The sequence below is a fragment of the Micromonospora lacuserhaii genome (assembly GCF_036902735.1).
Classification (GTDB): domain Bacteria; phylum Actinomycetota; class Actinomycetes; order Mycobacteriales; family Micromonosporaceae; genus Micromonospora.
On sequence record NZ_JBAKHO010000003.1, the window covers coordinates 1 to 56,889 of the forward strand.

Below are 56,889 nucleotides of genomic sequence, written 5' to 3' on the forward strand. Positions count from 1 at the left end.
TCGCGGCCGGCACGTTCTGGTGGGCCACCCGCACCCCCGCCGGTCCGGCCACCCTGGCGCTGCCCACCGTCCGCCAGCGGGTGCCCGGCGCCAGCCTGCCGCCGGCCGGTCCGCCGACTGGCCCGGTGGACGCCAGCACGGCCGACCCGGAGGCCGCACGGGCCCTGGTCGAGCAGTTCCAGTCCGGCGTACGCCGGGCCGAGCAGAGCCGGCCCGATGGCCGGGCGGTCGAGCTGGACGTCACCCCGGACCGCCCGCGGCTGAGCCGACGGGTGCCCGGGGCGAACCTGATCGCCACCCCGCAGCGCGCGGCCATCCCCAGCCAGCACCCGGGCGACCCGGCCGAGGTCCGCGACCTCATCACCGAGTTCGAGGCGGGCGTGGCCCGTGCCCTGCGCGACGTCCGTACCGACCACCGCCACGACGAAGAGGGATCATCACGGTGACCAGCCCGTTCCTGCACGACAACGTCGACCACCAGTCGCACGCCGGCCCGGAGCTCAGCCCGGAGGCGCGCACCTTCAACTGGCTGCTGGACTCGTTCACCTCCAGTACCGCCGGCGTGTTGGAGGCGATCGCCGTCTCGTCGGACGGGCTGCTGATGGCCATGTCGGCGATCAAGGACCGGTCCAACGCGGAACGCCTCGCCGCCGTCGTCTCCGGCATGACCAGCCTGGCCGGCGGCGCGGCGAGCTGGTACGCCCTCGGCGGGCTGAACCGGGTCATCGTCGACATGGCCGACGGGTACCTGCTGATCAGCGCGATCAGCAGCGGCTCGGTGCTCGGTGTGGTCGCCGACCGGTCGGCCAACCTCGGCACCGTGGCGTACGAGATGACTCTCTTCGCGGGCCGCGCCGGTGGCGCGCTGAGTCCGCGACTGATCGCCGAGCTGAAGAACGCCGTTCAGCAATGACCCCGGAGGTCGCCGGTGGGGATCCGGATCCGCCGATCTGGATCCGCCCCTACCTGCGTACGCCCTCACCGTCCGGTGACGGCCCGCCGGCGACCACCCCGGCGCCGGCAGTCGAGCCCGAGCCGGAGGTCGGCCGCCCCACCGGCCCGCGCCCGTTCGTGCTGACCGCCGGGCGGGTCGCGGGCGCGGACCCGGCGATCGGGTTGGAGACCCAGGTGACCGCCCGGCCCGGCGCGGGCCTGCGGCCGGGCGGGCAGCCGTCCCGGCTGTCCCCGGAGTTGCAGGCGATCGTCGCGCTCTGCGGCGAACCGATCTCGGTCGCGGAGATCTCCGCCCGGATGCAGATGCACTTCGGCGTGACCCGCGTCCTGGTGGGCGACCTCCGGGCCGCCGGCCACCTCGACGTGCACGTCGGCACCTTCACCGACGCCCATGACCCCGACATCATCCTGCGACTGATTGATGGACTCCGTGCGATCTCCTGAATGGCCGGTCGCCCCGCTCGGGGGGCTCGCCGCGAACAGCGCCTCCGCCCGTTACGGCCAGCCGGTGGGCGGGACCCCCACACCGGCATCGGTGCCGCCGACCCACGCGCCGGCGCCCCCGCCGTACCGGCCGCCGGTGGGGCAGCCCGCGCCGGTCCCGCAGACCCGGCCCGCGCCGCCGATCCCGGTGAAGATCCTCGTCGCGGGCGGGTTCGGCGTCGGCAAGACCACCACGGTCGGGGCGATCTCCGAGATCGCGCCGCTGACCACCGAGGCCGAGATGACCAGCGCGGCCCTCGGCGTGGACGACCCGGGCGTACGGAGCTCGAAGACCACCACCACGGTGGCGATGGACTTCGGCTGCGTCACGATCGACCGCAGCCTGAAGCTCTACCTGTTCGGCACGCCCGGCCAGTCACGGTTCGGCTTCATGTGGGACGACCTGGCCCGGGGCGCGCTCGGCGCGCTGGTGGTGGTGGACAGCGCCCGGTTGGACGACTGCTACCCGGCGATCGACTTCTTCGAGCGGGCCGGCCTGCCGTTCGTGGTCGGGGTGAACGCCTTCGACGGTCGGGTGGCGCACGACCTCGGCGCGATCCGTTGGGCGCTGGCGATCGGCGACCACGTGCCGCTGGTGCAGTTCGACGCCCGGGACCGGCTCTCGGTGCGGGACGCCCTGCTGGTCGTCCTGGACCGGGCGCTGGACCGGGCCACCCGCGAACGGGGGGTGTGAACCGTTCGCCGGCACGGCCCGTTTTCATCATCAGACAAGGGGGACGTGATGAGAGGTGGTCTGGACGAGACACTGGCCCGGATGGCCCGCCGCGAGGAGGCACTGCGCCGCCGCGCCACGGACCCGGGCGAAGAGGCCGGCGCGGACGTACCCGTCGGCGATCCACCGCGGGGTGTGGAGCCGGACGGGTGGGGGCGGTCCGGGGCCGGCCGGCCGGCGGCCGGTGACCGGGACCCGGTGGCGGAGGTCGCCGAGGCGGTCCGCCGGGTGGTGGCGGACCACCCCGGCCTCGCCGTCGTGGTCCGGGTGGAACACGAGGGGCGGACGTACCCACTGCGGGTGGACTGGGCCGACACGGACGTGACGGTCGGCCCGGACAACCCGAGCACGCCGCCGCCGGCCTGGCCGCTCTCGGACCGGACGGTGCCCGCCTGGTCCCCCGGTCAGGAGGGGCCGACCGGGGACCCCGCAGCCCGGCTGGCGGAGATGATCCGGCGCGATCCCTCGCTGCTCGACGACGACCGGTGACGCCGGTCGGGACGGCTCGGCGGGCGGTGCCGGCGGCGGCTACTGTCGGGCGATGGCCGAACCGGACCTGACCCTCACCGCGAGCCTGCGGCCGGCCGCGCTGGACGCCCGCCGGGGCATCGTACGGCTGCACCCGGAGGTGCTCACCGCCCTCGCGCTGCGCCCGGGCGACCCGGTCCGGTTGACCGGTCGACGGGTGACCGCCGGGATCGTCGCCACCGCCGAACCGGGCGCCAGCCCCGCTCTGCTCTACGCCGACGACCTGATCCTGGGCAACCTCGGCCTGCGCGACGGTGGCCAGGTGACGGTCAGCCCGACGCCGGTGACCGCGGCCCGCCGGGTGACGCTGCGCGGGCCGGCGCCGGTCGTCGCCGCCGTCTCGCCGGAGATGCTCCGGCTCGCCCTGCTCGGCAAGGTCGTCACCACCGGCGACGATGTCTCCCTGCTGCCCCAGGACGTGCTGCCGGACGCCTCGGTACGCGGCCTGGTCGAGGCGGCCCGCCGCCGGCTCGCCGACACCGTCGGGTACGCCTGGACGAGCACCCTGCTCACCGTCGTCGACGCCGAGCCGGACGCCGGCGTGCTGGTCACCATGGACACCGTGGTCGGCTGGGAGCACGGCGCCGCCACCCACGGCTCCCCCGGCCCAGTCCGGGGCCGGTTGAACGGGTCCGGCGGCCCGGCGGCCGACCGCGCCACCGACCCGCTCGGCGACGTGCCCGACGACCCGCCGCACGTGGACGAGCTGCCCGGGCTGCGGGCGCAGGCCGAGGAGCTGACCGAGCTGCTCGACCTCGGCTTCCACCACCGGGAGGTGCTCGGCCGGCTGGGCACCACCGTCTCGCTCGGCGTACTGCTCGGCGGGCCGGCCGGCTCCGGCAAGTCGGCACTGGTCCGGGCGGTCGCTGCCGCGGTCCGGGTCCCGGTCCGCCCGCTCTGGGCGCCGGAGCTGGCCGCGCTCACCAACGACGCGGCGGCCCGCCGGCTGCGCGCGGCCGCCGCCGAGGTGGCCTCGACCGGGCCGGCGGTGCTGCTGGTCACCGACGTGGAGGCGCTGGCACCGGCCGAGGGGCCCGGTCCGCTGGCCACCGTCTTCCGCCAGGTGGTCGCGGAGACCGTTCGGTCCGGGGCGGCGGTGGTCTGCACCACCTCCCGGCCGGAGGCGGTCGACCCGGCGCTGCGCGCGCCCGACCTGCTCTCCGTACGGATCACCGTGCCGCTGCCCGACCCTACGCTGCGCCGGGAGCAGCTGACCGTACTCACCCGGCAGGTGCCGCTCGCCGAGGACGTCCGGCTGGACGAGGTGGCCGGGCGTACCCCCGGGTTCGTCGCGGCGGATTTGGCCGCGCTGGTGCGGGAGGCCGGGGTGCGCGCGGCGCTGCGGCAGAAGACGGCGGAGCGGCCCACGGTCGCGATGGCTGACTTCGCCGCGGCCCTCGAGGTGGTCCGGCCGACGACGATGGCCGCGTCCACGCTGGAGCTGGCCTCGGTCACCCTGGACGATGTCGGCGGCCTGGTCGAGGTGAAGCAGACCCTCACCGAGTCGGTGCTCTGGCCGCTGACCTACCCGGACACCTTCGCCCGGCTCGGCGTGCAGCCGCCCCGGGGCGTGCTGCTCTACGGCCCGCCGGGCTGCGGCAAGACCTACCTGGTGACCGCGCTGGCCGGGTCGGGAAAGGCGAACGTGCTCTCGGTGAAGGGCGCGGAGCTGCTCTCCAAGTGGGTCGGGGAGAGCGAACGCGCGGTGCGGGAGCTGTTCCGCCGGGCCCGGGAGGCCGCGCCCACGCTGATCTTCCTCGACGAGGTGGACGCGCTCGCCCCGGTCCGGGGTCAGGCCACCGACGGGGGTACGACCGACCGGGTGGTCGCGGCGCTGCTCACCGAGCTGGACGGGGTGGAGGCGCTGCGCAACGTGGTGGTGGTCGGGGCGACGAACCGGCCGGACCTGGTCGACCCGGCGCTGCTGCGACCGGGCCGGCTGGAACGGCTGGTCTACGTGCCACCGCCGGACGGGCCGGCCCGGTCGGAGATCCTGCGCGCCGCGTCCCGGACCGTGCCGCTGGCCGAGGACGTGGAACTCGCCGCGCTCGGCGAGGAGCTGACCGGTTTCTCGGCGGCGGACTGCGCCGCGCTGGTCCGGGAGTCGGCGCTGGCCGCGATGCGGGAGTCGCTGACCGCCTCCACGGTCACCGCCGCTCATGTGGCCACCGCCCGCCGCCGGGTCCGCCCGTCCCTGGATCCGGCGCAGGTCGCCTGGCTGGCCGCGTACGCGGAGAAGCAGTCCGGCTGACCGGGCCGTGCCGGGAGCCGGCGTGCCCGGCGGCCCGGGCGTGCCTGGCGTGTCGGGGCCGTGGAAGGCAGCTTCCTGGCGAGCGATATGACGGAGAGTCATGAATATGCCTCTGCGTCATATCGCTCGAGGCGACATCCGTTCCCCTGGGGTCAGTCGGTGGGGAGGAGGGGGCCGAGCGGACCCAGATCGAGGTTGAGGTCCTCGGGGGCGAGGCCGAAGTACTCGCGGAGCTGGGTCATCTGCTCCTCCAGCGCCATCAGCGTCGCGCCGACCCGTTCGATCTGGTCCTCGGTGAGGTCGCCGAGGTCGACCCGGCGCAGTGCCTGGCGTTCCATCAGCTGCCGCAGCAGCTCGATCACGGTGAGCACGAGGCTGGCCAACCCCCGCTCGACGGAGTCCCGGTCGACGGCGAGGCGCCGGTCCAGCGGCGTCACCCGGGGGGCCTGCCAGGTGGTGTCACCCAGCGCGGCGGCCAGCTCGGCCGCCTCGTCCCGCCGGGGCCGGTCCGGGACGGTCATCCCGGCTCCCCGCGCAGCTCGGGCGGGACCAGGCCCGGCTCCCCGCGCAGCTCGGGCGGGACCAGGGCGCCGACCGAGGCGACCAGCGCGCGCAGTGAGATCCGGACCAGGTCGATCTCGGCGATGGCCAGGGTGATGTCACCGCTGATCACCACGCCGGTGGCGAGCACCCGGTCGAGCAGGTCGACCAGGGCGACCGGCCGGTAGGCCAGCGGGTCGTCGGCGCTGTTCGGGGCGAGCGAGGTGGTCACCACGCCGGCTCCTCCGGGCCGTCCGAGACGAAGGAGTACGGCGGCCACGGGCCGGTCAGCTCCAGCCGGATCTCCGGGTGCCGGTCGGCCAGCTCCCGGATCAGCGCGCCGAAGCCGTCCACGGCGGGCGTGTCCACCAGGTACGCGCCGTTGAGCACCATCGCGGTCGGCGCGCCGGAGAGCCGACGGTCCTGCGGACTGTGCCGGCGGGCGGCGGCGGCGTGTCCGGCGAGGGCGTCGTGCACGGTGGCGGCCGCCTCGGCGGCGATCCGCTGCCCCTCGTCCCGGGCGGTGAGCTGGGCCCGGCGCCGCCGCAGGTACGCCGCCCCCGCCCCACCCCCGTCGGCGGGCGCCTCGGCGCGGGGCAGCACGCCCGGCACCACGTACCCCTTGACGCCCCACTCGGCCCGGCCGGTGAGCCGGTCCAGCGCGCCGGCCAGCTCGGCCCGCCGCTCGGCGAGCATGGCGGCGACCCGGGTGTCGTCGTGGTGCACCGTGGCGAGCCGGGCCGGGATCACGGCACCGGCCCGGCTCAACGCGTCCACCACCGCGTGGTGCGCTCGGGCGGCCCGCTCCAGCCAGGCCAGGTCCTCCAGGTTGCGGCGCAGCGCCTCCTCGCCGTACTCGGTCAGCGGGGCGGCGCTGACCACGGCGGCCAGGCCGGCGGACCGGACGACCCGGACCGGCCCGCCGTCCATGCCGGACACCCCGGCCAGCGCGGCCGGGTCCGCGTCGCGGACCACGCCGTGCAGCCAGGCGCCGACCGCGACCGTCGGGTCAGCCGTCGTACTCATTCCCACACCTCCCGTGCGGCCGCCCGGCGGGCCACCCGGGGACGGCGCTCCGCCTCGACCTCCTCCGGGTCGCGCGGGCCCGGCTCGATCGGCGGGCGGGCCGTCGAGCTGAGCCACGGGTCGTGCTCCCACCAATCGATGCCGATCTGCCGGGCGGTGTCCACCGAGGCGATGACCAGCCGCAGCTTCAGGGTGAGCAGCTCGATGTCGAGCAGGCTGACCCGGATGTCACCGGCGATCACGATGCCCCGGTCGAGAACCCGTTCGAGGATGTCGCCGAGGTTCGCCGGCTCGTTGCCGGCCGGCAGCACCTGACCCGAGTTCTGCACCACCGTCGGTTGCCGCGGACTGGTCATCTCAACCCCCGTCGCCCTTGCCCCGCTGGTAGCGGCGGGTCCGCCGGTAGCCGAGCAGCCCGCCCGCCATGTCGAGTTCGACCTCGTACAGGCCGAGCAGGTCGGTGGAGGCCGGGATCCGGTGGTCCTCCACCACCTCCACCCCGACCAGCCAGCCGTCGTCGGTCGGCTGGATCGACGTGATGCCGAGCGGGTCCTTGCCGGTCAGGCCGACGATCTGGCGCAGGCCTTCCCGGGCCGCCTCGGCGGCCGACACCGGCTCGTAGTCCTCGTCGTCGTACCGGTCGTCCGGCTCCCGCCGGCGCTCGCGGTCGCCGTCGCCCCGAATCCGTTCTGTCGCCATCCCGCTCACCTCCCTCACCGTCGTTCGGAGTCACCCCGCCGGTCCACCCGCCGTGGTCGGGCGGCCGTGCGCCGCCCGGCGGCCGGGCGGGCCCGGGCGGTGCCGGAGCTGGCGCCACCCGCGCCGCCCGCCCCGGTCAGCCGGTTCAGAACCTGCTGCTGCCCCCGGTCCCGCTCCTGCGGAGTGATGTCGCCGGCCTCCGCCGCCAGGTCCAGCTCCTCCAGCTCGCGCCGGATGTTGGCCGGGTTGTACTGCCGCGCCTCCGCCTCCCGGGCGATCACCTTGACCACCGCGGTCAGTCCCCGCACCGGGGCGTACGGCAGGGTCAGCAGCGTCCAGAGGATGTCCACCGGTCACTCCACCAACTGGTGCGCGCTGACGAAGTCGTACGGCGCGAGCGGACCGAGCAGCCGTATCCGGATCAGGTCGCGGCGCTGCTCGGCGAACTCCTCCAGCACCCGGATGAACTCCTCCTCGTCGTCGGCGTCGACCAGGAAGGCGACGTTCATCGCGTCCAGCTCGCTGCTCGGCGGACGCGGCGTGTGCGCCACCGCGTGCGGGGTGACCAGGTCGATCAGCGCCCTGTTCTCCGCCTCGCGGCGCAGCTCCACCCCTTGGGCGATCATCTCGCCGAGCCGGATCCGCTGTTCCCGGCTCTCCGCCTCCGGCCGGCCGCGCACCTGGTCGGCGAGCGCGGCGGCGGAGTTGTTCTCGGCGAGAAAGTCGCTGATCATTTCCGCCTCGTCGAAGCGGCCGTGCACGGTGTACTGCACCCGGTCCTCGAACTCGTCGAGGGCGGCGGCGAACTGCTCGTGGTGGGCCTTCAGCAGGTCCTCGACCGCGTCCGGCCCGGTCACCACCGTGCCGAACCGGACCGGCAGTACCGGCGCGACGGCCGCCGTCCCGTCCAGCAGCGTCTGGTACGCGGTCAGGTCGGCGGGGCGGCCCATCGGCTGTTCCAGTTCCACCTCGCTGACCAGCACGGCCAGGTCGCCGTGCACGATCACGGTCACCTCGCCCGGCGGGTCGCCGACCCCGGCGGCGTCCGGGGTCGGCTCCACGTCGGACGGCACGATGCCGTAGATGAACAGTCCTCGCTCGTCGGCCATCTCAACGCTCCTCGTCGCGGCGGCGGCGCGGCCGGTCCCGCTCTCGGTCGGACCCGCGGTCGCCCAGGGAATCCACTACCGCGCCACTGATCTCCTTGGCGGCCTTGCCGAGGCCGGAGATGGCCTTGCCCTTGGCGGCACCGCCCGCGACATCCCCGACCAGGTCGGGCAGCCCCTTCTGGTCCTTGGGCACGATGCTCATCCGGTCGACCGCCTCGGCGAACCGCAGGTACGTCTCGACACTCGCGATCACGATCCGGGCGTTGATCTCCAACAGTTGGATGCCGACCACCGCCACCGTGACCTGGGCGTCGATGACGACGCCCTTGTCGAGCACCGTCTCGACGACGTCGGCGAGGGTACCGCCGGCACCGCCACCACCGCCGCGCTCAAGCGCGCCACCGGGCGGTCCGTTGGTCGTCGCGATGCTCACTCCTCACGCTCCTCACGCCGACGCCGGACCACCGGCCGACGGGGTGCCTCGGGGGCGGCACGACGGGCGGCCGGGCGCGCGCGCTGCGGCTCCTCCCGAGACTCCCGCTCCGGGCGGGGCTCCCGCTCGGCACGGGGCTCCCGCTCCGCGCGGGGCTGTGGACGGCGGGCGCGTTCCGGCTGGGGGCGGCGACGCGGCGGAGGCTGCTCCTCCTCGGGCTCCTCCTCCTCTTCGTACCCCTCGTCGTAGTCCTCGCCCTCCTCGTAGGCCTCGTACTCCTCTTCCTCCGGGGGACGACGGCGCTCGGGCGGGCGACGGCGGCCGCGCTCGGCGGGCCGGCGCTCCTCCTCCGGCTGCTCCTCCGCCTCCTCCTGCGGCTCCGCGCCCTGCTCCTGCTGCTCGCGGGCCTCCTGCTCCTCGCGCAGGGCGGTCTCGTGGTCCTTGACCACCTGGGAGTCCTCGATCTCGCCGCGCCAGCCCTCGACCGAGTCGGGGTCGAGCACGGTGGAGGTCATCACGTGCCGGACGAAGTGCTTCAGCTCCAGCCGCGCCCGTCGACCCTGGGCGCGCCAGAGGTTGCCGGTGTGCTCGAAGAGGCCCTGCGGGTGGTACTCCAGGACGACCAGGATCCGGGTCAGGTCCGGGGTCAGCTCGTGGAAGCTGACGGTGCCGTCCACCGAGCCCTTCTCGCCCTTGGACCGCCAGTGGATGAGCTTGTCCGGGATCTGCCGGACGATGGTCGACTCCCAGGTCCGGTGCGACCAGAAGACCTGCGCCTTCCAGGTCATCTTCTCCTCGGACTCGTTGTCGGCCTGCTCGACCTTCTTCATGAAGCTCGGGAAGTCGCCGAACTGGGTCCACTGGTTGTACGCGACCCGGACCGGCACGCCGACCTCGATCGTCTCGACGATGTTGGTGACCTTGAGCTTCTTCTTGCCCTTGCCACCCTTGCCGCCGCCACCGCCGAACGCCGACATCAACTTCTCCTTACCGCCGGCCAGGCCGGCATGGAACATGGCCTTCATCGGGGAGTTACCCTCGGCGAGCTTCTGCGCACCGGTGGCCGCGGCGATCAGGCCGGGCCCGCCTCCCTGCTTGGCGTACTCGCTGAGTCGGCCGGTGGCGCCGGTGAGCCGTTCGGTGACGACCGCGACGGCGCGTTCGCCGATCGCGGAGGCGAGGTCCTTCAGGTCCGAGGTGAGTTGCTCCTTGGCCCGGTCAGCCAGGCCGCCGGTGGGGTTCGGGGCCACGGTCACCGCCCCCGTCCGGCCGGGGCCGACCGGTCGTCGCGGTCCTGGTCGTCGCCCGCGGCTGGCTGGTCGGCCAGCTCCTGCTCCTCGTCGGGCGCCGACGAGGGGGCGCGGCCGGACTTCCGCCGGAGCGTGTCCGCCCGGCTGCGGAGCTTGCCGCTGAGCGCGTCGATACCGCTGCCCGCCGCCGCGGTGGCGGCGGACTTGCCGGCGGTGGCGAGCGGAGCGCCGAGCTTGCCCAGGTTCGCCAGCTGCGGGGTGGAGGTCAACAGGTCGCCGCCGCGCTTGAGCAGCTGGCCCGGGTCACGGCTGGCCCGGCCCGCCGCGACGGCGGCAGCGAGGGTGAGGGCGGTGCGCAGCTTTCGGCGCCGCCCGAGGATGTAGCCGATACCGACCGCAAGGCCGATACGTGTTCCGCTCTTCATCGGTTCTCCTTCACTCCCCGGTGGTGGGACGACCCGATCCACCGAGGGCCGGAAAACAGCTACCGGGGAATAGCGCACGGCGGGCCTGCGATCGGGTGTCCCGTATTGGCGGACCCGGCCGGCAGTACCCGAAGCCGGTGGCGCAAAACATTTCCGCGCCATTCCCGGGCGACCTCACCTCAGCAAGGCGGAAACCGCACGCAGCGACCGACGAAGGGGATCAATCGGACAGTAAGGCGGCACTGAGCAGGGGGGACAGAAAAGAACGCCATACCGCAAGGAATCTGGCAGAACTGCTTCAGAATGCCGGTGGAGTGGCGTCCAGGCAGATTGTCGCGTGCACCTTGCCGCCCTCTTCGAGCAATTTGGCGCCACATTTTTTCAGCACCGAGACAGCGCCCACGTTGTCTGCCGTGGTGTGCGCGACGACGGTGTGCATGCCGGCCGCCGCGGCGGCGTTGAGCAACTCCCGCAGCGCGGCCGGGCCGAGCCCCTGACCCCGGGCCGACCGGCCCAGCCACATCCCGGTCTCGGCGACTCCGGGCTCGTCGCAGCGGCTCATCCGGACCATGCCGACCACCTCGCCGCCGGCCAGGATCGCGTACATCCGGGTTCGGGTGAGGCCGTCCAGGCCGCCGAAGCTGGCCCGGTGGAATTCGCGGAACGCGTCCCGCCGGGCCTGCGACCAGCCCGCCGGAGCCTCCACCGGGGGCATCACGTCCCCCGGCTCGGCCTCGGCAACCGCTACAGAGAGCAACGGTTCCAGGTTCTGTTCGTCCACCGGCTCCAGCCGTACCGCACCCGCCACGTGCCGCAGTCTGCCGGCCCCACCGGCCCTCGTCCACCCCTTTGGGTGTCGACTGCCGGTCCGGTCGGAGGTCTCGACCGGTCGTCCCATGGGAGTGTCCCGCGTCACGCTCCGCTGTCGACGCCGGCGCCACACCGGTCGATGGGAGTCAGCCCCTCGGCGAAAAGTCGCAGCACACCACGGAGGCGTCGTCGGCGCGCTTGTACCGGCTCAGCCGGTCCGGGTGCTCGCGCTCGGCGGTGCGCACCCGGTCGATCAGCGCCCCCGGCCCCTCCGCGGTGACCAGGCCGAGCAGGCCGGCCCAGTCGAAGAGCCCGAACTGCTCGACGGCGCAGGACGCGCCGTCGGAGAGCAGCACCGCCCGGCGCACCGCGTCCGGCCCGCGCAGCGGCAGGGTGCCGGTCACCGCGTGGTACGCCGCGTCCGGGTCGGCCGCGGCCACCCAGTACCCGTGGGTGCGGTTCATCCGCTCCCGTTGCAGCCGCACCGCCTGCCGGAACCGGGTGTCCGGGTCGGCCTCCCCCGCCGGCACGGCCGCCACGATCCGCCGCAGGTCCGCCATCGCGGCGTCCAGTCGGTCGTCCGCGACCACCTGGATCCGGCCGCCCACGTCCAGCACCAGCGGGCTGTCACAGAGCACCAGGTAGTCGATCTCCTCGGCGCCCTCCCGCAGCAGGCACACGGTGGCCGAGGGCGTCCCGGGGTGGTCCAGGTCGCAGGTGTCGGCGTGGTCGGCGCGGACCCCGAGCAGCGCCGCCGCGAGGCTGCTGACCAGCGTCGCGGCGGGCCGCGCGGCGACCGCCAGGCCGATCCGCGCGGCGAGATGCCGGACGAACCAGGCCGGCCCGTGCAGGCAGCCGGTGTCGAACCCATCGGGGACGGTCGCCCCGTCCAGCACCCCGACCAACGGACCGAAGCGGAAGACCAGGTCCTCGTTCTCCGCCCGCCCCGGCGCGGGCGACGAGGCGGACCGGACCTGCATCGTCCAGGCCTCACCCACCGTCCGCACCGTGTGCCCCGCCGGGTGCCGTGCCTCCGGTCCCACCATCCGTCTGCTTCCCTTCCCCGTGCGATCCGTCCGCCGGGCGGCTACCCGGCCAGCCGGCCCCCATGCCGCCCGGCGGGGCGATCGCCCGAACTCACCGGTACGCCTTCGTGACCGACGGTAGCGTCGGGGGCGGTGGGCTTCCCGTCACCCGCCGGTGCCGCCAGGAGCCGGGTCAGATCGCGGGAGCCGTTCGACGCGACAGGGGGATCGCCATGTTGGCACGGTTGCACGACTCGGGACTCAAGGCGGAGCACGCGTACATGGCGGGGTTCGTCAGCATCGGACTCTCCTTCACCAGCTGGTTCCTATCCAAACACCTGGAACGGGCGGGTGTTGCCCGGGCCGACCGGTGGGGGATCTTCATCGGGGAGTGGGCGCCGACCTTCTTCGCCATCGGCAACGGGCTGCGCACGTACGAGAAGTGATCAGCGGCGCCGGTTGCGGGCCCGGGAGGACCGCAGCCGGCGGAGCCGGCCGACCAGCAGTGGCTCGGCGGCCAGCGCGGCGGGCCGGTCCAGCAGCGCGTTGAGCAACTGGTAGTAGCGGGTGGCGGAGAGCCCGAAGGTGTCCCGGATGGCCTGCTCCTTGGCGCCGGCGTGCTTCCACCACTGCTGCTCGAAGGCGAGGATCAGCTGTTCGCGCTCGGTCAGCGCGTCGGCGCCGACCGGGCCCGCCGGCACGGCGGCGGGGCTCGCCGGTGGGGTGTCGGCGGAGTCCTCGGGCGGCGCGGGCCGCTCCGGGTCGCCGGTCGCGATATCCGGCGCGTCCTCCAGGGCGGGGGCGCTGCGCGGCGGGGGGACCCGACCGCCGGCCACGTCGACCCGGCCGGTCACCGGCCGTTCCGGCGACGGCTCGGACCGGTCGGCGGCGGCCGGGGCGGCGTCGGCGGGGTGCATGGCGCTCCTCAGCAGGGCGGACGACCGGCCACGGACCGGCCGTTCGGGGGACACCAAGCCTAACCAGCCGGGGCGACGGTCGCAGCGGGCGACGAGCGGGCCCGTGCCCCCGGTCACCGGGTCGGCACGGGCCCGCTCGCCCGCCGGGGCCGTCCGAACCGGACGGCCCCGGATTCAGGAGATGTCCCGCCGGCGCATCGTCACCAGCGCCGCCCCGACCACCACGACCAGCCCGACGGTGAGCAACACCGAGGACTGCTGCCAGGTGATGTCGAGGGTGTCCGGTTTGCACTCGCCGAACGAGGTGTTGTTGCAGGTGTTCCAGTCCTCCAGGGTGACCTTCTTCTGCATCCAGGCCAGCCCGTAGGTGGGCAGCAGCCACGCCTCCATGAACCGGACGCCGGCCATGGAGAGCAGGATGCCGAGGCCGAACTGCCCCACCACCGCGACGCCGATCGCGCCGCCGAGCGCCATCGCGGTGTGCCGGCCGAGCGAGGCCAGCGCGAAGCCGATCGCCGCCACCGCCAGCACCAGCACCAGGCCGCGCAGCCCGGTGAGCGCGAAGGACCGCCACACCCCGGCCGTCATCTTCGCCGTCGTACCCCGGAAGGTGCCGATCAGCCAGAACCCCAGGGTCCAGAGGGCCGCGGTGGCCAGGGTCAGGGTGACCAGCCCGGTGAGCAGGGCCGCCAGCTTGGTCAGCAGTACGGTGAGCCGCCGCGGCCGCCAGAGCAGCAGGTTCATCATCCCGCCGGTGCTCCACTCCGCCCCGACGAAGGAGGCACCGACCACGAACCCGACCAGGGCGAGGATCGCGGTGAACGCGGTGATCGTCTCCTCGAATCCTCTGCGGAAGTCGAAGGTGGACGGCAGGAACCACTGCGCGTCGAAGGCCTCCCGGGGCGGCGGGGTGATCATCTCGCAGTCGGGCGGGAAGCGGTCGTTCGCCTTGCCGCTCGCCTTCGCCTCCTGGCAGGCCACCTTCTCCCGCTCGACCGCCCGCACCGTCTCCCGGTACTGCTGCTCGGCCTGGCGCTCGGCCCGGGCCTGCTCGGCGGGGCCGACCTTGTCGTTGGTCAGGAAGACGCCGGCCAGCACCGCGATCAGGACCAGCAGGCCCGCCAGGCTCATCCAGCGGGTGAAGCGCCGCTTGATGAGCCGGCGCAGCTCCGTGCGGTAGAGACTCATGCTCCCCAACCTCCCCCGGCCGCGCCGGCCTGCTCGGTTCCGCCGACGCGGGTGGACTCGTCGACCTGACGGTGCTGCCCGGGGACCGGCGCGGTGGCGGTCAGTTCCAGGAAGACGCTCTCCAGGTCGACCGCGACCGGGGCGAGTTCGCTGACGTACAGGTGCTGCTCGGCGAGGAGCCGGCTGACCGAGGCGGGCTTGTCGATGCCCCTGAGCATCAGGTGGTCGGCGTGCCGGGTGGCCGACACACCGGCCCGGTCGAGCAGGTCGGCAGCGGCGGCCAGGTCCTCGGCCGCCTCCAGCCGGACCCGGACCGTGCCGTGCGAGTGCGCCGCGAGCACCTGGTCGACCGGGCCGAAGGCGACCCGGCGACCCAGCGAGATGATGGTGACGGAGTCACAGATCAGCTGGATCTCGCCGAGGATGTGGCTGGAGAGCACCACGGTCATCCCGGCCTCGGCGAGGGTGCGCATCAGGGTGCGCATCTCCCGGATACCGCCCGGGTCCAGGCCGTTGGCCGGTTCGTCGAGGATGAGCAGCTGCGGGTTCTTGAGCAGGGCCGACGCGACGGCGAGCCGCTGCTTCATGCCCAGCGAGTACGTCTTGACCCGCTCGCCGGCCCGGTCGCGCAGGCCGACCAGCTCCAGCACCTCGTCGATCCGGGTGGCCGGCACCTCCCCCGCCCCGGCGAGCAGGGAGAGCGTGTCCCGCGCGGAGAAGTGCGGGAAGAACTGCGGGCTTTCCACGATCGCGCCGACCTGTCCGGCCACGGTGGGCAGCGCCGCGGGCACCTCCTGCCCGAGCAGCGCCATCCGGCCGCCGTCGGGCCGGATCAGGCCGAGCAGGGTCCGCAACGTGGTGGTCTTGCCGGAGCCGTTGGGCCCGAGGAAGCCGTGCACCTGGCCGGCCTCGACCCGCATGTCGAAGCCGTCCAGCGCGTTGCGGGTCCCCCGCCGGCGGCTCTTGTACGTCTTACGTAGACCTTCGATCTCCAGGACAGCCGACAAGCTGCGCCTCCCCCGATGGTTGGCTTATGACAGCGGTCACCATACTCGGTATACCTCGCGAGGCAATACCCGGTATGCAGCGGCGCGTCGATCGCTACCGTCGGTAGAGGAACGAGTCACTCAGGCGCAGATGACGTGCACCCCGGCGTCCCGGAAGGCCTCGACCACCTCGGGCGCCGCGCCGGAGTCGGTCACCAGGGTCTCCACCCGGTCCACCGGGCAGATCCGGGCGAAGGCGTGCCCGCCCAACTTGGACGAGTCCGCGATGATCACCACCCGCTTGGCCCGGGCCACCATGAGGTTGTTCATCGCCGCCTCGCCCTCGTGGTGGGCGGCGGCGCCGAGCTGCGGATCGACCGCGTCCACGCCGAGCAGGGCGATGTCCAGGGTGACCTCGCGCAGCAGCGCCCCGCCCAGCGGGCCGACCAGCTCGAAGGACTTCGGTCGGACCACCCCGCCGGCCACCACCACCTTCATCCGCGAGCGGACCAGCAGCTCGTTGGCGATGTTCAGGGCGTTGGTGACCACGGTGAGCTGCGCACCCTCGGCGCTGGTGTTGAGGTCGGGCCGGACGGCGAGCGCGCGGGCCACCTCGGTGCTGGTGGTGCCGCCGTTGAGGCCGACCACCGTGCCGGGCGTGACCAGGGCGGCGGCGGCCGCGCCGATCCGCTGCTTCTCGGCGGAGTGCTTCGCGGTCTTGTAGCGCAACGGCAGGTCGTACGAGACGCCGTTGGCGACCGCGCCGCCCCGGGTCCGTGTGATCATCTGCTGCTGGGCGAGCTGGTCGAAGTCACGGCGGATGGTGGCCTGGGAGACGTCGAGCCGCCCGGCCGCCTCCTCGACGCTGACCCGGCCACTGTCGGTCAGCATCTCGAGCAGAGCGTTCCATCTGGCGTACCGGTCCACCGCGGGGGCCTCCGTTGACACTGCACGAAAGGTGATTGATTGCGTGCACAGTAGTGCGCGAAACTACGAGTGCGCAAAACTTGTGTTTGCGCGAACCCGGGAGCTGGTTGCCAGGGCTACCCACGTTCGCGCAGAATGACGCGCGAAAGACGGCCGTAATGAGCCGTAATGCGCACCGCCGCCTGTGCGAGGAGCCCTGATGCCGTACGTCGACGCGGAGATCGCGAGCCAGCCCGACTGCTGGCGGGAGGCGGCGGTACTGGCCCGGGCCGTCACCGCCGATCTGCCCCGCCCCGGCGAGCGCGTCGCCGTCGTCGGTTGCGGCACGTCGTGGTTCATGGCGATGGCGTACGCGGGGCTGCGCGAGCAGCTCGGCCAGGGCGAGACCGACGCCTTCCAGGCCAGCGAGTTCCCCCTCGGTCGCCGCTACGACCGGGTGATCGCGATCACCCGCTCCGGCACCACCACCGAGGTGCTCGACCTGCTCGCCGCGCTGCGCGGCCGGACCACGACCACGGTGCTCGTCGGCGACCCGGCCGCGCCGGCCGCCACGCTGGCCGACGCGGCGGTCACGATGCCCTTCGCCGACGAGCGGTCGGTGGTGCAGACCCGCTTCGCCACCACCTCGCTGGCGCTGCTCCGCGCCCACCTGGGCGACAACGTCGAGGCGCTCGCCGCCGACGCGGAGGTGGCCGTCCGGGCACCGCTGCCGATCGACCCGGCCCGGATCGAGCAGGCCACCTTCCTCGGCCGCGGCTGGACCGTCGGGCTGGCCCAGGAGGCGGCGCTGAAGTGTCGCGAGGCGGCCACCTTCTGGGCCGAGGCGTACCCGGCGATGGACTACCGGCACGGCCCCATCTCGGTCGCCGCCCCGGGCCGGCTGGTCTGGGCGTTCGGCGCGCTCCCCGAGGGCCTGCCGGAGGACGTGGCGGCCACCGGGGCCGCCTTCGTGCACAGCCGGCACCACGGCCGCCGGGCCGTGCTGGGCAGCTGGGCGGCGGGGCGTACCCCGGTCGACCCGATGGCCGACCTGATCCTGGCCCAGCGCTTCGCGGTGGCGCTCGCCACCAGCCGCGGCCTCGACCCGGACGCCCCCCGACACCTGACCCGGTCCGTGGTTCTCGCATGATCGACGGCTCCGCCACCGACCGCCGGGTGGTGGTGGCGCTGGACGTCGGCGGCACCGGGATGAAGTGCGCCCTGGTCAGCCCGGACGGCCGCGTCGTGCACGCCGAGCGGCACCCCACCGACGCCGACCGCGGCCCGGACGCGGTGGTCGGCACGATCCTCGACGTCGCCGAGGGGCTGGCCGGCAAGGCCCGCGCCGACGGGCTCACCCCGGTCGCCTGCGGCATCGCCGTGCCCGGGGTGATCGACGAGGCCGCCGGGGTGGCGCTCTGGTCGGCGAACGTCGGCTTCCGGGACGTACCGCTGCGGGCTCTGGCGCAGGCGCGGCTCGGCCTGCCGACGGCGCTCGGCCACGACGTCCGCGCGGGTGGTCTCGCCGAGGCCCGGCTCGGCGCGGGCCGGGACACCGGGCACGTCCTCTTCGTCGCGATCGGCACCGGCATCGCGGGCGCGCACGTGGTCGGCGGGTCCGCCGCCACCGGCGCGCACGGCGCCGCCGGGGAGATCGGCCACATCCTGGTACGTCCCGGCGGCCCGCGCTGCGGCTGCGGCCGCCCCGGCTGCCTGGAGGCGGTGGCCTCGGCCTCCGCGATCGCCCGCCGCTACGCCCAGCTCGCCGAGCCCGTGACGGCGGCCGACGTGGCCCGGCGGGCGGCGGCCGGCGAGGAGCTGGCGCTGCGAATCTGGCGGGAGGCCGTCGAGGCGCTGGCCGACGGGTTGGCCACCGGCCAGGCGCTCTTCGACGTGGAGACCATCGTGGTCGGTGGCGGCCTGGCCCGGGCCGGCGGCCAGCTGCTCGACCCGCTGCGCGCCGCCCTGCACGAGCGGATGACGTTCCACCGGGAGCCGCGCCTGGTCGCGGCGGCCCTGGGCGACGAGGCAGGCTGCCTCGGCGCCGCCCTGCTCGCCCTCGACAGTCTGGAGAAGTAATGGCCCTGCGGGTGAACGGCAAGGTGGTGACCCCGACCGGCGTGGTCCGCCAGGGGTGCGTCGAGATCGACGGCGACCGGATCAGGGCCGTGGCCGAGTACCCGTCGGTGCGCGACGGGCACTGGATCGTGCCCGGTTTTGTGGACATGCACACCCACGGCGGCGGCGGGCACACCTTCACCACCGGCGACGCCGGCTCCGCCCGCGAGGCAGCCGCGTTCCACCTGCGACACGGCACCACCACCCTGCTGGCCAGCCTGGTCAGCTCCCCGTTCGCGCTGATGCGGGCGGCGACCGAGGCGTTCGCCCCGCTGGTCCGCGAGGGCGTGCTGGCCGGCGTCCACTTCGAAGGGCCGTACCTGTCGGCGGCCCGCTGCGGCGCGCAGAACCCCGAGTTCCTCCGCGACCCGTCCACCGACGAGCTGGCCGAGCTGATCGAGCGGGGCGCGGGCGCGGTCCGGATGGTCACCCTGGCACCGGAACGGGACGGCGCGCTGGCGGCGATCAAGCTGCTCACCTCGCACGGCGTGGTCGCCGCGGTCGGCCACACCGACGCCACCTACGACGAGACCCGGGCCGCGGTGGCGGCCGGCGCGAGCGTCGCCACCCACCTGTTCAACGGCATGCGCCCGGTGCACCACCGCGAGCCCGGCCCGGTGGTGGCGCTGCTGGACGCCCCGAACGTGGTCTGCGAGCTGGTCGCCGACGGGGTGCACCTGCACGGCGGGATGCTCACCTTCGCCACCTCGGTCGCCGGCCCGGAGCGGGCCGCGCTGATCACCGACGCGATGGCCGCCGCCGGCATGCCTGACGGGTCGTACGAGCTGGGCGGTCAGGCGGTCACCGTCACCGACGGGGAGGCCCGGCTGGCCTCCGACGGCGCGATCGCCGGCAGCACGCTGACCATGGACGCCGCGCTGCGGCACGCGGTGGCCGCCGGCATCCCGATGGCCGACGCGGTACGCATGGTCTCGACCACCCCGGCCCGGGCGATCGGCCTCGGCGACAAGACGGGCGCCCTCCAGGTGGGCCTCCGCGCCGACCTGGTGGTGCTGGACGACGATCTGAACGTGGTCCGGGTGATGCGCGCCGGCGCCTGGCAGGAGTGACCCGCCAGCCGGGCGTGGCTTGCCGGGTGGGCGTGGCCTGGGGCGGCGGACTGCCGCTGCACGCGGACCGCCCGGGACGCCCCCAGGCCCTGGGCCCCCTAGAGACGCTACAAACTTGATGACGTGAACGAATCAGGCTTCCGGCCCCGAGGTGTGCCCCGCCCTGGCGCCCGCACTGCCACGTCGGCGATTCGTTGACGTCATCAAGTCTGTAGCGTGCCGCACCCGACCAGGCCGCCGGGCCGGCGTGCCGGTCGGGCACCGCGTCCGACGCCGGAAGGACCCGAACGGCAGGTTGCGGTCAGTCACCGAGCGAGGCCGACCTCCGCGGATCAGGTGATGGCCGGGACCTCGACGCCGAGCACGGCCTGCTCGTCGGGGCGGTGCACCAACACGTCGGCCAGGTACGACTGCACGGCCGGCCCCATCCCGACGTCCCGACCGGCCCGTTCGGAGAGCAGCCACTTGTGCTCGATGATCTGGGCGAAGAGCTCCTGCGGCTCGAGCTTGTGGCGCAGGTGCGCGGGCACCGCCCGGACCACCGGCTCGAAGACCTCCGTCAGCCAGCGGTGCGCCGCCTGCTGCTCGTCGGTCAGGTCGCTCTCCACCCGGTACGCGTCCAGGTCGTTGAGGAGCCGCCGGGCCTGGTTCTCCTCGGCGTCCAGGCCGGTCAGGCGGAGCAGCCGCCGGGTGTGGTAGCCGGCGTCCACCACCTTCGGGCGGACCAGGTAGCGGCCGTTGTCGACGGTCGACAGGGCCACCTCGGCGACGTCGAAGCCCAACTCGTTGAGGCGGCGGATCCGCCCCTCGATGTCGTGCCGGGCCTCCCGCTCGACCTGCTGCTCGTAGGTGATCTCGTGCCAGAGCCGCTCGTAGCGCTGCACGACCTCCTCGCAGACCACCTCCGGGTCGATGGACTCGTGCAGCAGCCCGGCGGCCTGGAGGTCCAGCGCCTCGCCGAAGATGTTCACCCGGGCGATCTCCAGGTCCTCGCCGCGCTGGCCGTTGGAGAGGGAGCTGTGCAGGGCGCCGGTCTCGGCGTCGACCAGGTAGGCGGCGAACGCTCCGGCGTCCCGGCGGAACAGCGTGTTCGACAGCGAGCAGTCGCCCCAGAAGAAGCCGGTCAGGTGCATCCGGACGATCAGGGCGGCGAGCGCGTCGAGCAGCCGGCTCATCGTCTCCGGCCGCAGGGTGTGCGAGAAGAGCGCCCGGTAGGGCAGCGAGAACTGCAGGTGCCGGGTGATCAGCACCGACTCGAGCGGTTCCCCGTCCTCGGTCTGCCGGTCGGCGACGATCGCCACCGCCTCGACCGACGGGAAGTCGATCCGCTCCAGGGCCCGGAGCAGGTCGTACTCCCGTTCGGCGATCCGCTCGCGGGTCTCCTTGAACGCGTACACGTAGTCGCCGAGCCGGACGAACCGGACGATGTGCCGGGAGATGCCCTGTGGCAGCGCCACCAGGTGGTGCGCAGGCCACTGCTCCAGCGGGGTCGACCAGGGAAGGTCGAGCAGCGCCGGGTCGACGAGGGCCGAGGTGATCCGCACGCGGACAAGTGTGACGGGTGCCCCCGCTGAGCGCTTCCCTTCGTGGCTCGGCACACATCGACCCCGGCCGCGGCACCCCGGCGTGCGGGGGCGGCCGGTAGCGTGACCGGGTGCGGGAAACCTCGACGGTACGCCACGGGCTGCGGCTGAACCCGGTACGCCCGGCCGGCTGGTGGTGGGACGCGGTGCTGCTCGCCGCACTGGTCGGCCTGACCGTCGCGCTCGCCACCGGCCACCTCTTCGGGCTGGACCGGGCGGTTGCCGACTGGTCCGCCGACCACCGGCCGACGGCGGCGTACTGGGTGGCCCGGATCTTGAACTTCCTCGGCCAGGGCACCCCGCTGACGCTCCTCGCCGCCGGGTTGGGCGTGCTGGTGGCGGTCCGGCTCCGCTCGGTCCGGCCGGTGCTGCCCCCGGTGGTCGCCTTCGTGCTCACCTACCTGACCATCGGCCCGCTGAAGGTCTGGACCGCCCGGCCGGCGCCCAGCGCCAGCGTCCGGGAGCCCTTCCTGGCGCCCGAGCGAACCCTGCCGCTGTTCCAGCACGACCTGCCGGTGGGGTACGCCCAGTCGTACCCGTCGGGGCACGTGGCCAACGCGATCGTCTGGTACGGCGTGCTGGCGCTGCTGCTCGTCCCGCTGCTGCGTACCGTCGGCCGGGCCCTGCCGCCCCGACTGGTCACCGTGGTCCGGGTGGTGCCGCCGCTGGTGGTCCTCTGCACCACCACGTACCTGGGCTGGCACTGGCTGACCGACTCGGTGGCCGGGCTGCTGCTCGGCCTGCTGCTGGACCGGCTGCTGCACCGGGTGCCCTGGGACGACCTCCCGTTGCCGCGCCGGTTGCGCGACTGGGACCGGCCGTTCACCTCGTACCCCTAGGGTCTGTGCTCGTGGATCGACTCGCACGACGGTTGGGCGTACCCGACGCGGTGGTCATCGGGTTGGGATCGATGCTCGGCGCGGGCGTCTTCGTGGTCTTCGCCCCGGCCGCGGCGGCGGCCGACGGCGCCGGGCTGCTGGTCGCGCTGGCGCTGGCCGGCTTCATCGCCTTCTGCAACGCCACCAGCTCGGCCCGACTGGCGGCCCGCTACCCGGAGTCCGGCGGCACCTACGTGTACGGGCGGGAGCGGCTCGGCCCGTTCGCCGGGTTCCTGGCCGGCTGGGGGTTCGTGGTCGGCAAGACGGCCAGCTGCGCGGCGATGGCGCTGACCATCGGCGCGTACCTCTGGCCCGGGCAGGCCCGGCTGGTCGCGGTCGGCGCGGTGCTCGCGGTGACCGCGGTGAACCTGCGCGGCATCGCCAAGACGGCCGCCGCGACGCGGGTCCTGGTGTTCGTGGTGCTCGCGGTGCTGGCCCTGGTGGCGGTGACCGGGGCGACGGCCGGAGACCTCCGGGTCGACCGGCTCGCCGAGTACGGCGGCGCGACCCGGGGTGTGCTCACCGCCGCCGGGCTGCTCTTCTTCGCCTTCGCCGGGTACGCCCGGATCGCCACCCTCGGCGAGGAGGTCCGCGATCCGGAACGGACCATCCCCCGCGCGGTGCCGCTGGCCCTCGGCGTGGTGCTCGTCGTCTACCTGGTCCTCGCCGTGGTCGCGGTCGGCGTGCTCGGGGCCGACCGGCTGGCCGACTCCGCCGCGCCCCTGGCCGACGTGGTGACCGCCGCCGGCCTGCCCGGCCTGGCCTGGGTGGTCCGGGCCGGGGCGACCGTCGCGGTGACCGGGGTGCTGCTCTCTCTGGTCGCCGGGGTGGGCCGGACGCTGCTGGCGATGGCCCGCCGGCGGGACGTGCCGGGTGGGCTGGCCGCCGTGCACCCCACCCGCCAGGTGCCGCACCGGGCCGAGCTGGCGGTGGCCGCCGTGGTGATCGTGGTGGTCGCGCTCGGCGACGTGCGCGGGGCGATCGGCTTCTCCAGCTGCACGGTGCTGGTCTATTACGCGATCACCAACGCGTCGGCGCTGACCCTGGGCCGGGACCCGGCGCGGAAGCTGCCGGTGCAGGTGCTGGCCGCGCTGGGGCTGGTCGGCTGCCTGGTGCTCGCGGTCAACCTGCCGTTGGCCAGCGTGCTCGCCGGGTTCGGGGTGCTCGCCCTCGGCGGCCTCTGGTACGCCCTGAAGTCTCGGCTTACTCCGTCGCGCGCCGGTGGCCGGTCCCCGCGTAGGTGAGCCAGACCGTGCGGCGCTCGTCGTCGATCAGGTACCAGATGCGTCCGCCACCGGTCACCTCGTGGACATCGGTACGAGATCACTGACGTCGTTGTAGAGGTCCTAACCTGTGCCTCACGAACCGCTGATGGCCACAGACTGGGTCGCCCTAGTCAATTTCCGGGAGGATCGCCGGATCAGCGCCGGGTGTTAGATGCGGCCTGGCGGCCACCGCGGGGATGGCCGCCGCCGCAACGTCAAACGGTAGGGATCTTGTCAAGCTTGTGGTAAGCGATCTGACTCTCAACACAGGCAGTCAGCTCAGCATGGTTCTTTGCCTTTCCAGCCAACTCAGTCAGCCATTCCTGGCGGCTCGACCAATTCAGAGGAAGGCGAGCGGACGGCCAGTTGGCGGAAACTTCTTCCACAATGGCCAGACTTCGTTCGGCAAGTTTCGGAAGCCCTGCCGCCGCAGGTAACAGAACGCAGTCTTCCGCCTCATTAACAGCCGGAGGATGGCCAAGCTCCATTTGCCTTCGGACATATCCCTGATAGACGGAAACTACATCTTCCAACGCTGGCGGCTCAGCCAAGGACAACCAACTCTGTTCCCTGAGCCGGTCAGCTGCCTGACGGAAAACCTCGCCGTGCTCATCGAATCCCACACTCTCCTGCACACCACTGGCACCCGACAGACGTTGCCCGAGCGTCATCGTTACGACAGGAAATTTCCGGGTCAAGGCATGCACGTGAGCGGTTGGGAAGTAGCGGTCACCCACACTAGAACGGTCCAGGGTTACTCCTTGAACCACGGGGCCGATCCGGCGGAGCAAACGAAGGGGCCGCCACTGAGAGAAGCCAGGGTAAACGGCAGCCCAGTCAGATGTCACGCGCTTCGCAGATGCCGCACTCGCCGCCTTACTCACGGATTCACCTCAATTGTGAGCCAAGCCCCGGGAACATTATCCGCATTCTTGTCCGCTTGGGATTTGCCAATACCGCGTCCGGGGTTTTTTACGAACTTGTAGTCGTAAATGATACCACTGGCAGGGTCGTACACATCCGGACGGGCGCTGCCTGCGGTGCCGCGTGGAACCGGCGCGCCGGCCAGGTAGCTTTGCTCGGTAACCAACCCACGATTGCCGTAAATCCCCTGGTAGCGCTGGAGCAACTGGTCCGCGTAGGCGTGCTTCTTGGTGCCTGCGACCGCGCCGGACCCACCGACCTTCCGCTCTGCTCGCGTCGCAATGGCCTGAATCAGCTCGGCATCCGAAGGGTTGGTGGAGCCATTGCAGCTGCACGCATTGCCGTTAGGCGCGGTACCCCCGCCACAATTGTGCACAAGTACCGGGTCGTTGTCGGCATACACGTAGTAGGTGTGAATGTCGGCAACGGTCAGGTCGCGCATCTCCCTGGAGCCGCGCTCATTGACTACTCCAGCAACGGTGACCGCGCCCTTACCGCGAACCGACAGCCTGGTTCCCGGCTTGAGATCCTTGGCGTCAACCCACTTGCGGTTCGACGCGTCCCAGAACGGGTGATGCTGCGTGGTCTTGATCGTCGAGATCTTTCCGTCGCCGTTGCGGACGATCAGATCTGTCAGGTCCTTGTCGGTGTTGCGGTGCAGCTGGGTGACCTGCTTCGGCTCCGACTTGCCAGTCTTGGCGTCGGTGGCCATCACCTTGTCGCCGACGTTGACGTCCGCGATCGGCCGCTTCGAACCGTCGGCCATCAGCACCTTGGTCTTCGGGTCGAAGCTGTGCCGGCGAGGCCGGTTCCGGTCATCGGTAGAACACGCCCCCCCGCCGCCAACCCCCTTGATCAGGTTCAGGCCCGGGATCATGTTCTCCACGGCGGCCCGCGGGTTGTACCGGCCCGAGGTGACGAGCTGGTCGACGCCATCCTCGACGGTGTTCTCCGCCGCCTCGGTGGCGAGCCGGCCGGCCAGGCCGGTGCCGACCTTCTTGGCGACGATCGCGCCGACCCGGCTGGCCAGGGCGCCACCGGCGCCGCCGACCAGACCGGTCACCGCGCCGGTACCGAGCGAGCCCAGGGCGTCACCGATGCTGTGGATGTCACCCTGCGCGGCGTCCTTGGCCAGGTTGATCAGGGCGGCGGTACCGGCCATGCAGGCAATGGCACCGGCACCGGCGGTGAGCGCGGTGCAGGCCATGCCGGCGAGGATCGCCCCGCCGATCGCGGCCACCTCGATCAGGACGTCCTTGTGCTCCTTGACCCACTTCTTGGTCGCGTTCGCGGCATCCTTGACGTGGCTGACCGCCTTCTTGACGGCCCGGTGGGCCTTTGCCGCGATCTTCTTACCGGCCTGCTTGGCCTTGTTGTACAGGTGTTTCGCGCGTTTCTTCGCCGCGGCGATCTTTTTCGAGACGTATTTGCGGCCCTGGTCGATCTTCTTCTTCACGTACCGCTTGGCCTGGTGGTACTTCTTCTTGGCGTAGCGCTTGACCTGGTTGTACTTCCGTTTGACCTGGTGGTAGCGCTTCTTCACCGCCGCCTTGGCCCGGTGGTACGTCTTCTTCACCGCGCTCTTGGCCGCCTGGTACCGGGTGTTGACGTACGAGGAGGCGTAGGAGTAGTAGCTCGACGTGTACGAGGAGGCGTACGAGTACGCCGACGACACGGTCGAACGGACCGAACTGACCGCGCTGGAGACGGACTTCTTGAAGCTGTTCCAGCCCCAGTGACCGGTCGGGTCGGTGACGGTCAGCGGGTTGGCGTCGCCGTACTGGTAGCGGTTCGCGTTGATCGAGTCCGGCACCGGGCTGTTGTTGGCGGTGTCCCGGGTGTCGAACTGGCCGGTGTCGGTGTTGTACCAGCGGGCGTGCATGTTGACCCGCGAGGTGAGCGCGTCGGTCCACTCCGACTGGTAGCCCAGCGAGCCGAGCAGGCCGCTGGTGTTGACCACCTTGCCGAGCGGGTCGTAGGTCATCGAGCCGTCCAGCGCCGCCCCGGTGGCTGTGAACTGCCCGACCACGTCGGTGTGCAGGTCCGTCCAGACCATCCGCTGGGTGCCGCCGGCGGCGGCGCCGACCACCTCGCCGGAGGGGCCCCGCACGTAGGTCGCGGCGCCGTCGCCGGCCAGGTCGTTGCCGAGACCGGTGTACGAGAAGTTGGGGCGGATCGCCCGACCCAGACCGTCGTACGTGTAGGTCTGCGTGCCCCCGCCGGCCTGCTGCGACACCACCTGGCCGAACGCGTCGGTGTTGGTGGTGTTGCCGCCGGCCGTCGCGAGCGTGCCACGGGCGGTGTAGGTGTAGCTGACCCCGTCCGCGGTCTGGAGCCGGTTGCGCTGGTCGTACGTGAACAGCTTCGAGCCGTTCTGCACGCGGTTGCCGGACTTGTCGTAGGCGTACACCGTGGTGGCGGCGCCGTTGTTCCACGACGTCAGCCGGTCGGCCAGGTCGTAGGTGTAGGTGTTGGCCGTCGAGCCTGCGAAGCCCGTGGTGGTCTTCGAGGTGATGTTGCTGTTGGCGTCCCAGCCGTAGGTGATCTTCGCCAGCGAGGTACCGGTCGACGACTTCAGCTCGTCGCCGGTGAGCCGGCGCAGCGGGTCGAAGGTGAAGTTACGGGTGTTCCCGTTCGTCCCGTAGGTGATCTTGTTGACCTGGGAGAGCGTGTTGTAGGTGTACGCCATCTGCACGCCCGCAGTCGGGTTGTCCAGCTTCGAGAGCCGGCCCGCCTGGTCGTACTGGTACGACGTGGCACCGGCGGCGTCCTGGCGGGAGGCCAGCCGGCCGTCCGGGTCGTAACCGAACGACGAGTCACCCGACGGGCCGCTCACCGACAACGGCAGACCACGGTCGTCGTAGCTGATCGTGTTCGTGCCGCCCGAGCCGGACAGCGAGGTCATCCGGCCGGCCACGTCGTAGTCGAAGACCCGGTCCTCGGTGGCCGCCTCGGCGCCCGTGCCACTCTGCCGGATCAGCCGACCCATGTCGTCGTACGCGTTGGTGACCGACACGCCACCGGGCAGCAACTGCGTCGACGGCCGGCCGCCCTGGTCGTAGACGATGGTGAAGGTCCGGTCCGCGGCGTCCGGGTGGGCCGCCGTGGCCGGCTCGATCTGCGACTCCGGCAACCCCCATGTGTTGTACGTGGTGTAGAAGGCGTTGCCCCGACCGTCGGTGAACCGGGTGCGGTTGCCCTCCAGGTCGTAGCCGAACGTGGTCTGGATCGAGTCCGACCCGGAGATCGGCTGGATCTCCTTGGTCAGCGCGCCCGTCGCGTCGTACTCCATGGTGGTGGTGGTGCCGCGGGCGTCCGTGGTCGCCACCATGTTGCTTGCCCGGTCGTACTTCGCCGACTGCGACGACAGCAGCGTGCCGGTCGGGCTGTACTCGGCCGTGCCGGTCGCCCGGTCCGCCATGTCGTAGGCGACCGTGGCGTACGAGTTGTCCGGGCGGATGCTCTTGGTCGTCCGGCCCTCGCTGTCGTACTCGTAGCGGGTGGTGTTCCCGGCACCGTCCACGACCGCGACCGGCTCGCCCGCCTTGTTGTAGCTGGTCGAGCTGGCCACCCCGGCGGCCGAGGTGACGGTGGTCTTCTGGTCGGCGGCGGTGTCGTCGTACGTGTACCTGGTGGTGTAGTTGGTGCTGCTCTGCCGGACCACGTCGGTCGAGGTGAGCGGCCGGCTCAGGTAGTCGTAGGTGCTCGTGGACACCGCGCCGGACGGGTCCTTCGACGAGAGCAGGTTGCCCGCGTCGTCGTAGGTGTACGTGGTCACCCCGTCGTTCGGCGCGGTCTCCTTCGCGAGCCGGCCGAGCTGGTCGTACTCGTAGCGGGTGACCTTGCCCAGCGGGTCGGTCACCGCGGTGACCTGACCGGTCGAGTCGTACGTCTGGGTGCTCTCGGGCACGATCGGGACGCTCGAACCCGGCGGCGTGTAGGCGGGGTCCTTCTGCGACACGACCCGGCCGGCGGCGTCGTAGCCGGTCACCGACCAGTTGCCGTTGGCGTCGCGGACGTCGGTCTGCTCGTCGAAGGTGTTGTACCCCGCGTAGCTGACCGCGTTCGCCAGCGCCGGAAGCTGCCCGGCCTGCTCGACCATCGCCGCCGGCGCGGTGGAGCGCGCCACCCGGCCTTCCTCGTCGTAACCCTGGTAGGTGGTGTTGCCGTTCTCGTCGGTGATCGCGGTCGGCAGGCCGTCCTGGTCGAGCACCTGCGAGGTGCGGATGACCTGCGCGTCCGCGGCCGGCGCGGTACCGGCCTTGACCTGCGAGATCTCGGTCGCCGTCAGCGCCTTCTGGTACATCTGGACATCGCTGATCTTGCCGGCGAAGTGGTTGCCCCGGGAGCCGTTCCACATGCCGGCGCCGATCTCGACCGGACCCGCCGCCGAGAAGGTCCCGCTGATGGTGTCGGTGTCCTCCTCCACGCCGTTGACGTAGAGACGCATCGTCTTCGTCGGCGCGTCGTAGACGCCGACCAGGTGGGTCCAGGTGTTGAGGGCCGGGACACTCGTCGACGTCGCGCCGATAGACACCGCGTCCGCCACGTCGGCGGTCTTCATGACGAACTTCCACTTGCCGGAGTCGTCGTAGCGCAGGTCGAACGGGTTCTGCTGAGTGCCGGTGGCAGCGATCGCCTTGTGCGTCTTGGTGTTGTCGGCCAACGACAGCCAGGCCGCCACGGTGAAGCTGCGGTTGGTGTCCGGGCCGGGCCCGGCGCCGGTGAGCCGGGTGCTCGTGCCGTCGAAGACGGCCGAGCCACCCTGCTCGGTGGACCAGTTCACCACGCCCGCGCCCGTCAGCGGGTTGTTGCCGGCCGAGTCCGCGGCCTTCGTGCCCGAGGTCTCGTTGAGCTTCCACCGCCCGATCGGGGTCAGCGCCGCCGACGGGTACGTCGTCTCGGCGATCGCCCGGCCGGCCTTGTCGTACTGCGCCTCGGAGGTGCCGGTGACGGCGCCGCTCACACCGTCGGTGGAGACCGTGGAGATGACGTTGTCGTCGGTGTCGTAGGTGAGCCTGGTGGTCCGCTTCAACCCGGTCGGGTCGACGACGGTCTCGTAGGCCCGACCTGCGGCGTCGTACTTCGTGCTGGTGGTGCTGCGGCCGTTGTTGCCGACCTCGGTCAGCTCGTTGCCGGCCGCGTCGTAGGTGTGCTCCTCCACCACGAACGTCTTGGTGCCGTCGGTGCGGATGACCTTGGCTTCCAGGCCGTTGTCGGTGTAGGTGAACGAGGTGGTCCAGCCCATCGCGTCGGTCTCCGACGCGAGCCGGCCCGCCGGGTCGTACGACCGCCGGCTGGTGACCAGGTCACGGGGCGCCGAGGGGTTGTTCGGGTCGCCGGTCCAGCCGACCACCGTCGAGGTGAGCAGGTTGCCCTCGGCGTCGTACGTGCTGGTGGTGACCCCGCCGTCCGCCTCGGTCTCCTTGACCACCCGGCCGTACAGGTCGTACTCGAGATTGGTGGTCTCGTTCGTGGCGTTGGTGGTCGCCGTCTCCTGGCCGTACGCGTTGTAGGTGTGCTTCTCGGTGCGCGGCGCGTCACCGCCGGTGGTGTCGCTGACCGTCTGCTCGACGACGTTGCCGTCCAGGTCGTAGCTGGTGTCGGTCTTCGCGGTGTGCACCGCGCCGGTGACCCGGTTGGTCACGCCCGGCTCGGTCTCGCTGGCCGGCCGGCCCAGCTTGTCGAAGGTGCGGGTGGTGGTCAGCCCGGACGGGAAGGTGTCGGTCACCTCGGTCTCGCTGACCGGCTGACCCAGACCGTCGTAGGTGTAGCGGGTGGTTTTGCCGCTCGGCTCGATCACCTCGGCGACGTCACCGCTGGCGTAGTAGACGACCTGCTGGACCTGCCCACCCGGGGTGGTCACGGTCGAGGCCAGGCCGGCCGGGGCGAAGCCACCATCCTTGGCCGCCACGGTGGCGCCGTCGGTGTAGGTGGTACGGGTGACCCGGCCGAGCGGGTCGGTGATGGTGGTCTGGTTGCCCTTGGCGTCGTACTCGTAGCTGGTCTTGTAGGTGTTGTCGGTCTCCGACGCCGACCGGCCGTCCCGCATCGTCAGGATGACGTCGTTGCGCGGGTCCGGCTGGCCACCGATCTTGACCGAGGCGCCGGTGGCCCAGCCGCCGGTGCCGTTGCCCGAGACGAGGTACATGTCGTTGTCGGTCGACTTGCGGTAGACGAAGTCGGCCTTCTTGTCGCCGTCGAAGTCACCCGCGGTGAGCAGGGCGTTCGCCGAACTCCAGCCCGTACCGATCTTGACGGACGTGCCGGTCGCCCAGCCGCCGGTGCCGTTGCCGGCGACCATGTAGAGGTTCTTGTCGGAGGAGTTGCGGTAGACGATGTCGTCCTTGCCGTCACCGTTGAAGTCCCCTGGGGCGGCCAGCAGGTCGGCGTTCTGCCATCCGTTGCCGATCTGCGTCGCAGTGGCGCTGACCCAGCCGCCGGTGCCGTTGCCCTTGAGCATGTACAGGTTGTTGTCGACCGAGCTGCGGAAGATCAGGTCCGGCTTGCCGTCACCGCTGAAGTCGCGGGACATCACCATGAGGTTCGCGGAGCCGACAGCCGGGCCGATCTTCACCGAGCTGCCGGTCGTCCAGCCGCCCGTGCCGTTGCCGGCGAGCAGGTACATGTTGCTGTCGGCCGAGCTGCGCCAGAGGATGTCCGGCTTGCCGTCGCCGTTGAAGTCCTTGCTGCCGACGATCAGGTTGGCACCGGAGATGCTCGTGCCGATCTTCGTCGGGATGCTGGTCAGCCAGCCGCCGGAACCGTTGCTCCGCACCATCTGGATGCTGTTGTCGGTGGCCTCCCGGTAGACGATGTCCGGGTAGCCGTCGCCGTCGAAGTCGTTGAACATCACCGGCAGCTGGGCGGTGGACCAGTCGAGCGGGTCGGCCGAGTTCGCGTAGTAGGTGTAGTAGACCGACGAGCACTTGTTGGCCGACTGGTCCTGGCAGGTGATGACCTGCTTGGTGTTGCCCCGGACGTCCTGCAGCTCCTGCGTCCACACGCCGTTCGGGTCGTAGGTCAGGTTGCCGAAGCCGCCGACGTCGTAACCGAACTTGGTGGTGTTCCCCAGCGCGTCGGTCTGCGCCACCATCCGGTTGCCGTTGACCACGTCGTAGCTGTAGGAGAGCTGCTCACCGGTCGGGCCGGTGACCGTGACCGTGGAGACCGGCATCGCGACGGCCGTCGCCTGCCCGGACACCATGGTCACCGCGACCGGAACGGTCTGCTTCGACGCCTGGAAGTGGGAGCTGACCTGGGCGTCGCTGAGCTGCGTGCGGTAGAACGCCACCTCGGCGATGGAGCCCGGGAAGTACGCCACCCCGCTCGTCGGGGAGGACGGCCACGACCTGGTGTAGCCGGCGCCGATGTAGGCGTTGGCGGCGGTGGTGGTCTCCCCGGCCAGGGCGAGTTGGCCGACGGTCGCCCCGTCGAGGTAGAGCTTCTGGGTGGAGCCGCTGAGGGTGAGTGCGACGTGGTGCCACTTGCCGTCGTTCACCGCCGCCGTGGTGATCGGCGGGTTCGTGGTGTTGCTGCCGCAATAGCACCACTTGCCGCGCAGCTTGCCGTCGATGCCGACGTAGAGCGCGGGCACCCAGTTGCCGGTGAAACCCTGGGTGGCGATGTCCTCCGTCTGGAAGCCGAAGAGCGTGCCACCGGCGGTGCTGCCGGACGGCATCTTGAACCACATCTCGACCGAGTTGGGTCCGGTGGTGGGGATGTCCTCCGCCGGCATCTGCAGGTACGAGGTGGAGCCGTTGAACGAGACGGCCTTGCTGTCGCTGAACGGGCCGGCGACGCCGAGCGTGGCGTTGCTGAAGGTGGCCGTGCCGCCTTCCACCTCGTTGACGGCGTCGGTGACGTCGACCTCGCCCAGCCGCCAGTAGTCGGCCGGCTTCGCACCGAGCACCGAGGCCGCGTAGACGTCGCTGTCACCGGAGACGGTGGGGGTGCCCATCGTCCAGGTGCCGCCGTTCTCGTCCTTGACGCTGGCGACCCGACCGGTGGCCTTGTCGTACGAGATCTCTGCGGTGGCGCCGCCGGAGGGGCGGACCACCTTGCTGAGAACCGGGTGCCCGGTCCGGCCGGCGCTGTTCAGCGCGGCGATCGTGGTGCCGGTCAACGCCTGGTTGAAGAACGCCACGTCGGAGATCGAGCCGGAGAAGTAGTTGGCCACCGCCGGGGAGGCGCCGGTGTTCTTGTGGCTGGGCCACGAGCCGCCGACGAAGCCGGCGCCGATCTGCACGTTCGCCGAGCCGTTGGGGACCTGGGCGATGGTGCCGGCCAGGGTTCCGTGGAGGGTGCCGTCGAGGTAGAGGGACTGCGTGTCACCCGCGCCGGTGAGCACCACGTGGTGCCAGGCGCCGTTGTTCACCACCGAGGTGGATGCCATCGCCTGCGTGGCGTTGCCCTGCCACCACTCACCGTGCAACTTGCCGTCGCTGCCGATGTAGAGCGCGGGCGTGTAGTTGCCGGTCGTGGTGCCCTTGGTGATCGCGTCGCCGTTGTAGCTGAACAGGACGCCGTTGAGGCCGGTGGTCTTGAACCACATGCTGATCGACTGGTACTGGCCGTCGGCGACCAGCTTGCCCGGGAGCTGCACGTACGAGCTGGTCCCGTTGAAGCCGGTGGTGGTGGCGGTCGAGCCGGCCAGGCCGGCCGGCTGACCCAGGGTCACGCCGTTGTAGCGGGCGTTGTCGACACCGGCGTTGCTGAGCACCCGGCTCGCCGCGATGGTCGCGCCGCTCGCCTCGCTCAGCGGCCAGTACGAGTACGGGCCGGCGTTCAGCACCGCGTTGGCGTACTGGGAGGTGGTGTCCGTCTGGTACGTGGTGCAGTTGGCCCAGTCCGTCGGCGGGCAGACCTTGGTCAGCGCGTCGTTGGCACCGTAGGTGTACTGCCAGGTCGCCGAGGTGTCCCAGTCGCCCGCGGTGGCGGGGTCGGTGTAGACCGTCGCGACGTGCGGGGCACTCGACCCGGCCGGGGTCGACCAGGTGACGTACAGCGACCGGCCGGAGGCCGAGGTGAGCTTGGTCAGATTCCCCGAGGCGTCGTAGGAAAAGCTGAGCGAGCGGCCGTTGGCGTCGGTGATCTTGGTGACCTTGTAGACGCCGGTGCCGGCCAGCTGGCTGAAGACGTAGACCGTGCCGTCCTTGTCGGTGAGCGTGTAGCCGGTCACCGCCCCCGTGGTGTCCTTGTTCTCCTTGAACACCGAGTACCGGCCGGAGGTGGAGGTGAAACTCCCGTCGGCGTTGCGCCCCATGGCCACGTCCTGGCCGGTCGGGTAGGTGATGAGCACCGACTGGATGCTGCCCGCCACGTCCTTGACCTGGGTCGCGCGTACGTCCAGCAGGCTGGACCAACCGGTGCCAAAGGCGTTGCTGCGCCGGGTGTCGAGGCTGTTGTAGCTGCGGGTGACCGAGAGCGACGGGCCCACTGTGCTCACGCTGGCGTCGGTGGCCGAGGTGGTGTAGTTGCCGACGCTCGGGTCGTAGCCCTTGCCGGCGTTCTGCGCGAGGTTCGCGGTCAGCAGCGGCTGCGGCACCGACGTGGTGAAGGCGTACGCCGGGGAGACGGCGCTGTACGCGGCCTTGTCGTAGACCTGGACCGTGTAGAGGTAGCTCTTGTTCCAGGTCAACTTGCCCGACGGCACCGTCCAGCTGGGGCCGGTGATCCAGCCCGAGCTGACCACGGTGGCATTGGTCTCGGCGTCGGTGACCACGTAGTTGTAGGTCAGGCCCTTGGCCGGCCAGTTGTCCGAGTCGACGGCGCGGGAGAGCAGCTCGGGGGTGAGCGTCTGCACGACCGCGTTGTTGGCCGGGTAGCGGAGGTTGACCTGCGGCGCGACGTCGTTGGTGTAGGTGAACTCGACGTACGGCTTGTAGGCGCCGGAGGAGAAGTTGGCGGAGGTGAACCGCTTCCAGGCGTACGAGTCGGTCTCCGACGCGGTCAGCGCGAGACCCTCGTTCGCACCGCCGGTCGACCAGTCGTTGAAGGTGTCGACGTTGAGCGGGACGCTGACCCACTTGCCGATGCTGCGGTCGGCGCCGCTGTTGGTGCAGGCCGGGTTGTTGTCGCTGATGGTCAGCGAGCCGATCGACGACGAGATCGTCGGCCCCGGGTAGCTGCCCGCGCTGAGGTCCGCGACGGTCCAGGCCTGGGTGGCCCGGTGCACGTAGAACGGCTTGTGAGTGGCGCAGTCGTACGACCACGTGTGGTAGAGGAACAGCTTCGCCGCGCTGAACCGCTTGCCGACGAAGCCGTTGTTGTCGAAGTCGTCGAGGTGGATGAACGAGCGAGCCTTGGTCGTGCCGCCGTTGTAGGTGCCGACCGGCAGGTTGTCGCCGTTGTTGGTGGTGGTGCTGTCGTTGTCGACGAAGACGTCACCGGTGGTGCCGGTGGTGGCGGTCGGGTCGATCCGCACCGGGTACTGCCGGGCGGGGTCGCGCAGCCAAGCCTGGTCGGCGGTGACCTTCAGCGCGGGAGCGCCGTTGACGGTGAGCAGCTCGAAGGCCACCTTGCCGGACTCGGCCGGGGCGCCGGACTTCGGGTCGACCTTGGAGTCCTGCATGGAGCCGCGCGGGAACCAGGCGACGGCCTTGCCGTCGGCGTTGAGCAGTTCCACCGAGCCCTGGACGGTCAGCCGCGGGGTGAGGCCCTTGAGCCGCAGCGGGAAGACCCAGCTCGACGCCGCGTCGGGCGAGTGCAGGACCAGGGTCTCCTTGACGCCGGCGTCGAAGGCGGTCAGCTCCAGGTCGGTCTGCCCGAGGATGTCGCGGTAGCGGGCGGTCGCGCCGTCCACGGTCGGCACCGTGACGTTGGCGCCCTGGAGCTGGTAGCCGACGCTCTCACCGGTCGGCAGGGTGAGCTGCGCCAGCTCGGGGCCGGTGGTCGCGGTCGCGGCGGGAGCGGTGCTCGGGTCAGCGGCGGGGGCGGCGGTCGGGGCGGCGGCGGCATCCCGGGTGGCCGGCGCGGGGGTGCCGGCCACCGAGACGCCCAGCCGGTTCGCCTTCACGTGCAGCCGACCGTCCGAGCGCCCGGCCAGGTTGGAGTCGATCTTCTGCCAGGTGCCGTCGCTCGCCTGGTAGTTGACCGGGCGGTTGTAGGTCCGCTTGGTGTACGAGCCGTCCGCGTTCTGGAAGACGTCCGAGCGGGCGCTCGACCGGGCGGCGAGCCGCTTGCTGGTCCGCCCGTCGAAGCCCTGCTCGGCCGGGCCGGTGGTTTCCGGCGTCGTCTCGATCTCGTGCGGCCGGTACGAGTCGAGCGTCCCGGCGGCCGGCTTGGGCGCCCGCCCGGCGCCCTGACGCGCGTCGGTCGCGGCGGCCGGGACGTGCGGGTCGACCGTGACCGGCCGGCCCTTCTGCTGCACGGGGAGCCCCAGGAAGGCGGCGGTGGCCGACCAGGCCGGCCGCTGGGCGAACCAGGTCAGCCAGGTCAGCGGGAACTCGCCGCCCGGACGGACCACATCTGCTGGCACCGCGACACTGAGCCCGAAGACCACCGCGATCACGATGGCCAGACGGCGCGCAGAACTGGTGACGGATCGGCGCACGGCCGGTCCCCTCCCCGTGAAGTGAAAATTTCTTCGCGGAGTTTGAGGGTCAGCCGGCCCGGGTAACAAGCCCCCTGATCAGATCCTCCTGAGAGGAAGCTGAAAGAAGCTCCGCCTCAGGAGGCCAGCCCGGCAATCAGTTCCCGGGCCTTCTGCTGCGCGACTTGCGGGCTTTTTGCTTCCACAACGGACACGTTGCTTGCGGCGGTTCCACCATTGATGCCCACGAAGTGGACAGTTGGGAATCTTGCCGCTCCGGCCCGCAATGCGCCCACCGGTCCCGGACCGGCGCTGAGAATAAGATCACACCTGCTCTGAACCAGGCTCGCCAGATACGTCTCGGCGTTCTCCGCCGTCTGCGGCCCGTTCACCTCGAGATACTGGATCTTGACGTGGGTGGCCACGGACGCCTCCTGCATCCCGGCCCAGACCGGTGCCGCCTCCGGCTCCGCGACACCCTTCTCGCCGGTCAGCAGGCACGCCGTCTCCGCCCGGTACTCGCGCTGGCGCGGCGGCGGCGCGTCGGCCGGCCACAGTGCCCACGCCAGCCCACCGGCGACGACCACGAGCGCGGCGACCACCGCCCACCACGGCGGGCGCACCCGCAGCCACGACGGGAGTGCGCCCGCCCGCGCGGGGCGCTGCCGCTCCCGGATCCGACGTCCCAAGCCTCCACCAAGCACGGCGAGAGACTACTCGGCGCCGGATTCAGTCCTGGCCCTCCCGGGGTACCGGCGCAGCCGGGGAGGCCGGCGGGGGCGGAACCGCCGGCGGCGGCGGGGTCGACTCGCGCAGCAGCCCCGCGAGCCCGGCCCGGCGGGCCACCACGGTCAGCCGGTCCCCCGCCGAGATCACCATCCGCGGGTCGGTCTTCCAGTCGGTCTTCTGCCCCGACCGGGTGTGCGCGAGCAGGCGTACCTCGCCGGGGCGGGCCACCGAGGCGAGCGGACGGCCGTCCAGCGGGGCGCCCGCCGCCACCGGCACCTCCACCACCAGCAGCGCGTGCCGGTCGACCGGGATGGTGGCGATCACCGCGCGGTCCAGCAGCGCCACCGCGAACGAGGGCGCGGCCAGGTACGACACGCTGCGCGAGATGCCGATGCCGAACGCCTTCTGGATCCGCTCGGCGAAGTCGCCGTCGAAGAGCCGCAGCACCACCCGCACCTCGGCGTTGAGCGCCCGCGCGTTCAACGCGGCCCGCAGGTTGACCCCGTCGTCGGTGGAGACCACCACCAGCGCCTGGCAGTGCTCCACCGAGGCCGACCGCAGCGTCTCCTCCCGGGCCGCGTCGCCGACGATGAGCGGCACGCCCAGCCGGCGGGCCAGCGCCGCGCCCCGGGCCTCGGGGTTGCGGTCGATCACCACCACCTCGACGCCGAAGTCGCGCAACTGCGCCATCACCCGGGTGCCGATGTTGCCCAGCCCGACCACCACCACGTGCCGGGCGCGGACCGGCTGGATCCGCCCGGAGTGCAGGGCCAGCCGGGCGTTGACGATGCCGTCGACGACCACGGCGGTGATCAGCGGGATCAGCGCCAGCCCGGCGAGGTTGAGCACCACCTGCATGATCTGCGCGGCGGCCGGCTTGCCGACGTCCGGGTCCTGCCCGCTGAGCGTGGTGACCAGGGTGAGGTAGAGCGCCTCGGCCCAGCTGACGTGCGCCGCCCGGCCGTTGAGCCAGCCGAGCACGGCGATCACCGCCAGCAGCAGGAGGACCGCGATGCCGATCTTGCGGGTGGCGAAGCTGCGGACCGCGCGGAGCAGCACGGCCAGCGGCTGCCGCCGGCGGCGGGCCCGGACCAGTCGGCGGGCGGCCAGCTCGGTGCCGACCGGCTGCCCGGTCGCCTCGGCGAGCACCACGTCGGCCGCGGCCTCGTCGGCGGGCAGCACCCGGACCAGGTCGGGGTCGGTCGTCACGGCCAGGCCGCTGACCACGTCCGCCGGGCGTACGTCGTCGCGGCGGGCCACGTAGAGGGTGCGACCGCCGTGCCGGAAGTGGGTGGGGGCCACCTCGCCGAGCGCCGCGGCGACGAACGCCGGGGCTGCCATCGAGGCGTCCGACAGGACCGCCGAGTCGGGGAAGAGCTGGCGCAGCCCGTTGGCGAGGCTGGTGTTGAACATCCGGACCACCAGGCGCAGCCGCGGCTCGACCTCCTGGGCGCAGAGCGCGGCGTGCATGTTGCCCACGTCGTCCTGGTGCAGCAGGGCCAGCCCGTCGGCGCCGGCCAGCCCGGCCCGGCGGAAGGTGGCCTCGTCGAGCCGGTCGGCGCGGACCACCTGGATGCCGTCCAGGTCGCGGCCGTCCGGGCCCTCGGAACGGCGCCGCTCCGGCACGACCAGGGTGATCCGGATCCGGCCCGACGGCAGCTCGGTGCCGAGCAGCGCCCGGACCACCCAGTACGCCAGCGGATCGTTCCCGCAGACCACGTAGTGCGGGCGGGTCTCGCCGTTCATCCGCAGCCGCCAGCCCGTCGCGCGCCGGGCGCGGTCGCGCAGGGGTTCGGCCATGACCGGATGGTAGTCAGCCGGTCGCACCGGGCGCAGCCCCCGTGATCATGAACGTCGGGCGTGCCGGCATGTCCGGGCCGGCGACGGGTAGAGCACCGGCATGCAGACCTTCCTCCCGTACCCGGACTTCCTGGCGAGCGCGCGGGTGCTCGACCAGAAGCGGCTGGGCAAGCAGCGGGTGGAGACCATCCAGGTGCTGCGCGGGCTGACCCGGCCGAACTACGGCTGGCGCAACCACCCGGCGGTGAAGATGTGGGCCGGCTACGAGGAGGCGCTGACCCGGTACGGGCTCGACATGTGCGCGGTCTGGTCCGAGCCGGGCCGGGCCGACACCTGCGCGGCGACCATGGCCACGGACCTCGCCGCCGCGTGCGGCATCACCGCGATCCGTACCCAGGCCGAGCTGGCCGGGGCCGGTGAGCTGCCGCCCTGGCTGGGTCGGGAGGACCTGCACCTGAGCCACCGCTCGTCGCTGCTGCGCAAGGACCCGGAGCACTACCGGCCCCGCTTCGGCGAGATCCCGCCCGACCTGGAGTACGTCTGGCCGGCCTCGGACCGGGATCGACGCTGCCTGCTGCCGTCCGACGGCTGAGCGGGCAGACTGGGGACTCGGTCGGGCGGGAAGGTGCACATGGCGCTGTCGCAACTGTTGGGTCGGCTCATCGGCGTACGCGAGCACGAGGTGGACCCGGGCGGCGGCGGTGCCCCCCGGGTGCCGCGCCCGGTCACGGCGGTGGTGGTCGGCGGCGGCATCGCCGGCATGTCGGCGGCGGTGGTGCTCGCCGAGCGCGGGGTGGACGTGACGGTGCTGGAGGCCGCGCCGATCCTGGGTGGCCGGCTCGGCGCCTGGCCGGAGCAGCTGCCCGACGGCAGCCAGCAGAACGAGCACGGCTTCCACGCCTTCTTCCGGCAGTACTACAACTGGCGGGCCATCCTGCGCCGGGTCGACCCGCAGCTGGGCTTCCTCAAGCCGATCCCCGGCTACCCGATCCTGAGCGAGCGGTGGCCCAGCGAGGAGTTCGGCAAGCTGCCGCCCGCAGCGCCGGCGAACCTGCTCGCGCTGCTGCTGCGCAGCCCCAGCCTGCGCCTGGCGGACCTGCGCGGAATGGATCGGGACGCGGCCCTGCCGCTGCTCAGCTACGACCCGGTGCGCACCTACGCCGAGTTCGACCACACCACCGCCGACGAACTGCTCGCCTCGTTGCGCCTGCCGGATCGGGCCCGGGCGATGCTCTTCGAGGTCTTCTCGCACTCGTTCTTCAACCACGAGGCGGAGATGTCGGCCGCCGAGATGATCGCCCAGTTCCACTTCTACCTGCTCGGCAACCCGGAGGGGCTGGCCTTCGACTGCCCGGACGAGGACTACGCGACCGCGATCTGGCAGCCGCTGACCCGGCACGTGGAGAAGTACGGCGGCCGGGTGGTCACCGGCGCCGCCGCGACCCGGCTGGACCGGAGCCCGGACGGCTGGCGGGTGACCGTCGCGGACGGCATGTCGTACGACGCCGGTCACGTGGTGCTGGCCGTCGACCCGCCGGCGCTGGCCGCGCTGGTGGCCGCCTCGCCCGGCCTGGTCGCGGCGGCGCCCCGGCTGGTGGCGGCGATGCCCGCGTTCGGGCAGGCCGGCCCGCCGTACGCGGTGGCGCGCTACTGGCTGGACGGGGACGTGCGCGCCGACCGGGCGGTGTTCAGCGGGGTGTCCCGGCAGCCCACCCTGGACTCGGTGACCCTCTACCACCGGCTGGAGAACGAGTCCCGCCGCTGGGCGGAGCGGACCGGCGGCGCGGTGGTGGAGCTGCACGCGTACGCCTGCGAGCCGGACGTGCCGGCCGAGGAGCTGGCCGAGCGGATGCGGGTCGAGCTGACCGCGCTCTGGCCGGAGGTGGCCGGGCTGCGGGTGCGCGAGCTGCGCGCCCGGGTCGAGGCGCAGGCCCCGGCGTTCACGCCCGGCAGTCACACCGGCCGTCCGGGGGTACGCACCGACGCCCGCGGCCTCTACCTGGCCGGGGACGGCATCTCCACGGAGTTCCCCAGCGCCCTGATGGAACGGTCGGCGGCGACCGGGATCATCGCCGCGAACCACATCCTGCGGCGTGCGGGCGCGGCGGCCGAGCCGGTCCGCTCGATCCGCCCGCGGGGGCTGCTGGCGCGCCGCTGAGGGATCCCGGACACCCCCCTCCGGGCAGTCCGGCGCGTCGCGCGACCGGTCACCTCGCCGCTTGCGCCGCTTGCGCCGCGGGTGCCCGGCTGTCGGGCGTGTCGCGGCCGGCAGCCACTTCTCGCCGTGAGTGATATGACTGAACGTCATAAATATGCCGCAGAGTCATATCACTCACGGCGACAAGCGGGGGTACGCATTACGCAGGGTGATGTCGGCCGTATCGCCATCAGGCGATTCGCCCTTTCGGCCCCAGATCCTGATCTACGCTCGACTGACGTCGATCGACCCCGGCGCACCGCCGGCACGGGAGGTCGGAGGGTGGCAGCGCACCGGGCCGACGTGGTGCTCCCGCCGTACTCCGTCGAGGGCGGATCGAAATACGTTGCCCCTCTCTCCCCCGCCGACCTACCGTGATCGCGCAAGGTCAACCGCCGGATCGGGAGTTCAGCATGACGAACGCGCACGCCACCCGTGTGCCGTCGACGCTGCCCAGCGGCGGTCACCGAGCCGAAGGTCCCCGGGACGGGTGGCCCGACTGACGCGTGTCCGCACGCGCCTTCAGCCGCCCGTCCCACCATGGACCGGACGGCTTTTCGCTGTCCGGCCCGCTCCGCCGCCGATCGTGAAGGGAGAGCCCGGTGGACGCCGTCCTCGTCATCAACGCCGACCTCGGCCCGCTGCACCGGGTCACCGTCCAGCACGCCATCCGGATGCTGTGCCGCCGGGTCGCGGAGATCCACGAGGCCGAGCCGGACCAGGTGATCGGCGTCTTCCCGGTCCCCCGGGTGGTCCGCCTCGTCCGGTACGTGGTGACCCGCTGGCGGTTCAGCGCCGGGCCGGCCTGGTCCCGGGCCGGCGTGCTGCGCCGCGACGCCCGCTGCTGCGCGTACTGCGGCGGCCCGGCCAGCACCGTCGACCACGTCCTGCCCCGCTCGCGCGGCGGCCGGAACACCTGGCGGAACACCACCGCCGCCTGCTACGCCTGCAACCAGCGCAAGGGCGACCGGACGCCGGCCGAGGCGGGCATGCCGCTGCGCCGCGAGCCGGTCGTGCCGAGCTGGGCCGCGTTCGCCGGGCGGTGACGAGACCGGCCGGCGGGCACAGGGGGCCGTGTCGGGGGTACACCCCCGGCGCGGCGCCCGCCGGCCCCGAGCCGTCAGTTCCGGCCGGACGGCGACCAGGTGAAGCGCGGCGACCGGCGCTCGTGGAACGCCGCCACCCCCTCGCGGGCCTCGCCGCTGGACCGCGCCTTCCCGTGCCACCAGGCGATCCGGGTGCTGTTGGCCCGGTCGTCGACGATCTCCTTGGCCGCCGCGACGCTCAACTGGGAGCGCTGGGCGATGGCGGCGGTGACCGCGTCGACCCGGGCGGCGAGGTCGTCGACCACCTCGTCGACCAGCCCCACCCGCAACGCCCGCTCGGCGTCGATCAGCTCGGCGGTGAAGAGCAGGAACTTTGCGGTGGACGGGCCGACCAGCCGGGTCAGCCGCCGGGTGGTCGGCGCCGGGTAGACCAGCCCGAGCCGCGCCGGGGGTACGCCGAACCGGGCGTCGGGGGCGGCGATCCGCAGGTCACAGGCGACCGCGAGCTGGCAGCCGCCGCCGACGCAGGGGCCCTGGATCGCCGCGATGGTCGGCTTGGCGAAGGCGGCGAGCCGCTCCTCGGCGGCGACCGCGATGCTCCGGTCGCCGGCGTCCAGCAGCTCGTCGAGGTCACCCAGGTCGGCGCCGGCGCAGAACGCGCCGTCCGCGCCGGTGAGCACCAGGACCCGCACCGCCGGGTCGGCCTCCAGGTCGTCCAGCAGACCCGGGAGCTGCCGCCACATGGCCGGTGTCATCGCGTTGCGCCGCCCGGGGTGGCGGATCGTCACCGTCGCCACGGCGCCGGTCACCTCGACGGTCAGCTCGGCGTCCGGCACCGCCACCACCCCTCTCCGCGGGGCCGCCGCGTGCCGGGACCCGTCCCGGCGACCATAACGGCGCGGGCCCGACGACCACCCGCGAGGGGTGGCCGCCGGGCCCGCCGACGGCGAGGTCAGGTCAGGTCAGGAGACGTTGACCGCGGTGTCGTCGATCACGAAGGACGTCTGGAGCGAGGAGTCCTCGACGCCGCTGAACTTCAGGGTGACGGTCTGGCCGGCGTACGAGGCCAGCGAGAACGACCGCTGGGTGTACCCGGTGGCCTTGTTCAGGTTCGAGTAGGTCGCCAGGGTCGCCAGCACCGTCCCGGAGGAGTTGAGCACCTGCACCTTGAGGGTGTCGTACGCGATGCTGGTGGTGGTCTCCGACGTGTCGATGTGCAGCCAGAAGCTGAAGTTGTACGACGTGCAGCCGGCCGGCAGGCTCACCGACTGGGAGAGCGTGTCGGTGTGGGTGGTGCCGTACCCGTCCAGCCAGGCGTTCCAGGTGCCGCCGTGGGTCGGCTGGCCGCTGCCGCCGTACTGGCCGATGACGCCGGAGGTGGAGGCCCAGACCGTGTTGCCGGACTCGAAGCCGGGGTTACCGAGCTTCTGGCCGGCGCCGGTGCAGCCGCCGCCGGTGCCGTTCACGGTCAGCGTGTAGCTGGCCGAGTGGCTCACCGCGCCGGCGCCGGTGACGGTCACCGTGTAGGTGCCGGCCGGGGTGCTCGCCGAGGTGGCGATGGTGAGGGTGGACGAGCCGCCCGAGGTCACCGAGGTGGGGTTGAACGACGCGGACGCGCCGGTCGGCAGGCCGGACGCGGAGAACGTCACGGTCTGCGCGGTGCCGCTGGTGGTGGCGGTGGCGACGGTGGTGGAGACCGAACCGCCCGCGGTCACCGAGCCGGAGGTCGGGGAGAGCGAGACGGAGAAGTCGTTCCCGGTCGACGTGCAGGGCGCGTCGCTGCCGGAGACGGCGACCGCGGTCCACGCCGCCTGGACGGCCTTGTACTCGGTGGAGCAGTTGCCGTACAGGTCGGTCGCCGCCCGCAGGCTGTAGGCCCGGGCGGTGTTCGACGGGGTGGTGGTGTTGACGTACGAGGTGTTGGAGGTGAAGTACACGTCCAGGGCGCGGAACCAGATCTTCTCGGCCTTGGCGCGACCGATGCCGACCACCGCGGGGGCGGAGCCGCAGACCGGCGAGGTGCCGTACGCGGTGGAGCCGGTGCCCTCGGCCAGGTTGAAGAAGAAGTGGTTGGCCGGGCCGGACGAGTAGTGCACGTCCTTGTTCTTGGTGCTGGTGGTCCAGCAGCTGTCGGACGAACCGTCCAGCGACGGGTTGTACATGTAGCGCAGCGGGGTGCCGTTGCCGTTGATGTTGATCTTCTCGCCGACCTGGTAGTCACCCGGGTCGGCGGTGGTGTTGGCGTAGAACTCGACCATCGAGCCGAAGATGTCGCTGGTGGCCTCGTTGAGGCCGCCGGACTCGCCGGAGTAGGTCAGGCCGCCGGGCACCACGTTCTCGGTGACGCCGTGGCTCATCTCGTGGCCGGCCACGTCGAGGGAGACCAGCGGGCGGGCGTTGCTCGAACCGTCGCCGTACGTCATCCGGGAGCCGTCCCAGAAGGCGTTGACGTAGTTGCTGCCGTAGTGCACCCGGCTCGGCACGCCGGTGCCGTTGCCGAAGATGCCGTTGCGGGCGTGCACGTTCTTGAAGTAGTCGAAGGTCTTGGCGGCGCCGAAGTGGGCGTCCACACCGGCCGACTGCCGGTTGGAGTTGGTGCCGGTGCCCCAGGTGTTGTCGGCGTCGGTGAACGTCGTGCAGGTCGACGTGCCGTTGTTCATGTCGCAGGTGGAGTTGTTGCCGTGCGACGGGTCGATCATCTGGTACGTGCTGCCGGAGAGCGTGGTGTCGATGCTGACCGTGCCGGAGTAGATGCTGTTGCCGGTGCCGGCCACGGACTCGATCTCGTCGTACGAGCCGATCACCCGGCCGGTGGCGGCGTCGGTGATGACGTGCAGCTTCGACGGGGTCTGCTTGTCGGCCTTCCAGCCGGAGGCGACGGTCTCCCAGGCGAGGCGGCCCCGGCCGGAGCTGGCGTCGACGAAGAGCTCCGGGGCGCCCACGGTGGTGAGGCTGCCGGAGAACGTCTTGCGCGCGGTCGACTTGGCCGCCGCCGAGGAGATCTTGGCGCCGGTGCCGAGGGTGAGCGGGGCGGCGAGGCCGACGGAGGTGCCGGCGTAGCTGCCGTTGGGCGCCGTGTGGATGACGAAGTCACCACCGTAGACGCGGAGGCCCTTGTAGGTGCGGGTGTAGCGGGTGTGCGCCGCTCCGTTGGCGTCCACCTTCGTACGGACGGCCTGGTACGACTCTCCGCTGGCGCCCTGGACGGCGCCGGGGTTGCTACGGAGCAGGCTTTCGGCACGAGCTGCGGGTGAGGTGTCCGGGGCGGGGGCGGTGGGGGCCGCTTGCGCTGCGGTGGCGACGCAGGTCAGCACCCCGCTGGTGAGCAGAGCTGCGCTGACGGCGGCGAGGGTTCTTTTCACGTGCCCTCCTGACAAGGGAAGTTGTGACGGGGGTAGTCACGCATGTAGATATAGCGATACACCGCGGAAAAGAGAAGGGGTGGAGCGCTTCCAGCCCTCGACACTGGCCGAACGGAGGAGGAGTCCTGGTGAGGGAACCCGGCGGCGTCGATGCACGTCCGATCGGCATGAGATCACCCGCCCCTGCCGCTGTCAAGATCATGGTCGCCGCCGCCCTGCTGACCGGCTGCTCAGCGACCGACCCGGCGTCACCTGGGTTGTCGCCGTCCGCCTCGGCCACCGGGGCCACCGCGTCCACCGGGGCCACCCCGGCGAGCAGCACCCCTGGCGGCGGGACCTCGGCCCCCGCGACGACCGGCGCGCCGGCCACCACGGGCACGACGCTCCCCCGGGTGGTGCTGAACCGCACCGGCGGCTTCGCGGGGCAGACCCGGACGGTCACCGTCGAGCCGGACGGCCGCTGGACCGTCACCGGCGACGGGGCCCGGGGCAGCGGGCAGCTGACCCCGGCCCAGCTCGACCAGCTCCGCTCCCTGGTCGCCGACCCCCGGCTCGCCGCCGAGGCGACCCGGCCCACCGCGTCGACCGTGTGCCGGGACGCCTACGAGTACCAGCTCACCGTCGGCGCGACGAGGTCGTTCTACGTCGACTGCCCCTCGGACGCCGCCCGACCGCCGGCGACCCGCGCCGCGGTCGAGCTGCTGACCCGGGCCACCGGCGGCTGAGCCAGGCAAACCTGTCGCCGGTGTGTCATTCGCCTATTGGTCGGCCATGGGTTCGCGAGCCAGCATGGTCGGTATGACACGTGCACTCATCGCTCTGACCAGCCACCGCCAGCTCGGCGACACCGGCCGGGAGACCGGCTTCTACGTCGGCGAGGCCGCCGAGCCGTGGGAAATCTTCCGGGGTGCCGGCTGGGACGTCGACCTGGTCTCGGTCGCCGGCGGCCAGCCGCCGCTGGACGGCCGGGACGAGAACGACAAGACCCAGAACGACTTCCTGGCCACCGCCGACGTGGCGAACACCCCGACGGCCGCGGACGTCGACCCGGCCGGCTACGACGTGATCGTGTACGCGGGGGGCCACGGCGCGATGTGGGACTTCCCGGACAACCCGGACCTGGCTCGGATCGCCGCGTCGATCTACGAGCGCGGCGGCGTGGTCTCCGCGGTCTGCCACGGCCCGGCGGCGCTGGTGAACCTGAAGCTCTCCGACGGGTCGTACCTGGTGGCGGGCAAGCGGGTGGCCGGCTTCACCAACGACGAGGAGAACGCCGTCGGCCTCACCGACGCGGTCCCCTTCCTGCTCGCCGACAAGCTGACCGCCGCCGGCGCCACCCACGTCCCGGCGCCGAACTTCACCGAGCAGGTGGTCACCGACGGCCGCCTGGTCACCGGCCAGAACCCGCAGTCGGCCCGGGCCATGGCGGAGGCCGTCGTGCAGGCCGTCCAGTCGCGCTGACAGCCGTTCTCCTTCGAGGGGTCGTCCCGCCCGGGCGACCCCTCGACGCGTTCCCGGTGGCCCACGCCACTTTGCAACGCGACGTTGCGTTGCGTAGCGTGCAGGTCATGACCGCCGCCGCGTTCGCCTCGCAGGCCGCCGCCCCGAGCAACCCGGCCACCGGCGGGGTGCCCCCGGTGGTGCCCGACCGGGCCGGGGAGCTGGTGGGCCAGGTCCGGGGCAGCGGTCCCGCGTTCACCGCATTTTCCCCGCTGACCGGGGCGCCGACGGTGGACGTACCGTCGAGCGGCCCGGCCGATGTGGCGGGTGCCTTCGCCGACGCGGCCGACGCCCAGCGGGCCTGGGCGGCCCTGCCGGTCGCCCGTCGGGCCGCCGCGCTGCTCCGGCTGCACGACCTCGTCCTCGACCGGCAGGCCGAGGGGCTGGACCTGATCCAGCTGGAGTCGGGCAAGGCCCGCCGGCACGCCGTCGAGGAGGTCCTCGACGTGGCCATCACCGCGCGCTACTACGCGCGGGCCACCGGGCGGCTGCTCCGCCCCCGACGCCGGGCCGGCGCCCTGCCGGTGCTCACCCGCACCGTCGAGCTGCGCTCCCCGGTCGGCGTGGTCGGCGTCGTCTCGCCGTGGAACTACCCGCTCTCGCTCGCCGGCGCCGAGGTGCTGCCGGCCCTGATGGCGGGCAACGCGGTGGTGCACCGGCCCGACCCGGCCACCATGCTCAGCGCGCTCTGGCTGCGCGACCTGGCCGTCACGGCCGGGCTGCCCGCCGCGCTCTGGCAGGTCGTCGCCGGGGAGGGCGCCGACGTCGGCCCGCTGGTCACCGGGCGCGCCGACCTGGTCTGCTTCACCGGCTCCACCCGGGTCGGCCGGGAGGTCGCCGCCCAGGCGGCCCGCCGGCTGGTCCCCGCGTCGCTGGAGCTGGGCGGCAAGAACCCGCTGCTGGTGCTCGACGACGCTGACCTGGACCGGGCGGTGGAGGGGGCGATCCGGGCCTGCTTCGCCAGTGCCGGCCAGCTCTGCGTCTCGGTCGAGCGGGTGTACGTCGCCGACCGGCTGCACGACGAGTTCCTGCGGCGCTTCGTGTCCCGCACCGCGACCCTGCGGCTCGGGGTCGGCGGCGACTTCGACGCCGACCTCGGCTCGCTCGCCTCCGCGCGGCAGCTCGACACGGTCACCGCGCACGTCGCCGACGCCGTCGCCAAGGGCGCCACCCTGCACACCGGCGGCCGGCACCGCCCCGACATCGGCCCGTACGTCTTCGAGCCCGCCGTGCTCACCGGCGTCACCCCCGGCATGACCATGTACGCGGACGAGACCTTCGGCCCGGTCGTCGCGGTGTACCGCTTCGACACCGACGACGAGGCGGTCGCACTGGCCAACGACACCGCCTACGGGCTCAACGCGAGCGTGTTCAGCGGCTCCGGCGCGCGTGGCGAGGCGGTGGCCGCCCGGATCGACGCGGGCAGCGTGAACGTCAACGACGGCTACTCCGCCGTCTGGGGCAGCATCGACGCCCCGATGGGCGGCTGGAAGGACTCCGGGCTGGGCGGCCGGCACGGCGCCGACGGGCTGCTCCGGTTCACCCGGGTCAAGACCGTGGCCCGGCAGCGCGGGCTGGACCTCGCGCCGGCGTACCACCGGCCGGGCGCGGAGACCGCGGCCTGGACCCGCCGGATGACTACGGCGCTGCGCCTGCTGCGCCGCACCGGCCGATGACCGCCCCCGGTGCCGCGGCCGGCGGCGGGCGCGGCCCGCGCGGCGCCGCGGCCATCCACGCCGCCGTGCTGGACCTGCTGGAAACCGAGGGGTATGCCGGCCTGACCATCGAGGGGGTGGCCCGCCGCTCGCGGGTCAACAAGACCACCCTCTACCGCTGGTGGCCCTCGAAGCCGTCGCTGGTGGCGGCGACCTTCCGGCACGCCATCGCCCGCGATCTGCCGGTGCCGGACACCGGCTCGCTGCGCGCGGACCTGGTCGCGCTGGTGCGTTCGAAGGCGGCCTTCCTCGGCGACGGGCCCGGCCGGCTCGCCGCCGACGTGCTGGCGCACACCGGCGCGGACGACGAGCTGGCCCGACTCGCCGACGAGCTGCTCGGCCAGCACTGCGCGCACGTGGCCGAGGTGACCGCCCGGGCCCGCACCCGGGGCGAGCTCACCGGCCCGGTGGACGACCTGCTCCTGGCCGACCTGCTGCTCGGGCCGGTGTGGCTGCGCGCCGTGGTGACCCGGCGTCCACTGTCGACGTCCGACGCCGACGCGCTGGTCGACACCCTCCTCGCCGGCCTGCCCCTGGCCCCCTCGACCGGCCCGACCTGACCAGCGTCGCCGTTCACCCCGGCCCGTCCCCAGCGGCGTCGCCGTTCGCCCGGCCCGGCCGCGACTGGCTGTCTCTCAGCCTGCCTACAAACTTGATGACGTCGACGAATCAACGCCAGCCGTCGAGAGCCGGCCTCGGGTGACGGCCGTGATGCATTCCCGTCATCAGGTTGGTAGCGAGGCAACCGGGCCTCGGGCGCCCGCCGGTCGGACATCGTCCCGCTGCCGGCAGGGCGGCTGTGATCAGAGCACCGTGACCAGGCGGAACCGTTCCACCACCACGAGCATGTCGTCGTCCACGGTGAAATCCGGGTCGCCCAGCCAGCCGCGGTAGTCCGGCCCGTGCCAGTACTCCTCGTGGCCGGCCCGCCAGTCGGCGACCGACTCGTACCCCTCGCCCTCGTCCCGGGCGTGGTCCAGGTCGACGTCGCCAACGCGGACGATGCGCACCTCGGTCAGCTCGATCACGGCGACCGGACGACCGGCGGAGTCGACGACCACCGAACGGTCGCCCACGACCGGCAGCGGCTCAGCGTCGCGCTCGTAGTCCTGCAACAGCCCGGTGGTCGAGGTCTTCGCCCCGGAGAGCACGGCGGCGACCAACTGGTCACGCAGCGGCCCCGGGAAGGCGAACTCGCAGATCGGCAGGTCGTCCGGTGTCGTCGTCACCGGGCCGACAGTAGCCGGGGCACGCCGCCGGTCACACCCGATAATCCGGGGGCAGCCCGGTGCCCCGCAGCTCCGGCGGCAGGTGGGCGACGTCGTTGAAGGCGATCAGGCTGGGCGGGCCGGCCGAGCTGTAGCGGATCACCGTCAGCCCGGCGTTGTGGTGGTTCAACCCCAGCCAGCGCCGCTCCGGCGCGCCCAGGGCGTGCCGGACCAGCCAGGCGATCAGGAAGTTGTGGGTGATCACCAACTCCCGGACGTCCCCCTCGGCCGGGGCCGTGGCGAAGCGCGCCACGGCCTCCGCCGCCAGTCGCGGCCCGTCGACCCGCTCGGCCGCCGGGAACCCGGCCAGGAAGTCCACGTACGCCGGGGGCAGGCCGGCCGGGTCGGTGTCATGCGGGAGGTGGTCGCCGGCCAGCTCCGTCGCGTACACCGGAATGCCGGTCAGCGACCCCGCGACCAGCTCGGCGGTCTCCGCGGCCCGGCGCAGCGGGCCGTGGTGGACGGCGCGCACCGGTACGCCCCGCAGCCGCTCGCCGAGCAGCGCCGCCTGCCGCCGGCCCCGCGCGGAGAGCCCCACCTCGGGCGCCTCGGCGGCGGCGCTCTCCTGCTCGGCGTGCCGGGCCAGGTAGAGCAGGCGGGTCGGCATGGTCGTCTCCTCGTGAGGTCGGGAGGCGCGATGCTAACCCGCGCCTCCCGACCCGCACCGCCCCGGCGTCGCCGGCCCCCGCCACCGTCCCCTCAGGACCTGGGGAACATCTGGCCGATCCGGATCCGGTTGCCGAACGGGTCCCGGATGCCGAAGTCGATACCGTACGGCCGCTCGGTCGGCTCGTCGGTGATCTCCACGCCCTTGGCGACCAGGTCCTCGTACGTCTTGTGGGCGTCGTCGGTGGTCATGAAGAGGTAGCCGCCCAGCGCCCCCTTGGTGAGCAGCTCCCGGACCTGCTCCGCGGTGGCCGGGTCCAGCGCGGGCGGCCCGGGCTTCTCCAGCAGGATCTCGCGCTCCTGGTCACCCGGGAGGTTGACCGTCAGCCAGCGCATGAAGCCGAGGTCCTGGTCCGTGTTGACCTCCATGCCGAGCTTGCCGACGTAGAAGTCGAGGGCCTGGTCCTGGTCGAGGACGTAGATCTGGGAGCGGCTGATCGCGTTCATCGTCATGCCTGAAACGCTAGAGGACTGCGGTGACCTGCTGCTTATCCAAAACTGCTGGGCCTGGTCCAAGCCTTGGTGAAGCAGCTCGGCACGTGCGCGGCGGCGGCCGACCGGCTCCTGCGGAAGTCGCTCGGCGACTCGCCGACGATCTGGCGGAACGTCCGGCTGAACGAGCCGAGGCTGCTGAACCCGACCGCGAAGCAGATGTCGGTGACGTCCCGGTCGCTCTCGATCAGCATCGACATGGCCCGTTCCACCCGCCGGCGTTGCAGGTAGCGGTGCGGGGTCTCGCCGAAGGTGGCGCGGAACGTCCGGATGAAGTGCGCCTCGGAGACGAGCGCGATCCGGGCCAACGCGGGGATGTCCAGCGGCTCGGCGTACGCCCGGTCCATCGCGTCCCGGGCCCGCAGCATCGCCCGGTTCGACTCTTCCACCGCACGACTCATCGCACCCTCCCGGCCCGCGCCGACCCCCGTCCCCGCCGAGCCTAGGCCAGACCCCGCCGACCGAGGGGGCAGCGACCTCGCCGGCGGTACGCCTGGCCGCCGTCCGGCATTCACCCCGGTGTCGTGCGGGGCCCCTAATGCTGAGCCTGGAGGCCGGCCGGCCGCCGGGTCACGGCGCGATCTTCAGCGTGTACGTGTACGACGCCGCGGGCGAGAAGTTTCCGGCCGTGTCGTAGCCGGCGACGCTGAACGTGAAGGGCGTGCGCCGCCCGGTGTAGTAGGACTCCAGGTCGTAGGTACCGAAGGTATGGGTCCACGTCCCGTCCGCCGCGATGGACTCGGTGGCCGCCTGGCCCGACTCGGGCTGGATCCACACCTCGGTCGACGGCTCGCCGGTACCGCTGATCGTGAACGTCTTCGTCGTGATGACCTTCTTCGGCGACGGCGAGGTGACGACGGGCGTCGGTGGCGCCGTGCCGTCGACGGTGAACGTGACGCTGGCCGTCGCCGTCCTGCCGTAGATGTCCGTGGCCTGGAAGACCGTCGTGTACGTCCCGTCAACGATGTAGCCGCCGTCGTAGACGAAGGAACCCGAGACGCCGCTCAGCAGGGTCGGCCCACTGCCGTCGACGTACACCTTGATGTTGGACTCGTAGTTGACGTAGCCGGTGATCTTCACGGTCGGGTCGACGATGGCACCGTCGTAGGGCCAGGTGATGTACAACTCCAGCGGCGGCGGCAGCACCTGGTAGGCCGAGCAGTAGCTGGCGTAGGTGACGTTCAGGTCGAGGTTGCGGATCTGCGCGCACAAGGTGTTCCAGCCGTAGTCGAACTGCTGGTACACCATCTCCCAGGTGCCGTCGGCGCGCAGGGTCCCGTAACGGTCCTCGCCGTTGACGACCAGGACGAGGCGGTAGGCGCTCGGGTCGGCGTTGGAGGTACCAGTGACGCTGATGTCGCTGGGCCCGGTGCTCCCGTTGGCCGGCGACGTGATCGTCACCGACAGGTCTTCCGCCTGGGCGGGGGCGGCCCCAACCAGCACACCGACCAGCGCGGACAGCAGAACGACGATCCCCATACGCAGCCTCATCGCTGCCCCCTCCGTGTGGTAAGCAGGATCGTGCCCCACCCCACGGACGCAGACAATCGATTGCCATAGGTCAAGATTGGCGAATGGCGCGACGGCACGCCGGGGCGCCCGCCCCAGTCGGTGCAGGTCAACCAGCGTGGGCAGCAGCAGATCGTGGAGTCAGCACAGTTCGACGCGATGCACCTGATCCCATCGGCTCTGTCGCGGCCCTAGGGCTGCTCGCGGCCTGTGCTCGCGACGTAAGTCAGGAGACACCACTGCAGTTAAGAGCCGACGGTAGCGGTGTGGAATTGGCACTCCCCTGTCCGTGCTGCGGCTACCGGACGATGAAAGGAGCGCCGGGCAGTTACGCCATCTGCCCGGTCTGCTGGTGGGAAGACGACATCCTCCAGCTACGTTGGCCACAGCTCGCCAGCGGCGCCAACAAGGTCTCACTCATCGAGGGCCAGCGGAACTTCGCACATACCGGCGCCTGCACCGGATTGCCGCTGGGGGTTGAGCTGGCCGACCCGAACAACCATGACCGCGAACCGCACTGGCGCCCTATCGACCTTCGCCGCGACACCTTCGAACCGACCCTCTGCCAACTCGCACCGTGGCCGGACGACCTGACCGTCCTGTACTGGTGGCGCTACCGCGATGCCGGCGCCTGGCGCAGACGGTAACCAAATCCCACGCGCTGCTGGCATGATCGCGCCGTGGGGCTTCTCTGCGACTACTTTTCGGCCGGCTCCGATGACGCTGCCGCTGCGGTGATCGATGTTCTCGGCGGTCCGCGCGCCGCTTCAGACCGCGGCTCCGATGTTGTCGAGTTGAAGGGGATAGAACCCTTTGTGCAGCTCGGGAAGCTGGAGGAGTTACTGACGGGCGTCGACTACGAATCCGTCACCGAGAATCCGAGGTGGGGCCGCGCCGTCGCTGTTCGTCATGACGGCGAGCTACTTGTCGTCTCGCTGACGGACGAAATCCAGGCGGCGCTGGCTGGCGCCTCGGAGAGCCAGCTACGTGAAGTTGCGGTGCCCTGGTCGCAGAGCGAGGAGTTCTGGGGGCAGGGAGAGCCCTCCGACCTGGCCGAGATCCTGATCGAGCTGGCGACCTTGGCGGGCGCAGCGACAGCACGTCATGAACGCCTGTACTGCTGGGTCTGCGTCTGATCGCCGCACCGTTGTTGTTTGTACTCCTGCTCACACGGCATCTCGGTCTGCCATCGTCAGTCGCTGGTCGGTCCGTTCCGTGTGTCGGTTGCAGGTTGGGTCGGTCGCCTGCCGACTGTCCGCAGGTGCCGCAGCGTTTGCGCCCACGAGCGGGGCAGCGTGGTCTCGTAGTAGGAGACGCCGTGCGCGATGCAGAACTGGCGGATCAGTGGCTGGGCGCGGCGCAGGTTCGGTCGGGGCATGCTGGGGAAGAGGTGATGCTCGATCTGGTAGTTGAGCCCGCCGAGCAGGACGTCGATGAGCCATCCGCCACGCACGTTGCGAGAGGTCAGCACCTGTCGCCGCAGATAGTCGAGGCTGTCTGCTCGGTCGAGGATGGGCATGCCCTTGTGGTTGGGCGCGAACGAGCAACCCAGGTACAAGCCGAACAGGCCCTGGTTGACCAGAATGAACACGATCGCCTGCGGGATGTCCAGGAGCAGGAACACGGCCGTGAGATAGCCGCCGATGTGCAGGGCGAGCAGGCTGGCTTCGATCGGGCGGTGCTTGAGCCGGGCGCGGCCGAGCACCGCCTTGACGCTGTTGGCGTGCAGGTGCAGACCCTCCAGCAGCAGCAGCGGGAAGAACAGCGCCGCTTGGTGCCGGACGAACATCGCCCCGAGGCCGCGCCGCGCCTCGGCCTGCCCGGAAGTGAACGACAAGGGCGCCACCACGATGTCCGGATCATGGCCCTCAGTGTTGGGATGGGCGTGGTGCCGGTTGTGCTTGTCCACCCACCACCCGTAACTGAGACCGATCAACAGGTTGCCGAACACCAGGCCAACCGCGTCGTTGGCGCTGCGGGAGCGGAAAATCTGGCGATGGCCGGCGTCGTGGCCGATGAACCCCGCCTGAGCGAAGATCACCGCAAGGAACGCCGCAACCACGATCTGCCACCACGACTGCCCGAGCCGGACCAACACCACGCCCGCCACGCCGAGACAACCGAGCACCAACCCCATGCGCAACGCGTAGTGGCCGGGCCGCCGGTGCAGGAGCCCAGCACCTCGCACCAGGCGGGACAGGTCAGCGTATTCACTGCCCCGCTCGCTGCGGGCATCAAAACTCGTCTCGCTCACCCTCGTTACTCCTGAAAGCTGCACCAATCGACAGGTTCGGTCCGGCGATGTCGACCGCAACCCGCAGGCACGGGTCTCACTCGACGTCCCCACCGTCCGCAGTCGGCCCACGGCCATCGATGCTGAGCCCGCAGCAGCGAACTCCACCGCAGGCTGCGCCTCCCGCGGCGGTCGGCGCTCGGCCACTGACCCGTCCCAGATATCCGCACGGCTCCGCGTCATCCCACCCGCGGTGGGATGACGTGATCGTGATTGCTCTGCGGTCCCGACTCCACGTGGCGACCACCGCGCCAGGCCGCGGTTCCAGTCTCACTCATGGCTGCCCCTCCTGGAGCCCAAACGGCGGCTCCTGGCGGCCGTGAGCGGTGGCCTCGTGCGGCTGCCATACAAGTCTGCCGATCAGGGGCAGGGCCGCTGCCGTGGAGTCGGACAATCAGGGCCGTGCGGACACGTGGGGTTCAGGGAGCGATCATGGCGCGCAGAAGCCACTCGAGCATTCGGCAAGCGTTGATCATTGCGTTCGGGGTGGGGGCACTGACCGGAGCGATGGGCGCGCTGGCCCTGCGACGTCGCAGGCAGACGGGTGACATCCCGGCGGCTGATACAGCCGGCCCTCTGGGAGACACCGCCTGGCCGGCTCTGGGCCGGCGATCCGACGAACCCTCGCCGGGCTCGGTGAAAACGCCAGCGGTACAGCAAGGCTGACCCGGTCCCGCAGCACCAGTCGGACCTGGCCAGCCACATCACCGTCGTTGGCGTCTCTGGCCATTCCGGTACGCGAGAACTCGTGAGGGCACGTATGCCAGAAGGTTCCAGCAGCAGGCGGAGGCGGCCATGAGCACGGCAAGCCCAAGCAACGGTCCGGACAACGTACGGCAGGACATCCAGCACACGCGGGCGGAGCTGGGGGAAACCGTTGCCGCCCTGGCAGCCAAGACCGACGTCAAGACCCGCCTCGGCGGCCAGGCCACCTCAGCGGCCGGCGGACTGCGGCAGCGCTTGACCACGGCCAGCCGGTCGGCGAAGACCTCGGCAACGCAGATGTTCCGCACGATGAGCCAGAAGGCCTCCCAGCGCGGGGCGATCGCCAAGCAGAAGACCCGTCAGGCCATGACCATGGCACGCAACTCGGCCTCGGCCAGCACCCAGACCACCGGCAAGACCGAGTCCACCGAGGTGACCTCCGCACGTGCCGTGACAGCGAAGGTCGGCACCGCGGTACGCGTCAAACCCGTGCCGGTCCTCGCGGCCGCCGGCGCCGCAGCCGCCCTCACGCTCGTGGCCGACCGACGCCGCCGGACGAGATGACCAACGGCGGGGCTCGCCGCGCCGGCGTCGGTGGGCACCCTCGATCCGCACCAGCCGCATCAACCGGTCACGTTCAAGGGGATATCAGCCATCCGCCCGGCCGGCCCTTGACGGGCACTCCGGTCGGCATCTGGCTGGTGAAGGTCTGGAGCCCCCGGCCGGGATCGAACCGGCGACATCTCGCTTACAAGGCGAGTGCTCTGGCCAGCTGAGCTACAGGGGCGCGTGTATCGACGTCAGCATAGCGACCGGCGTCCGGTTTTCCCGCCCGGCATGCGTCCCGAGCACGGGAAACGTCACTTTCCCGACCGGTCCGCCGACGGATCGGTCCTGCGGACGACCGTACGCCGTTGCATTTGATGCCTCGCCGTGCCCGACTGACCGTTATGTGTATGCCGGGCGTCCCATCCGCTGTCCCTCGTCTTGGCAGGGGTGCGAAACCCGTTTACCGTGCAGTGACACGGAAGACACCACGATCGGCTCCGGCCGCCCCCCGGTGCGTCGCCCGTGAACCGGCGCCGACTCGGCGCCGGTGGCTCCTTCACTCGGATCGTCCGGCACGTTCCTGCCGGTGAAAGGAAGCGCTTCACCATGGCTACGGTCACCTACGCGAAGGCGTCCCGAATCTACCCGGGCACCGAACGCCCCGCCGTCAACCAGCTCGACCTGCAGATCGGCGACGGCGAGTTCCTCGTCCTCGTCGGCCCGTCGGGCTGCGGCAAGTCCACCAGCCTGCGGATGCTCGCCGGCTTGGAGGACGTCGACGACGGCGCGATCTACATCGACGATCGGGACGTCACCCACCTCCCGCCGAAGGCCCGCGACATCGCGATGGTCTTCCAGAACTACGCCCTCTACCCGCACATGTCGGTGTACGAGAACATGGCGTTCGCGCTGAAGCTGCGCAAGACCTCCAAGGACGAGATCGACCGTCGGGTCAAGGAGGCCGCCGCGCTGCTCCAGCTGGAGGATTACCTCAACCGTAAGCCGAAGGCGCTCTCCGGTGGCCAGCGCCAGCGGGTCGCGATGGGCCGAGCGATCGTCCGCGAGCCGCAGGTCTTCCTCATGGACGAGCCGCTGTCGAACCTCGACGCCAAGCTGCGCGTGCAGACCCGTACCCAGATCGCGTCGCTGCAGGCCAAGCTCGGCATCACCACGGTCTACGTCACCCACGACCAGGTCGAGGCCATGACCATGGGCCACCGGGTGGCGGTCATGCTCGACGGCGTCCTCCAGCAGGTGGACACCCCGCGGGCGCTCTACGACACCCCGGCCAACGTCTTCGTCGCGGGCTTCATGGGCTCCCCCGCCATGAACATCAAGACCGTGCCGCTGACCGAGCAGGGCGCGGCCTTCGCCGAGATGCACATCCCGCTGAGCCGCGAGCAGGTCGAGGCGGCCCGCGCCGA

Annotated in this window: 51 protein-coding genes, 1 tRNA gene and 1 pseudogene (1 of these 53 only partly in view); 23 read left to right on the top strand and 30 right to left on the bottom strand. The window is 71.9% G+C overall.

Translation table 11 applies throughout. The features are described from left to right. From V6U81_RS02545 to V6U81_RS02570, 6 genes and pseudogenes are all read left to right on the top strand, one after another. Positions 1 to 446, top strand: a pseudogene (locus V6U81_RS02545) (histidine kinase); the annotation flags it as partial. Continuing rightward, positions 443 to 913 (top strand): roadblock/LC7 domain-containing protein, encoded by a 471-nt coding sequence (locus tag V6U81_RS02550; RefSeq protein ID WP_334483787.1) that lies wholly within the window; start codon positions 443 to 445, stop codon positions 911 to 913. The pseudogene V6U81_RS02545 and the gene V6U81_RS02550, both read left to right, overlap by 4 nt. Next, positions 910 to 1,398 (top strand): DUF742 domain-containing protein, encoded by a 489-nt coding sequence (locus tag V6U81_RS02555; RefSeq protein ID WP_334483790.1) that lies wholly within the window; start codon positions 910 to 912, stop codon positions 1,396 to 1,398. Before V6U81_RS02550 ends, V6U81_RS02555 begins: the two co-directional genes overlap by 4 nt. Further along, positions 1,376 to 2,131 (top strand): GTP-binding protein, encoded by a 756-nt coding sequence (locus tag V6U81_RS02560; RefSeq protein ID WP_334483793.1) that lies wholly within the window; start codon positions 1,376 to 1,378, stop codon positions 2,129 to 2,131. The genes V6U81_RS02555 and V6U81_RS02560 overlap by 23 nt, the downstream gene beginning before the upstream one ends. A 48-nt stretch (positions 2,132 to 2,179) precedes the next feature. Next, on the top strand, positions 2,180 to 2,659 hold the full coding sequence (locus V6U81_RS02565; RefSeq protein ID WP_334483795.1) for a hypothetical protein: 480 nt from the start codon (positions 2,180 to 2,182) through the stop codon (positions 2,657 to 2,659). A gap of 52 nt (positions 2,660 to 2,711) precedes the next feature. Further along, complete coding sequence (locus V6U81_RS02570; RefSeq protein ID WP_334483798.1) at positions 2,712 to 4,949, top strand: AAA family ATPase; 2,238 nt, start codon at positions 2,712 to 2,714, stop codon at positions 4,947 to 4,949. 152 nt (positions 4,950 to 5,101) lie between these two features. On the opposite strand, the gene V6U81_RS02575 is transcribed toward V6U81_RS02570, so the two are convergent. The 12 genes from V6U81_RS02575 to V6U81_RS02630 form a co-directional block, all read right to left on the bottom strand. Continuing rightward, positions 5,102 to 5,470 (bottom strand): gas vesicle protein K, encoded by a 369-nt coding sequence (locus V6U81_RS02575; protein ID WP_334483800.1) that lies wholly within the window; start codon positions 5,468 to 5,470, stop codon positions 5,102 to 5,104. Next, on the bottom strand, positions 5,467 to 5,724 hold the full coding sequence (locus V6U81_RS02580) for a gas vesicle protein (RefSeq protein ID WP_334483802.1): 258 nt from the start codon (positions 5,722 to 5,724) through the stop codon (positions 5,467 to 5,469). Before V6U81_RS02580 ends, V6U81_RS02575 begins: the two co-directional genes overlap by 4 nt. Next, on the bottom strand, positions 5,718 to 6,515 hold the full coding sequence (locus V6U81_RS02585) for a GvpL/GvpF family gas vesicle protein (RefSeq protein ID WP_334483804.1): 798 nt from the start codon (positions 6,513 to 6,515) through the stop codon (positions 5,718 to 5,720). The genes V6U81_RS02580 and V6U81_RS02585 overlap by 7 nt, the downstream gene beginning before the upstream one ends. Next, positions 6,512 to 6,871 (bottom strand): gas vesicle protein GvpJ, encoded by a 360-nt coding sequence (gvpJ, locus tag V6U81_RS29285; RefSeq protein WP_334483806.1) that lies wholly within the window; start codon positions 6,869 to 6,871, stop codon positions 6,512 to 6,514. The genes V6U81_RS02585 and gvpJ (V6U81_RS29285) overlap by 4 nt, the downstream gene beginning before the upstream one ends. Position 6,872: 1 nt before the next feature. Next, entirely contained in the window at positions 6,873 to 7,214 is a 342-nt protein-coding gene (locus tag V6U81_RS02595) for a gas vesicle protein GvpO (protein WP_334483809.1), read from the bottom strand. A 14-nt stretch (positions 7,215 to 7,228) separates the two neighbouring features. Continuing rightward, on the bottom strand, positions 7,229 to 7,564 hold the full coding sequence (locus V6U81_RS02600; protein ID WP_334483812.1) for a gas vesicle protein GvpG: 336 nt from the start codon (positions 7,562 to 7,564) through the stop codon (positions 7,229 to 7,231). A 3-nt stretch (positions 7,565 to 7,567) separates the two neighbouring features. Further along, positions 7,568 to 8,323, bottom strand: coding sequence for a GvpL/GvpF family gas vesicle protein (locus V6U81_RS02605; RefSeq protein WP_334483815.1), 756 nt, complete (start codon positions 8,321 to 8,323; stop codon positions 7,568 to 7,570). A 1-nt stretch (position 8,324) separates the two neighbouring features. Next, complete coding sequence (gene gvpJ, locus V6U81_RS29290) at positions 8,325 to 8,756, bottom strand: gas vesicle protein GvpJ (RefSeq protein WP_334483817.1); 432 nt, start codon at positions 8,754 to 8,756, stop codon at positions 8,325 to 8,327. After that, entirely contained in the window at positions 8,753 to 10,012 is a 1,260-nt protein-coding gene (locus V6U81_RS02615) for an SRPBCC family protein (protein WP_334483819.1), read from the bottom strand. The genes gvpJ (V6U81_RS29290) and V6U81_RS02615 overlap by 4 nt, the downstream gene beginning before the upstream one ends. Then, positions 10,009 to 10,431 (bottom strand): hypothetical protein, encoded by a 423-nt coding sequence (locus V6U81_RS02620; RefSeq protein WP_334483822.1) that lies wholly within the window; start codon positions 10,429 to 10,431, stop codon positions 10,009 to 10,011. The genes V6U81_RS02615 and V6U81_RS02620 overlap by 4 nt, the downstream gene beginning before the upstream one ends. Positions 10,432 to 10,729: 298 nt before the next feature. Beyond that, entirely contained in the window at positions 10,730 to 11,239 is a 510-nt protein-coding gene (locus tag V6U81_RS02625) for a GNAT family N-acetyltransferase (RefSeq protein ID WP_334483824.1), read from the bottom strand. A 148-nt stretch (positions 11,240 to 11,387) separates the two neighbouring features. After that, positions 11,388 to 12,239: a hypothetical protein gene (locus V6U81_RS02630; RefSeq protein WP_334483827.1), complete on the bottom strand. Its 852-nt coding sequence runs from the start codon at positions 12,237 to 12,239 to the stop codon at positions 11,388 to 11,390. 260 nt (positions 12,240 to 12,499) lie between these two features. On the opposite strand from V6U81_RS02630, the gene V6U81_RS02635 reads away from it, so the two are divergent. Then, the gene (locus V6U81_RS02635) at positions 12,500 to 12,712 is read left to right on the top strand and encodes a hypothetical protein (protein ID WP_334483829.1); all 213 of its coding nucleotides are present in this window, start codon (positions 12,500 to 12,502) and stop codon (positions 12,710 to 12,712) included. On the opposite strand, the gene V6U81_RS02640 is transcribed toward V6U81_RS02635, so the two are convergent. From V6U81_RS02640 to V6U81_RS02655, 4 genes are all read right to left on the bottom strand, one after another. Next, positions 12,713 to 13,183, bottom strand: a complete 471-nt coding sequence (locus tag V6U81_RS02640; RefSeq protein WP_334483831.1) for a DUF3263 domain-containing protein — start codon at positions 13,181 to 13,183, stop codon at positions 12,713 to 12,715. It abuts the gene before it with no gap. 174 nt (positions 13,184 to 13,357) lie between these two features. After that, a complete protein-coding gene (locus tag V6U81_RS02645; RefSeq protein ID WP_334483833.1) occupies positions 13,358 to 14,371 on the bottom strand; it encodes an ABC transporter permease subunit in 1,014 nt (337 codons plus the stop codon). Beyond that, positions 14,368 to 15,378 carry an ATP-binding cassette domain-containing protein gene (locus V6U81_RS02650; protein WP_334483835.1) on the bottom strand — a complete coding sequence of 337 codons (1,011 nt, stop codon included), beginning with the start codon at positions 15,376 to 15,378 and terminating at the stop codon, positions 14,368 to 14,370. Before V6U81_RS02650 ends, V6U81_RS02645 begins: the two co-directional genes overlap by 4 nt. A gap of 120 nt (positions 15,379 to 15,498) precedes the next feature. Next, positions 15,499 to 16,284: a DeoR/GlpR family DNA-binding transcription regulator gene (locus tag V6U81_RS02655; RefSeq protein WP_334484313.1), complete on the bottom strand. Its 786-nt coding sequence runs from the start codon at positions 16,282 to 16,284 to the stop codon at positions 15,499 to 15,501. A 199-nt stretch (positions 16,285 to 16,483) separates the two neighbouring features. Between V6U81_RS02655 and V6U81_RS02660 the strand changes: the two genes are divergently transcribed. Genes V6U81_RS02660 through nagA form a run of 3 tightly spaced genes read left to right on the top strand, consistent with a single transcriptional unit; the run spans position 16,484 to position 19,451 of the window. Continuing rightward, a complete protein-coding gene (locus V6U81_RS02660) occupies positions 16,484 to 17,413 on the top strand; it encodes an SIS domain-containing protein (RefSeq protein WP_334483838.1) in 930 nt (309 codons plus the stop codon). After that, positions 17,410 to 18,342, top strand: coding sequence for an ROK family protein (locus tag V6U81_RS02665; protein WP_334483841.1), 933 nt, complete (start codon positions 17,410 to 17,412; stop codon positions 18,340 to 18,342). Before V6U81_RS02660 ends, V6U81_RS02665 begins: the two co-directional genes overlap by 4 nt. Further along, a complete protein-coding gene (gene nagA / locus V6U81_RS02670) occupies positions 18,342 to 19,451 on the top strand; it encodes an N-acetylglucosamine-6-phosphate deacetylase (protein ID WP_334483844.1) in 1,110 nt (369 codons plus the stop codon). The genes V6U81_RS02665 and nagA overlap by 1 nt, the downstream gene beginning before the upstream one ends. 332 nt (positions 19,452 to 19,783) lie before the next feature. Here the strand turns inward: nagA and V6U81_RS02675 are convergent, their stop codons facing one another. After that, entirely contained in the window at positions 19,784 to 20,995 is a 1,212-nt protein-coding gene (locus V6U81_RS02675; RefSeq protein ID WP_420883956.1) for a DUF4032 domain-containing protein, read from the bottom strand. 110 nt (positions 20,996 to 21,105) lie between these two features. On the opposite strand from V6U81_RS02675, the gene V6U81_RS02680 reads away from it, so the two are divergent. Together V6U81_RS02680 and V6U81_RS02685 are read left to right on the top strand one after the other, a co-directional pair. Beyond that, the gene (locus tag V6U81_RS02680) at positions 21,106 to 21,873 is read left to right on the top strand and encodes a phosphatase PAP2 family protein (protein WP_334483848.1); all 768 of its coding nucleotides are present in this window, start codon (positions 21,106 to 21,108) and stop codon (positions 21,871 to 21,873) included. An 11-nt stretch (positions 21,874 to 21,884) separates the two neighbouring features. Beyond that, entirely contained in the window at positions 21,885 to 23,156 is a 1,272-nt protein-coding gene (locus tag V6U81_RS02685) for an APC family permease (RefSeq protein ID WP_334483850.1), read from the top strand. A gap of 236 nt (positions 23,157 to 23,392) precedes the next feature. On the opposite strand, the gene V6U81_RS02690 is transcribed toward V6U81_RS02685, so the two are convergent. The 4 genes from V6U81_RS02690 to V6U81_RS02705 form a co-directional block, all read right to left on the bottom strand. After that, positions 23,393 to 23,914: a hypothetical protein gene (locus V6U81_RS02690; RefSeq protein WP_334483852.1), complete on the bottom strand. Its 522-nt coding sequence runs from the start codon at positions 23,912 to 23,914 to the stop codon at positions 23,393 to 23,395. 143 nt (positions 23,915 to 24,057) lie between these two features. Beyond that, positions 24,058 to 35,655, bottom strand: coding sequence for a LamG-like jellyroll fold domain-containing protein (locus tag V6U81_RS02695; RefSeq protein ID WP_334483854.1), 11,598 nt, complete (start codon positions 35,653 to 35,655; stop codon positions 24,058 to 24,060). 116 nt (positions 35,656 to 35,771) lie between these two features. Beyond that, the gene (locus V6U81_RS02700) at positions 35,772 to 36,236 is read right to left on the bottom strand and encodes a hypothetical protein (protein WP_334483857.1); all 465 of its coding nucleotides are present in this window, start codon (positions 36,234 to 36,236) and stop codon (positions 35,772 to 35,774) included. Positions 36,237 to 36,363: 127 nt separating this feature from the next. Further along, the gene (locus V6U81_RS02705; protein ID WP_334483860.1) at positions 36,364 to 38,163 is read right to left on the bottom strand and encodes a potassium channel protein; all 1,800 of its coding nucleotides are present in this window, start codon (positions 38,161 to 38,163) and stop codon (positions 36,364 to 36,366) included. A gap of 100 nt (positions 38,164 to 38,263) precedes the next feature. Here V6U81_RS02705 and V6U81_RS02710 point away from each other — a divergent pair, with 100 nt between their 5' ends. From V6U81_RS02710 to V6U81_RS02720, 3 genes are all read left to right on the top strand, one after another. Beyond that, complete coding sequence (locus V6U81_RS02710; RefSeq protein WP_334483863.1) at positions 38,264 to 38,755, top strand: MSMEG_6728 family protein; 492 nt, start codon at positions 38,264 to 38,266, stop codon at positions 38,753 to 38,755. Between the two features lie 39 nt (positions 38,756 to 38,794). Then, positions 38,795 to 40,321 (top strand): FAD-dependent oxidoreductase, encoded by a 1,527-nt coding sequence (locus V6U81_RS02715; protein ID WP_334483866.1) that lies wholly within the window; start codon positions 38,795 to 38,797, stop codon positions 40,319 to 40,321. 641 nt (positions 40,322 to 40,962) lie between these two features. Further along, the gene (locus V6U81_RS02720; RefSeq protein ID WP_334483869.1) at positions 40,963 to 41,406 is read left to right on the top strand and encodes an HNH endonuclease; all 444 of its coding nucleotides are present in this window, start codon (positions 40,963 to 40,965) and stop codon (positions 41,404 to 41,406) included. Positions 41,407 to 41,480: 74 nt separating this feature from the next. Here the strand turns inward: V6U81_RS02720 and V6U81_RS02725 are convergent, their stop codons facing one another. Together V6U81_RS02725 and V6U81_RS02730 are read right to left on the bottom strand one after the other, a co-directional pair. Further along, positions 41,481 to 42,248: an enoyl-CoA hydratase/isomerase family protein gene (locus tag V6U81_RS02725; RefSeq protein ID WP_334483872.1), complete on the bottom strand. Its 768-nt coding sequence runs from the start codon at positions 42,246 to 42,248 to the stop codon at positions 41,481 to 41,483. A 120-nt stretch (positions 42,249 to 42,368) separates the two neighbouring features. Beyond that, positions 42,369 to 44,768: a M4 family metallopeptidase gene (locus V6U81_RS02730; protein ID WP_334483875.1), complete on the bottom strand. Its 2,400-nt coding sequence runs from the start codon at positions 44,766 to 44,768 to the stop codon at positions 42,369 to 42,371. Positions 44,769 to 44,935: 167 nt separating this feature from the next. On the opposite strand from V6U81_RS02730, the gene V6U81_RS02735 reads away from it, so the two are divergent. The 4 genes from V6U81_RS02735 to V6U81_RS02750 all read left to right on the top strand — a co-directional run bounded on the left by V6U81_RS02735 (position 44,936) and on the right by V6U81_RS02750 (position 48,543). Next, positions 44,936 to 45,493 (top strand): hypothetical protein, encoded by a 558-nt coding sequence (locus V6U81_RS02735; RefSeq protein ID WP_334483877.1) that lies wholly within the window; start codon positions 44,936 to 44,938, stop codon positions 45,491 to 45,493. A gap of 73 nt (positions 45,494 to 45,566) precedes the next feature. Beyond that, positions 45,567 to 46,229 (top strand): type 1 glutamine amidotransferase domain-containing protein, encoded by a 663-nt coding sequence (locus V6U81_RS02740; RefSeq protein ID WP_334483880.1) that lies wholly within the window; start codon positions 45,567 to 45,569, stop codon positions 46,227 to 46,229. Between the two features lie 107 nt (positions 46,230 to 46,336). After that, complete coding sequence (locus tag V6U81_RS02745; RefSeq protein WP_334483882.1) at positions 46,337 to 47,944, top strand: succinic semialdehyde dehydrogenase; 1,608 nt, start codon at positions 46,337 to 46,339, stop codon at positions 47,942 to 47,944. Beyond that, a complete protein-coding gene (locus tag V6U81_RS02750; protein WP_334483884.1) occupies positions 47,941 to 48,543 on the top strand; it encodes a TetR/AcrR family transcriptional regulator in 603 nt (200 codons plus the stop codon). The genes V6U81_RS02745 and V6U81_RS02750 overlap by 4 nt, the downstream gene beginning before the upstream one ends. Before the next feature lie 243 nt (positions 48,544 to 48,786). Here the strand turns inward: V6U81_RS02750 and V6U81_RS02755 are convergent, their stop codons facing one another. The 5 genes from V6U81_RS02755 to V6U81_RS02775 all read right to left on the bottom strand — a co-directional run bounded on the left by V6U81_RS02755 (position 48,787) and on the right by V6U81_RS02775 (position 51,900). After that, positions 48,787 to 49,212, bottom strand: coding sequence for an ASCH domain-containing protein (locus V6U81_RS02755; RefSeq protein ID WP_334483888.1), 426 nt, complete (start codon positions 49,210 to 49,212; stop codon positions 48,787 to 48,789). A gap of 31 nt (positions 49,213 to 49,243) precedes the next feature. Continuing rightward, entirely contained in the window at positions 49,244 to 49,858 is a 615-nt protein-coding gene (locus tag V6U81_RS02760) for a histidine phosphatase family protein (protein ID WP_334483890.1), read from the bottom strand. A 92-nt stretch (positions 49,859 to 49,950) separates the two neighbouring features. Further along, on the bottom strand, positions 49,951 to 50,370 hold the full coding sequence (locus V6U81_RS02765) for a VOC family protein (protein WP_334483892.1): 420 nt from the start codon (positions 50,368 to 50,370) through the stop codon (positions 49,951 to 49,953). Between the two features lie 35 nt (positions 50,371 to 50,405). Next, positions 50,406 to 50,810 carry a helix-turn-helix domain-containing protein gene (locus tag V6U81_RS02770; RefSeq protein WP_334483895.1) on the bottom strand — a complete coding sequence of 135 codons (405 nt, stop codon included), beginning with the start codon at positions 50,808 to 50,810 and terminating at the stop codon, positions 50,406 to 50,408. A gap of 169 nt (positions 50,811 to 50,979) precedes the next feature. Continuing rightward, entirely contained in the window at positions 50,980 to 51,900 is a 921-nt protein-coding gene (locus V6U81_RS02775; protein ID WP_334483898.1) for a hypothetical protein, read from the bottom strand. 284 nt (positions 51,901 to 52,184) lie between these two features. Here V6U81_RS02775 and V6U81_RS02780 point away from each other — a divergent pair, with 284 nt between their 5' ends. Both V6U81_RS02780 and V6U81_RS02785 read left to right on the top strand, forming a co-directional pair. Continuing rightward, on the top strand, positions 52,185 to 52,565 hold the full coding sequence (locus V6U81_RS02780; RefSeq protein WP_334483900.1) for a CPCC family cysteine-rich protein: 381 nt from the start codon (positions 52,185 to 52,187) through the stop codon (positions 52,563 to 52,565). A 33-nt stretch (positions 52,566 to 52,598) separates the two neighbouring features. Continuing rightward, positions 52,599 to 53,054 carry a hypothetical protein gene (locus V6U81_RS02785; protein ID WP_334483903.1) on the top strand — a complete coding sequence of 152 codons (456 nt, stop codon included), beginning with the start codon at positions 52,599 to 52,601 and terminating at the stop codon, positions 53,052 to 53,054. A 56-nt stretch (positions 53,055 to 53,110) separates the two neighbouring features. Here V6U81_RS02785 and V6U81_RS02790 read toward each other — a convergent pair whose 3' ends face one another. Further along, the gene (locus tag V6U81_RS02790) at positions 53,111 to 54,172 is read right to left on the bottom strand and encodes a fatty acid desaturase family protein (protein WP_334483905.1); all 1,062 of its coding nucleotides are present in this window, start codon (positions 54,170 to 54,172) and stop codon (positions 53,111 to 53,113) included. A gap of 834 nt (positions 54,173 to 55,006) precedes the next feature. Between V6U81_RS02790 and V6U81_RS02795 the strand changes: the two genes are divergently transcribed. After that, entirely contained in the window at positions 55,007 to 55,480 is a 474-nt protein-coding gene (locus tag V6U81_RS02795) for a DUF3618 domain-containing protein (protein ID WP_334483908.1), read from the top strand. A 146-nt stretch (positions 55,481 to 55,626) separates the two neighbouring features. Here the strand turns inward: V6U81_RS02795 and V6U81_RS02800 are convergent. Next, positions 55,627 to 55,703 (bottom strand) — tRNA-Thr (locus V6U81_RS02800). A 368-nt stretch (positions 55,704 to 56,071) separates the two neighbouring features. On the opposite strand from V6U81_RS02800, the gene V6U81_RS02805 reads away from it, so the two are divergent. Further along, positions 56,072 to 56,889 carry the 5' portion of an ABC transporter ATP-binding protein gene (locus tag V6U81_RS02805; RefSeq protein WP_334483911.1) on the top strand. 274 nt of this gene lie beyond the right edge of the window, so only the first 818 of its 1,092 coding nucleotides appear in the window; the start codon lies at positions 56,072 to 56,074; the stop codon falls past the right edge of the window.

Excerpts from the sequence above, each read along its gene's own strand:
- V6U81_RS02555 (WP_334483790.1), top strand. The coding sequence starts at position 910 with ATGACCCCGGAGGTCGCCGGTGGGGATCCGGATCCGCCGATCTGGATC.
- V6U81_RS02560 (WP_334483793.1), top strand. The coding sequence starts at position 1,376 with ATGGACTCCGTGCGATCTCCTGAATGGCCGGTCGCCCCGCTCGGGGGG.
- V6U81_RS02565 (WP_334483795.1), top strand. The coding sequence starts at position 2,180 with ATGAGAGGTGGTCTGGACGAGACACTGGCCCGGATGGCCCGCCGCGAG.
- V6U81_RS02570 (WP_334483798.1), top strand. The coding sequence starts at position 2,712 with ATGGCCGAACCGGACCTGACCCTCACCGCGAGCCTGCGGCCGGCCGCG.
- V6U81_RS02575 (WP_334483800.1), bottom strand. The coding sequence starts at position 5,470 with ATGACCGTCCCGGACCGGCCCCGGCGGGACGAGGCGGCCGAGCTGGCC.
- V6U81_RS02585 (WP_334483804.1), bottom strand. The coding sequence starts at position 6,515 with ATGAGTACGACGGCTGACCCGACGGTCGCGGTCGGCGCCTGGCTGCAC.
- gvpJ (WP_334483806.1), bottom strand. The coding sequence starts at position 6,871 with ATGACCAGTCCGCGGCAACCGACGGTGGTGCAGAACTCGGGTCAGGTG.
- V6U81_RS02595 (WP_334483809.1), bottom strand. The coding sequence starts at position 7,214 with ATGGCGACAGAACGGATTCGGGGCGACGGCGACCGCGAGCGCCGGCGG.
- V6U81_RS02605 (WP_334483815.1), bottom strand. The coding sequence starts at position 8,323 with ATGGCCGACGAGCGAGGACTGTTCATCTACGGCATCGTGCCGTCCGAC.
- V6U81_RS02620 (WP_334483822.1), bottom strand. The coding sequence starts at position 10,431 with ATGAAGAGCGGAACACGTATCGGCCTTGCGGTCGGTATCGGCTACATC.
- V6U81_RS02635 (WP_334483829.1), top strand. The coding sequence starts at position 12,500 with ATGTTGGCACGGTTGCACGACTCGGGACTCAAGGCGGAGCACGCGTAC.
- V6U81_RS02640 (WP_334483831.1), bottom strand. The coding sequence starts at position 13,183 with ATGCACCCCGCCGACGCCGCCCCGGCCGCCGCCGACCGGTCCGAGCCG.
- V6U81_RS02645 (WP_334483833.1), bottom strand. The coding sequence starts at position 14,371 with ATGAGTCTCTACCGCACGGAGCTGCGCCGGCTCATCAAGCGGCGCTTC.
- V6U81_RS02660 (WP_334483838.1), top strand. The coding sequence starts at position 16,484 with ATGCCGTACGTCGACGCGGAGATCGCGAGCCAGCCCGACTGCTGGCGG.
- V6U81_RS02665 (WP_334483841.1), top strand. The coding sequence starts at position 17,410 with ATGATCGACGGCTCCGCCACCGACCGCCGGGTGGTGGTGGCGCTGGAC.
- nagA (WP_334483844.1), top strand. The coding sequence starts at position 18,342 with ATGGCCCTGCGGGTGAACGGCAAGGTGGTGACCCCGACCGGCGTGGTC.
- V6U81_RS02705 (WP_334483860.1), bottom strand. The coding sequence starts at position 38,163 with ATGGCCGAACCCCTGCGCGACCGCGCCCGGCGCGCGACGGGCTGGCGG.
- V6U81_RS02710 (WP_334483863.1), top strand. The coding sequence starts at position 38,264 with ATGCAGACCTTCCTCCCGTACCCGGACTTCCTGGCGAGCGCGCGGGTG.
- V6U81_RS02715 (WP_334483866.1), top strand. The coding sequence starts at position 38,795 with ATGGCGCTGTCGCAACTGTTGGGTCGGCTCATCGGCGTACGCGAGCAC.
- V6U81_RS02735 (WP_334483877.1), top strand. The coding sequence starts at position 44,936 with ATGAGATCACCCGCCCCTGCCGCTGTCAAGATCATGGTCGCCGCCGCC.
- V6U81_RS02740 (WP_334483880.1), top strand. The coding sequence starts at position 45,567 with ATGACACGTGCACTCATCGCTCTGACCAGCCACCGCCAGCTCGGCGAC.
- V6U81_RS02745 (WP_334483882.1), top strand. The coding sequence starts at position 46,337 with ATGACCGCCGCCGCGTTCGCCTCGCAGGCCGCCGCCCCGAGCAACCCG.
- V6U81_RS02750 (WP_334483884.1), top strand. The coding sequence starts at position 47,941 with ATGACCGCCCCCGGTGCCGCGGCCGGCGGCGGGCGCGGCCCGCGCGGC.
- V6U81_RS02760 (WP_334483890.1), bottom strand. The coding sequence starts at position 49,858 with ATGCCGACCCGCCTGCTCTACCTGGCCCGGCACGCCGAGCAGGAGAGC.
- V6U81_RS02765 (WP_334483892.1), bottom strand. The coding sequence starts at position 50,370 with ATGACGATGAACGCGATCAGCCGCTCCCAGATCTACGTCCTCGACCAG.
- V6U81_RS02770 (WP_334483895.1), bottom strand. The coding sequence starts at position 50,810 with ATGAGTCGTGCGGTGGAAGAGTCGAACCGGGCGATGCTGCGGGCCCGG.
- V6U81_RS02775 (WP_334483898.1), bottom strand. The coding sequence starts at position 51,900 with ATGAGGCTGCGTATGGGGATCGTCGTTCTGCTGTCCGCGCTGGTCGGT.
- V6U81_RS02795 (WP_334483908.1), top strand. The coding sequence starts at position 55,007 with ATGAGCACGGCAAGCCCAAGCAACGGTCCGGACAACGTACGGCAGGAC.